57 protein-coding genes (2 of these 57 cut by a window edge) are annotated in these 56,756 nt (G+C 67.2%); 29 read left to right on the top strand and 28 right to left on the bottom strand.

Annotation, left to right across the window (positions count from 1 at the left end; all coding sequences use genetic code 11):
* Positions 1-408: the 5' portion of a DsbA family oxidoreductase gene (locus tag BJ972_RS02760; RefSeq protein WP_129175209.1), read on the bottom strand. 258 nt of this gene lie to the left of the window's left edge; only the first 408 of its 666 coding nucleotides appear in the window; the start codon lies at positions 406-408; its stop codon lies beyond the left edge, outside the window.
* Positions 409-476: 68 nt separating this feature from the next.
* Between BJ972_RS02760 and BJ972_RS02755 the strand changes: the two genes are divergently transcribed.
* Positions 477-1,538 (top strand): DUF418 domain-containing protein, encoded by a 1,062-nt coding sequence (locus BJ972_RS02755; protein ID WP_129175207.1) that lies wholly within the window; start codon positions 477-479, stop codon positions 1,536-1,538.
* A 3-nt stretch (positions 1,539-1,541) separates the two neighbouring features.
* Here the strand turns inward: BJ972_RS02755 and BJ972_RS02750 are convergent, their stop codons facing one another.
* Both BJ972_RS02750 and recO read right to left on the bottom strand, forming a co-directional pair.
* Positions 1,542-2,345, bottom strand: a complete 804-nt coding sequence (locus BJ972_RS02750) for an isoprenyl transferase (RefSeq protein WP_129175205.1) — start codon at positions 2,343-2,345, stop codon at positions 1,542-1,544.
* Entirely contained in the window at positions 2,342-3,073 is a 732-nt protein-coding gene (recO, locus tag BJ972_RS02745) for a DNA repair protein RecO (protein ID WP_129175203.1), read from the bottom strand. Before recO ends, BJ972_RS02750 begins: the two co-directional genes overlap by 4 nt.
* Positions 3,074-3,132: 59 nt before the next feature.
* On the opposite strand from recO, the gene BJ972_RS02740 reads away from it, so the two are divergent.
* Positions 3,133-3,810: a trimeric intracellular cation channel family protein gene (locus tag BJ972_RS02740; RefSeq protein WP_129175201.1), complete on the top strand. Its 678-nt coding sequence runs from the start codon at positions 3,133-3,135 to the stop codon at positions 3,808-3,810.
* A gap of 10 nt (positions 3,811-3,820) precedes the next feature.
* Here the strand turns inward: BJ972_RS02740 and leuA are convergent, their stop codons facing one another.
* From leuA to hrcA, 13 genes are all read right to left on the bottom strand, one after another.
* Complete coding sequence (gene leuA / locus BJ972_RS02735; RefSeq protein WP_129175199.1) at positions 3,821-5,575, bottom strand: 2-isopropylmalate synthase; 1,755 nt, start codon at positions 5,573-5,575, stop codon at positions 3,821-3,823.
* Between the two features lie 131 nt (positions 5,576-5,706).
* Positions 5,707-7,104, bottom strand: a complete 1,398-nt coding sequence (locus BJ972_RS02730; RefSeq protein ID WP_129175197.1) for an ABC transporter permease — start codon at positions 7,102-7,104, stop codon at positions 5,707-5,709.
* Positions 7,101-7,862, bottom strand: coding sequence for an ABC transporter ATP-binding protein (locus BJ972_RS02725; RefSeq protein ID WP_129175195.1), 762 nt, complete (start codon positions 7,860-7,862; stop codon positions 7,101-7,103). Before BJ972_RS02725 ends, BJ972_RS02730 begins: the two co-directional genes overlap by 4 nt.
* A gap of 75 nt (positions 7,863-7,937) precedes the next feature.
* Positions 7,938-8,597, bottom strand: coding sequence for a response regulator (locus tag BJ972_RS02720; RefSeq protein WP_129175193.1), 660 nt, complete (start codon positions 8,595-8,597; stop codon positions 7,938-7,940).
* Complete coding sequence (locus BJ972_RS02715; protein WP_129175191.1) at positions 8,594-9,790, bottom strand: sensor histidine kinase; 1,197 nt, start codon at positions 9,788-9,790, stop codon at positions 8,594-8,596. Before BJ972_RS02715 ends, BJ972_RS02720 begins: the two co-directional genes overlap by 4 nt.
* Positions 9,791-9,882: 92 nt before the next feature.
* The gene (era, locus tag BJ972_RS02710; protein ID WP_129175190.1) at positions 9,883-10,782 is read right to left on the bottom strand and encodes a GTPase Era; all 900 of its coding nucleotides are present in this window, start codon (positions 10,780-10,782) and stop codon (positions 9,883-9,885) included.
* The gene (locus BJ972_RS02705) at positions 10,775-12,082 is read right to left on the bottom strand and encodes a hemolysin family protein (RefSeq protein ID WP_129175189.1); all 1,308 of its coding nucleotides are present in this window, start codon (positions 12,080-12,082) and stop codon (positions 10,775-10,777) included. The genes era and BJ972_RS02705 overlap by 8 nt, the downstream gene beginning before the upstream one ends.
* A 2-nt stretch (positions 12,083-12,084) precedes the next feature.
* Positions 12,085-12,546 (bottom strand): rRNA maturation RNase YbeY, encoded by a 462-nt coding sequence (gene ybeY, locus BJ972_RS02700; RefSeq protein WP_129175187.1) that lies wholly within the window; start codon positions 12,544-12,546, stop codon positions 12,085-12,087.
* Positions 12,547-12,554: 8 nt separating this feature from the next.
* Positions 12,555-13,565, bottom strand: coding sequence for a PhoH family protein (locus BJ972_RS02695; RefSeq protein ID WP_241830822.1), 1,011 nt, complete (start codon positions 13,563-13,565; stop codon positions 12,555-12,557).
* Between the two features lie 79 nt (positions 13,566-13,644).
* Positions 13,645-13,992, bottom strand: a complete 348-nt coding sequence (locus BJ972_RS02690) for an HIT domain-containing protein (protein ID WP_129175183.1) — start codon at positions 13,990-13,992, stop codon at positions 13,645-13,647.
* Between the two features lie 40 nt (positions 13,993-14,032).
* Positions 14,033-14,767, bottom strand: a complete 735-nt coding sequence (locus tag BJ972_RS02685; RefSeq protein WP_129175181.1) for a 16S rRNA (uracil(1498)-N(3))-methyltransferase — start codon at positions 14,765-14,767, stop codon at positions 14,033-14,035.
* Between the two features lies 1 nt (position 14,768).
* Positions 14,769-15,866, bottom strand: a complete 1,098-nt coding sequence (gene dnaJ, locus BJ972_RS02680; RefSeq protein ID WP_129175179.1) for a molecular chaperone DnaJ — start codon at positions 15,864-15,866, stop codon at positions 14,769-14,771.
* A 19-nt stretch (positions 15,867-15,885) separates the two neighbouring features.
* Positions 15,886-16,905 carry a heat-inducible transcriptional repressor HrcA gene (gene hrcA, locus BJ972_RS02675; RefSeq protein WP_129175177.1) on the bottom strand — a complete coding sequence of 340 codons (1,020 nt, stop codon included), beginning with the start codon at positions 16,903-16,905 and terminating at the stop codon, positions 15,886-15,888.
* A gap of 145 nt (positions 16,906-17,050) precedes the next feature.
* Between hrcA and BJ972_RS02670 the strand changes: the two genes are divergently transcribed.
* Positions 17,051-17,446, top strand: coding sequence for a DUF4870 domain-containing protein (locus BJ972_RS02670; protein WP_129175175.1), 396 nt, complete (start codon positions 17,051-17,053; stop codon positions 17,444-17,446).
* Positions 17,447-17,525: 79 nt separating this feature from the next.
* Positions 17,526-17,948, top strand: coding sequence for a DUF4870 domain-containing protein (locus BJ972_RS02665; protein ID WP_129175173.1), 423 nt, complete (start codon positions 17,526-17,528; stop codon positions 17,946-17,948).
* A gap of 5 nt (positions 17,949-17,953) precedes the next feature.
* Here BJ972_RS02665 and hemW read toward each other — a convergent pair whose 3' ends face one another.
* From hemW to lepA, 3 genes are read right to left on the bottom strand one after another with little or no spacing between them, the layout of a single operon-like run.
* Positions 17,954-19,180 (bottom strand): radical SAM family heme chaperone HemW, encoded by a 1,227-nt coding sequence (gene hemW, locus BJ972_RS02660; RefSeq protein ID WP_129175171.1) that lies wholly within the window; start codon positions 19,178-19,180, stop codon positions 17,954-17,956.
* A gap of 2 nt (positions 19,181-19,182) precedes the next feature.
* A complete protein-coding gene (locus BJ972_RS02655) occupies positions 19,183-19,833 on the bottom strand; it encodes a DUF1990 domain-containing protein (protein WP_129175169.1) in 651 nt (216 codons plus the stop codon).
* A 4-nt stretch (positions 19,834-19,837) separates the two neighbouring features.
* Entirely contained in the window at positions 19,838-21,691 is a 1,854-nt protein-coding gene (gene lepA, locus BJ972_RS02650) for a translation elongation factor 4 (protein WP_129175167.1), read from the bottom strand.
* Between the two features lie 51 nt (positions 21,692-21,742).
* On the opposite strand from lepA, the gene BJ972_RS02645 reads away from it, so the two are divergent.
* The gene (locus BJ972_RS02645; protein ID WP_129175165.1) at positions 21,743-22,477 is read left to right on the top strand and encodes an alpha/beta fold hydrolase; all 735 of its coding nucleotides are present in this window, start codon (positions 21,743-21,745) and stop codon (positions 22,475-22,477) included.
* 143 nt (positions 22,478-22,620) lie between these two features.
* Positions 22,621-22,881, top strand: a complete 261-nt coding sequence (gene rpsT / locus BJ972_RS02640; protein WP_129175164.1) for a 30S ribosomal protein S20 — start codon at positions 22,621-22,623, stop codon at positions 22,879-22,881.
* Positions 22,882-23,113: 232 nt separating this feature from the next.
* Here rpsT and holA read toward each other — a convergent pair whose 3' ends face one another.
* Complete coding sequence (gene holA / locus BJ972_RS02635) at positions 23,114-24,145, bottom strand: DNA polymerase III subunit delta (protein ID WP_129175162.1); 1,032 nt, start codon at positions 24,143-24,145, stop codon at positions 23,114-23,116.
* Positions 24,146-24,295: 150 nt separating this feature from the next.
* On the opposite strand from holA, the gene BJ972_RS02630 reads away from it, so the two are divergent.
* The 5 genes from BJ972_RS02630 to BJ972_RS02610 are packed head-to-tail and all read left to right on the top strand — an operon-like array spanning position 24,296 to position 27,214.
* The gene (locus BJ972_RS02630) at positions 24,296-24,622 is read left to right on the top strand and encodes a hypothetical protein (protein WP_129175160.1); all 327 of its coding nucleotides are present in this window, start codon (positions 24,296-24,298) and stop codon (positions 24,620-24,622) included.
* Entirely contained in the window at positions 24,619-25,728 is a 1,110-nt protein-coding gene (locus tag BJ972_RS02625) for a hypothetical protein (RefSeq protein ID WP_129175158.1), read from the top strand. Before BJ972_RS02630 ends, BJ972_RS02625 begins: the two co-directional genes overlap by 4 nt.
* On the top strand, positions 25,725-26,168 hold the full coding sequence (locus tag BJ972_RS02620; protein WP_129175156.1) for a hypothetical protein: 444 nt from the start codon (positions 25,725-25,727) through the stop codon (positions 26,166-26,168). The genes BJ972_RS02625 and BJ972_RS02620 overlap by 4 nt, the downstream gene beginning before the upstream one ends.
* Before the next feature lie 41 nt (positions 26,169-26,209).
* Positions 26,210-26,680, top strand: a complete 471-nt coding sequence (locus tag BJ972_RS02615) for a hypothetical protein (RefSeq protein ID WP_179419912.1) — start codon at positions 26,210-26,212, stop codon at positions 26,678-26,680.
* A gap of 27 nt (positions 26,681-26,707) precedes the next feature.
* A complete protein-coding gene (locus tag BJ972_RS02610) occupies positions 26,708-27,214 on the top strand; it encodes a hypothetical protein (protein ID WP_129175152.1) in 507 nt (168 codons plus the stop codon).
* Here BJ972_RS02610 and BJ972_RS02605 read toward each other — a convergent pair.
* The gene (locus BJ972_RS02605) at positions 27,185-28,813 is read right to left on the bottom strand and encodes a ComEC/Rec2 family competence protein (RefSeq protein ID WP_164989936.1); all 1,629 of its coding nucleotides are present in this window, start codon (positions 28,811-28,813) and stop codon (positions 27,185-27,187) included. The genes BJ972_RS02610 and BJ972_RS02605 overlap by 30 nt on opposite strands.
* Positions 28,814-28,830: 17 nt before the next feature.
* Between BJ972_RS02605 and BJ972_RS02600 the strand changes: the two genes are divergently transcribed.
* From BJ972_RS02600 to BJ972_RS02530, 16 genes are all read left to right on the top strand, one after another.
* The gene (locus tag BJ972_RS02600) at positions 28,831-30,282 is read left to right on the top strand and encodes a recombinase family protein (RefSeq protein WP_129175148.1); all 1,452 of its coding nucleotides are present in this window, start codon (positions 28,831-28,833) and stop codon (positions 30,280-30,282) included.
* Positions 30,283-30,644: 362 nt separating this feature from the next.
* Positions 30,645-31,466: a hypothetical protein gene (locus tag BJ972_RS02595; protein ID WP_129175146.1), complete on the top strand. Its 822-nt coding sequence runs from the start codon at positions 30,645-30,647 to the stop codon at positions 31,464-31,466.
* 211 nt (positions 31,467-31,677) lie between these two features.
* Positions 31,678-31,809, top strand: a complete 132-nt coding sequence (locus tag BJ972_RS17085) for a hypothetical protein (RefSeq protein WP_257022683.1) — start codon at positions 31,678-31,680, stop codon at positions 31,807-31,809.
* Positions 31,810-32,574: 765 nt separating this feature from the next.
* Positions 32,575-34,167, top strand: a complete 1,593-nt coding sequence (locus BJ972_RS02590) for a terminase large subunit domain-containing protein (RefSeq protein ID WP_129175144.1) — start codon at positions 32,575-32,577, stop codon at positions 34,165-34,167.
* A gap of 130 nt (positions 34,168-34,297) precedes the next feature.
* A complete protein-coding gene (locus tag BJ972_RS02585; RefSeq protein WP_129175142.1) occupies positions 34,298-35,296 on the top strand; it encodes a phage portal family protein in 999 nt (332 codons plus the stop codon).
* Positions 35,297-35,298: 2 nt separating this feature from the next.
* Positions 35,299-36,786, top strand: a complete 1,488-nt coding sequence (locus BJ972_RS02580) for a phage major capsid protein (protein WP_129175140.1) — start codon at positions 35,299-35,301, stop codon at positions 36,784-36,786.
* A 226-nt stretch (positions 36,787-37,012) separates the two neighbouring features.
* Positions 37,013-37,669, top strand: a complete 657-nt coding sequence (locus BJ972_RS02575) for a hypothetical protein (protein WP_129175138.1) — start codon at positions 37,013-37,015, stop codon at positions 37,667-37,669.
* Complete coding sequence (locus tag BJ972_RS02570) at positions 37,666-38,037, top strand: hypothetical protein (protein WP_129175136.1); 372 nt, start codon at positions 37,666-37,668, stop codon at positions 38,035-38,037. The genes BJ972_RS02575 and BJ972_RS02570 overlap by 4 nt, the downstream gene beginning before the upstream one ends.
* 5 nt (positions 38,038-38,042) lie before the next feature.
* Positions 38,043-38,711: an IPT/TIG domain-containing protein gene (locus tag BJ972_RS02565; RefSeq protein WP_129175134.1), complete on the top strand. Its 669-nt coding sequence runs from the start codon at positions 38,043-38,045 to the stop codon at positions 38,709-38,711.
* 16 nt (positions 38,712-38,727) lie between these two features.
* On the top strand, positions 38,728-39,228 hold the full coding sequence (locus tag BJ972_RS02560) for a hypothetical protein (protein ID WP_129175132.1): 501 nt from the start codon (positions 38,728-38,730) through the stop codon (positions 39,226-39,228).
* Complete coding sequence (locus tag BJ972_RS02555; protein ID WP_129175130.1) at positions 39,228-40,814, top strand: hypothetical protein; 1,587 nt, start codon at positions 39,228-39,230, stop codon at positions 40,812-40,814. The genes BJ972_RS02560 and BJ972_RS02555 overlap by 1 nt, the downstream gene beginning before the upstream one ends.
* Positions 40,814-42,193 (top strand): hypothetical protein, encoded by a 1,380-nt coding sequence (locus BJ972_RS02550; protein WP_129175128.1) that lies wholly within the window; start codon positions 40,814-40,816, stop codon positions 42,191-42,193. The genes BJ972_RS02555 and BJ972_RS02550 overlap by 1 nt, the downstream gene beginning before the upstream one ends.
* A gap of 53 nt (positions 42,194-42,246) precedes the next feature.
* On the top strand, positions 42,247-43,896 hold the full coding sequence (locus tag BJ972_RS02545) for a carbohydrate binding domain-containing protein (RefSeq protein ID WP_129175126.1): 1,650 nt from the start codon (positions 42,247-42,249) through the stop codon (positions 43,894-43,896).
* A 10-nt stretch (positions 43,897-43,906) separates the two neighbouring features.
* Positions 43,907-44,665, top strand: coding sequence for a hypothetical protein (locus BJ972_RS02540; RefSeq protein WP_129175124.1), 759 nt, complete (start codon positions 43,907-43,909; stop codon positions 44,663-44,665).
* Positions 44,666-44,781: 116 nt separating this feature from the next.
* Positions 44,782-44,919, top strand: coding sequence for a hypothetical protein (locus tag BJ972_RS02535; protein ID WP_164989935.1), 138 nt, complete (start codon positions 44,782-44,784; stop codon positions 44,917-44,919).
* Complete coding sequence (locus tag BJ972_RS02530) at positions 44,919-45,098, top strand: hypothetical protein (protein WP_129175122.1); 180 nt, start codon at positions 44,919-44,921, stop codon at positions 45,096-45,098. Before BJ972_RS02535 ends, BJ972_RS02530 begins: the two co-directional genes overlap by 1 nt.
* 308 nt (positions 45,099-45,406) lie before the next feature.
* Here the strand turns inward: BJ972_RS02530 and BJ972_RS02525 are convergent, their stop codons facing one another.
* The 3 genes from BJ972_RS02525 to BJ972_RS02515 all read right to left on the bottom strand — a co-directional run bounded on the left by BJ972_RS02525 (position 45,407) and on the right by BJ972_RS02515 (position 47,820).
* Positions 45,407-46,165 carry a hypothetical protein gene (locus BJ972_RS02525; protein ID WP_129175120.1) on the bottom strand — a complete coding sequence of 253 codons (759 nt, stop codon included), beginning with the start codon at positions 46,163-46,165 and terminating at the stop codon, positions 45,407-45,409.
* A complete protein-coding gene (locus BJ972_RS02520) occupies positions 46,162-46,782 on the bottom strand; it encodes a ComEA family DNA-binding protein (RefSeq protein WP_129175118.1) in 621 nt (206 codons plus the stop codon). The genes BJ972_RS02525 and BJ972_RS02520 overlap by 4 nt, the downstream gene beginning before the upstream one ends.
* A 93-nt stretch (positions 46,783-46,875) precedes the next feature.
* Positions 46,876-47,820 (bottom strand): alpha/beta fold hydrolase, encoded by a 945-nt coding sequence (locus tag BJ972_RS02515; protein ID WP_129175116.1) that lies wholly within the window; start codon positions 47,818-47,820, stop codon positions 46,876-46,878.
* A gap of 92 nt (positions 47,821-47,912) precedes the next feature.
* On the opposite strand from BJ972_RS02515, the gene BJ972_RS02510 reads away from it, so the two are divergent.
* On the top strand, positions 47,913-48,902 hold the full coding sequence (locus BJ972_RS02510) for a helix-turn-helix transcriptional regulator (RefSeq protein WP_129175114.1): 990 nt from the start codon (positions 47,913-47,915) through the stop codon (positions 48,900-48,902).
* Positions 48,899-49,513: a YdeI/OmpD-associated family protein gene (locus tag BJ972_RS17505; protein WP_129175112.1), complete on the top strand. Its 615-nt coding sequence runs from the start codon at positions 48,899-48,901 to the stop codon at positions 49,511-49,513. Before BJ972_RS02510 ends, BJ972_RS17505 begins: the two co-directional genes overlap by 4 nt.
* Before the next feature lie 63 nt (positions 49,514-49,576).
* Here BJ972_RS17505 and leuS read toward each other — a convergent pair whose 3' ends face one another.
* From leuS to cydD, 4 genes are all read right to left on the bottom strand, one after another.
* The gene (gene leuS / locus BJ972_RS02500; RefSeq protein WP_129175110.1) at positions 49,577-52,168 is read right to left on the bottom strand and encodes a leucine--tRNA ligase; all 2,592 of its coding nucleotides are present in this window, start codon (positions 52,166-52,168) and stop codon (positions 49,577-49,579) included.
* 61 nt (positions 52,169-52,229) lie between these two features.
* A complete protein-coding gene (pabB, locus tag BJ972_RS02495; protein WP_129175108.1) occupies positions 52,230-53,642 on the bottom strand; it encodes an aminodeoxychorismate synthase component I in 1,413 nt (470 codons plus the stop codon).
* 27 nt (positions 53,643-53,669) lie between these two features.
* Positions 53,670-55,355: a thiol reductant ABC exporter subunit CydC gene (gene cydC, locus BJ972_RS02490; RefSeq protein WP_241830813.1), complete on the bottom strand. Its 1,686-nt coding sequence runs from the start codon at positions 55,353-55,355 to the stop codon at positions 53,670-53,672.
* Positions 55,348-56,756, bottom strand: the 3' portion of a protein-coding gene (gene cydD, locus BJ972_RS02485) for a thiol reductant ABC exporter subunit CydD (protein ID WP_129175104.1). 211 nt of this gene lie beyond the right edge of the window; the window shows 1,409 of its 1,620 coding nt (coding positions 212-1,620); the start codon falls outside the window, past its right edge; the stop codon is at positions 55,348-55,350. The genes cydC and cydD overlap by 8 nt, the downstream gene beginning before the upstream one ends.

Genomic DNA, 56,756 nt, shown 5'->3' with positions numbered 1-56,756 from the left:
GTGGCGGCCCTCGACGAAGTAGGCGGAGAGGAGGCGCTCCTTGAGCTCGAGCTGCTTGCCCTGCGTCTTCGCGAAGTGCAGGAGCTCGTGCGCCTTGACCGTGTTGGTGTGCTGGAGCGACCCGAAGTCGTAGTCGAGTCCGGCTCCGGCTGCGACACCCGTGACGCGCTCGAGCATCTGCTGGACCTGATCGCGGGGCATGCCCTTGTGGTTCGCGAGGAAGTCGACCTCGTCGCCCTCGAAGTCGACGGGGGTGTCGGGCGACAGCTCGAACGAGTGGTACTCGATCTCGACGGCGGGCGCGTCGTCACCGAGTGCGGCGATGCCGTTCTCGAGGTTGCGCTTGCCGATGTAGCACCACGGGCACGCGATGTCGGACCAGATGTCGATCTTGATGGGTTCACTCACGCTGTCAACAACGGTCGGCCGGCGCGGCATATTCCCCGTGGGCGCCGGCCGCTCCTTAGTATCGGAGGATGCCCCGAGCCGAGGAAACCGTGACGCCTCGGCGTCGGGACTCCGCCGTCGACGCAGCTCGCGGTCTCGCACTCCTCGGAATGTTCTTCGCGCACGCCGCCCCCGGGCTGCCGCTCGGCTCGCCGTTCGAGATCGTCGCCTGGGCGTCGGAGGAGAAGCCGCGCCTCCTCTTCGCGCTCACGGCGGGAATCGGGCTCGGCTACCTCACGATGAGCGCGTGGCGCGCCGGTGCCGGACGCGGCCGCGTGCGAGGTCAACTCGCGATCCGCGCCGTCCTCGTCATCCTCATCGGTCTCGGTCTCACCGCGCTCGGGCCCCTGCTCTACGTCGTGCTCGAAGAGTACGGCGTCGCCTTCATCGTGCTCATCCCGTTCCTCTTCCTGCCGGCATCCGTCCTGCTCACCCTGGGGATCGGGCTTCTCGTCGTCGCGTCGATCGGCTCGGCGGTCTTCAGCGGGCGACCGGGCTTCGACCCCGACGCGTCGATCGCGGGATGGATCGGCGACCTCCTGCTCACGGGCGTCTATCCCGTGCTCATCTGGGTGCCGATCATGATGATCGGGCTCGCCCTCGCCCGCCTCGGGCTGCACCGGCGCCGTGTCGCGTACACGGCAGGAGCGGCCGGCATCGCCGGGATCGCGGTCTTCGAGCCCCTCGCGCAGCACTCGACGGCGCTCTACGTGCCGCTCGTCGCACAGACGCTCTCCGCGTTCTCGGTCGGCCTCGTCGTCGTCGCGGCGCTGACCGCGATCATCACGTTCACGCCCGAACGGGTCGGAGGAGTCGCGAACGCCGTCCTCTCGCCGCTCGCGGCCGCCGGCTCGATGCCGCTCACGATCTACTCGGCTCACGTCGTCGTGCTCGCCGCGACGATCCACGAGGAGAACGGCTATCTGACCGACGACTCGTGGCCGGTGCTCATCGGCATCTCGGTCGGTTCCCTCGTCTTTGCGTGGACGTGGCGCCGTTTCATCGGCCGGGGCCCGCTCGAATGGCTCATCGGCGTCGCGAGCGGTCGCGTGCGGATGCCGTGGCGCCGCGCGACGCCCGCCGTCGACTAGATCTCAGGCGGTGGGTGCGTCGACCGCGCCACCGAAACGGCGGTTGCGGCTCGCATACGTCTGGATGCCGCGCCAGAGCTGTTCGCGGTCGAAATCAGGCCACAGCGTATCGAGGAAGACCATCTCGGCGTAGGCCGACTGCCAGAGCAGGAAGTTCGACGTGCGCTGCTCGCCCGAGCTGCGGAGGAAGAGGTCGACGTCGGGCATATCGGGAACGTAGAGACGGTTGCGGATGAGCTTCTCCGACACGGCGGATGCCTTCAGGCGGCCCGCGGCGACATCGTCGGCGATCGAACGCACGGCGTCGGTGATCTCGTTGCGACCGCCGTAGTTCACGCACATCGTGAGGGTGAGCACCGAGTTGCCTGCCGTCAGTCGTTCGGCGAACTGGAGCTCGTCGATCACCGACTTCCAGAGTCGAGGCTTCCGACCCGCCCAGCGGATGCGCACTCCCCACTCGTTGAGCTGATCGCGGCGGCGGTGCAGCACGTCGCGGTTGTAACCCATGAGGAAGCGCACCTCATCGGGCGAACGCTTCCAGTTCTCGGTCGAGAACGCGTACACCGAGAGGTGCTTGACGCCCGCCTGGATGGCGCCGGCAACGACGTCGAGCAGCGCCACCTCGCCGGCCTTGTGGCCCTCGATGCGCGTGAGACCGCGCGCGTTCGCCCAGCGCCCGTTGCCGTCCATGACGATCGCGACGTGCTCGGGCACGGCGCCCTTCGGGAACGCGGGCGGGTGGATGCCGGTCCAGTCGATCGGCCGGTACGGCACGGCGTCCTTGTGCGTGTAGGGCTTCGGACTCACCGGGGCTCCCTCGAGACGTGCGGCAGCGAACGGAGGCCCCGCTCGAGATGCCACTGGGTGTAGGCGGCGACGATCCCGCTCGCCTGGTCGCGGCTGCGGGCCACGGCCGCGTCGGCGTACTCCCAGTCGCCCGAGAGCAAAGCGCCGAGCAGGGCGATCGTGTCCTCCGAGAGCTTCGGGGTGCCGGGAGGTGCGCAGTCGTCGCAGACGATGCCGCCGATCTGCACGACGACCGAGGAATGCGGGCCGGGGCGAGCGCACCGCGCGCAGTCCTCGAAAGTCGGCGCCCAGCCGGCGAGCGACAGAGCACGCAGGAGGTACGAATCGAGAGTGGCCGCCGCGCCGTGTTCGCGCCGTGAGAGGGAGCGCAGCGCGCCGACGAGCAGGAGGTACTGCTGCAGCGATCCCTCCGACTCGGTGAGCTTGTCGGCCGTCTCGACCATGGCGCTCGCAGCCGTGTAGCTCGCATAATCGGAGCTGATCTCGGCGCCGTACGTGCCGAGCGATTCGGCCTGCGTCACGACATCGAGGGTGCGACCCTCGTAGAGCTGCACGTCGACGACCATGAAGGGCTCGAGCCTCGACCCGAACTTCGACGCCGTGCGACGCACGCCCTTCGCCACTGCACGCACCTTGCCGTGCGTGCGCGTGAGCAGCGTGACGATGCGGTCGGCTTCACCCAGCTTGTGGGTACGCAGCACGACGGCTTCATCTCGATACACGGGCACTCAGCAATTATCGTCGCTCGACGCGATGTCACGGCCGAGGCTCGGCCACAATGGACCACATGCTCGAGTCGCCGTTCCAGATCCCGCTCTGGGTCGACCTCGTCGCCGTCGGCGTCGGAGCCCTCCAGGGGGCGATGTTCGCCGGTCGTCTCAAGGAGCGCCGCATCGATCTTCTCGGTGTCGCGCTCATCGGCATCATCGTCGGTCTCGGCGGCGGTCTCCTCCGCGACATCCTGCTCGGTCAGATCCCCGCGGCGCTGCAGAGCAACTGGTACATCCTCGTCGCGACGGGTGCCGCGCTCTTCGGCATGCTCCTGCAGCAGCTCTTCCAGCGCCTCAACCCGCTCATCATCGCGCTCGACGCCGTGACGATCGGCCTCTTCGGAGCAATCGGAACCACGAAGGCGCTCGCGTACGGCGTACCCGAGGTGCCGGCGGTCTTCGTCGGCGTCGTCTCGGCCGTCGGCGGCTCGATCCTCCGCGACGTCACGCTCAACCTGCCGATCGCGCTCATGCACGTCGGCTCGCTCTACGCGGTCGCGGCGGGCGCGGGCACGACGTTCCTCGTCGTCTCGCACGCCCTGGGAATGCCGATGACGGTCGCGAGCATCATCTGCGTGATACTCACGACCGTCATCCGGTTGTTGTCGGTGCGATTCGGCTGGAGCCTGCCCGAGCAGCGCGCCATCGCGAGCTGGCCGCGCTGGCGGCGCCCCGAGAACCCTCCCTCGGCCTAGCCGCGACGGCTCAGACCGCTGCGACGAGTGCGCCGCGGAGCGCGCGGTTGACCGCCGAGACGACGGCCTTGAGCGATGCCGTCGAGATGTCGGCATCGATGCCCACGCCCCACAGCGTGCGGCCCTCGACCTCGAGTTCGACGTACGCCGCGGCGTGCGCGTCGCCGCCCTGGGAGAGGGTGTGCTCCGTGTAGTCGAGCAGTCGGACGGCGACTCCCTCGGCGCTCAGCACCGAGAGGAAGGCCGAGATCGGGCCGTTGCCGTTGGCGTCGGCTTCGAGACGGGCCTCGCCGTCACGCAGGCCGACACGAACGTTCACGACACCATCGAGAGCACTCTCGGTGCGGAGCGACAGCAGTTCGAAGCGGCCCCACTTGTCGTCGGGGCGATCAGCCGGTGCCGGCAGGTACTCGTCGGTGAAGATCGACCAGATCTGCCCGCTCGTCACCTCGCCGCCCTCGGCATCGGTCTTGGCCTGCACGACGCCCGAGAACTCGATCTGCAGTCGACGCGGCAGGTCGAGCGCGTGGTCGTTCTTCAGCAGGTACGCGACGCCGCCCTTGCCGGACTGCGAGTTGACACGGATGACGGCTTCGTACGAACGACCCAGATCGCGCGGGTCGACGGGCAGGTACGGCACGGCCCACTCGAGCTCGGCGACCGGGACGCCCGTCTCGGCGGCCTTCGCGGCCATCGCCTCGAAGCCCTTCTTGATGGCGTCCTGGTGCGAACCGCTGAAGGCCGTGTAGACGAGGTCTCCGGCCCACGGGCTGCGCTCGTGCACGGGCAGCTGGTTGCAGTACTCGGCCGTGCGCTTGATCTCGTCGAGGTTCGAGAAATCGATCTGCGGATCGATGCCCTGCGTGAAGAGGTTGATGCCGAGTGCGACGAGGTCGACATTGCCCGTGCGCTCACCGTTGCCGAACAGGCATCCCTCGATGCGGTCGGCGCCGGCCAGGTAGCCGAGCTCGGCGGCAGCGACAGCCGTGCCGCGGTCGTTGTGCGGGTGCAGCGACAGCAGCACGTTCTCGCGGTGGGCGAGGTGACGGCTCATCCACTCGATCGAGTCGGCGTAGACGTTCGGCGTCGCCATCTCGACCGTCGCGGGCAGGTTGATGATGACCTTCCGCTCGGGAGTGGGCTCGAAGATCTCGAGAACCTGGTTACAGACATCCACCGCGAACTCGAGCTCGGTACCCGTGTAGCTCTCGGGCGAGTACTCGTAATAGACGGTCGTGCCCGGCACGCTCGCCTCCATCTCGCGGCACTTGCGTGCACCGTGCAGGGCGATGTCGATGATGCCCTGCTTGTCGGTGCGGAAGACGACCTCGCGCTGCAGCACGCTCGTCGAGTTGTACAGATGCACGATCGCCTGCTTCGCGCCGCGGATCGACTCGTACGTGCGCTCGATGAGGTGATCGCGGGCCTGCGTCAGCACCTGGATCGTCACGTCGTCGGGGATCGCGCCTTCCTCGATGAGGCTGCGCACGAAGTCGAAATCGGTCTGCGACGCCGACGGGAAGCCGACCTCGATCTCCTTGTAGCCCATCTTCACGAGCAGATCGAACATGATCCGCTTGCGCTCGGGGCTCATCGGGTCGATGAGAGCCTGATTGCCGTCGCGCAGGTCGACCGCGCACCAGCGCGGAGCGACCTCGATGCGCTTGGTCGGCCAGGTGCGGTCGGGCAGCTCGACGCGAATCTGCTCGTGGAAGGGCCGGTAGCGGTGCACCGGCATCGGGGAGGTCTTCTGCTCGTTCTTCATGGGGGTCTTCTCTTCTCGCTGGAGGGGTTCAGCCGACGACGAACTCCGCGACGAGGGAGGCCTGAGAACTAGGACTCGTCGCGGCAGCTAAGAAGGAGGAAGCCAGATCGCACAGAGTCAGGGTAGCACTCTCACTCGATGGCGAGTGCGACGACCGGTGAGACGCGCGTCGCGCGCCGCGACGGCGGTATCGACGCGATGACGGTGAGCGCCGCCGTCGAGACCACGACGCCCATGAGTACGGGCCACGGAACGGTCGGCACGACGATCTGCCGCGTCAGAGCGCCGAGGAGGGACTGCGCCGCCGCCCAGCCGTAGATGATGCCGAGCACGAGTCCGAAACCGACCGCGGCGATCGTCATCTGAGCGCTCTCGACGGTGATCGTCTGCCGCACCTGACGAGCGCTGAAGCCGATGGCGCGCAGCAGACCGAGCTCACGGGTGCGCTGGAGCACCGAGAGCGACAGGTTGTTGACGACGCCGACGGCGGCGATGACGGCCGAGAAGCCGACGAGCGACATGAAGATCGCGGTGCTCACCGTGATCGAGCTCTGCACGACGGCCATGACCTCGGGGTCGTCCTCGAAGCTCGACGTGACCATGTCGTTGTAGCTCGTCATCGCGACGGCGAAGAGCGTCACGAGCGTGACACCGATGACGAGACCGATCGTCGCCCGCGCGCTCCGCTCGGGGTGGCGCACGACGTTGGCCGCAGCGAGCCGTCCGGCGGCGCCCGGCGCGACGAGGCGGCCGACGAGCCGGAGGACGGAGGGCATGATGACGTGGGCGCCGAGGATGACGCCGGTGAACGACAGCACTCCCCCGACGAACGCGATGAAGAGGCCGAGCGGCGAGACGAAGCCGGCGACGACGCCGAGCACCAGGAAGGCTCCGCCGAGGACACCCAGGATGACGGAGGTCACCGTGCGGCCTCGGTGTGAGGCGAGCTCGGTCGCCGACTCCTCGACGGCCGCGGCGGTGGCGGCGACCGGCGACACCGTCGCGACCCGTCGCGAACCCACCCCTGCCGAGGCACCGGTAGTGAGCGCCACGATGACGACCGGCACGATGAGCACGACGTCGACGAGCGAGTACGCGAGATCGGGCAACCAGCCCTGCGCCATCCCGAGCGCGACACCGCCCACGGTGACGCCGAACCCGACGACGAGCCCGATGACGGCTCCGATGAACCCGATCATGAAGCCCTCGCGCACGACGCGTCGACGGAGCGTCCGTGACTGCGCGCCGAGAAGGCGGAGCAGGGCGATCTGGCGAGTCCGACCGGCGATGACCGTTGCGAACGTGTTGGCCGTGACGATCGCGCCGACATAGACCGCGATCAACGCGAACACGCCCGTCACAGCGGTGAGGCCGAGGCGCACGTTGCCCGAGGATCCGACGGCATCGTTCTCGATCACGGTGGTGAGCACCGACGTCGCCTCGAGGAGGACGACGCCGAACGCCGATGCCAGGGCGGTGACGACGAGCGTCGCCCCGTGGTCATGGGGTCGACTGATCGAGACGCTCATGCGGCCGACTCCATCCCGAGCATGATGCGCGAGATCTCCTCGGCGCTCGATCGCGGATGCTCGTCGACGATGCGTCCGTCGGCGAGGAAGACGATGCGGTCGGCGTAGCTCGCCGCGATGGGGTCGTGGGTGACCATCGCGATGCTCTGCCCCTCGACCTGGGCGGCCGACTGCAGCGTCGCGAGCACCTCTCGTCCCGTGCGCGAGTCGAGGCTTCCCGTCGGTTCGTCCGCGAACACGATGTCGGGCCCCGTGGCGAGTGCACGGGCGATCGCGACGCGCTGCTGCTGACCGCCCGAGAGCTCGTGCGGTCGGTGGGTGAGTCGCGGCGCGAGGCCCAGTCGGTCGACGAGGGCGTCGACACGGGCCTGCTCGGCGAGAGTCGGTCGACGGCCGTCGAGTTCGAACGGCAGCAGCACGTTGCCGCGCACGTCGAGCGTCGGTACGAGGTTGAACGCCTGGAACACGAAGCCGATGCGTCGCCGACGCACGAGCGTCAGTTGGGCGTCGTCCATGTCGGTGATGTCGGTGTCGCCGAGCCACACACGTCCGGCGCTCGGACTGTCGAGGCCGGCCATGACGTGCATGAGTGTCGACTTGCCCGATCCGCTCGGGCCCATGATGGCGGTGAACTCGCCGCGGCGGAGCCCGAACGAGATGCCGTCGAGGGCGCTGACGCGCGACGCGCCCGTGCCGTAGTGCTTCGTGAGGTCGGTGACCCGGGCGATGAGCCCGAGATCTGAGGGAGTGATCTGCATGACATCGACGCTACGGATGACGTCGTGGCGCCGAATCGGTCGCGAGTCGCGCCGACATACATCGACCGGATGATCTCAGTCGGCGAGGCCGTGCTCGTAGGCGAAGACGACGAGCTGCACACGATCGCGCAGCTCGAGCTTGGCGAGGATCCGACTGATGTGCGTCTTGACGGTCGCCTCGCTCAGGAACTCGGCGGCGGCGATCTCGGCGTTGCTGAGGCCCGCAGCGGCCAAGCCGAAGATCTCGCGCTCGCGCACGGTGAGGGCTGCGAACGATTCGGGCACGACGCGGGCGGACTGGGTGACGTGCGCGAACAGTTCGCGCGTCGCCGACGCGGCGATGACGGCATTGCCCTGGTGGACCGTGCGGATCGCGGCGAGCAGGAACTCGGGGTCGGCGTCCTTCAGCACGAAGCCGCTCGCTCCTGCGCGAATCGCCCGCGCGGCGTTCTCGTCGAGGTCGAAGGTCGTCAGCACGACGATGCGCGGCGCCGGCCTCGACGCCGTCGCGGCGTCGGCGAGGATCTCGGCCGTCGCGGCGATGCCGTCGAGAACCGGCATCCTGACATCCATCAGCAGCACGTCGATGGGGGTCGAGCGCGCGAGCGACACGGCCTCTCGTCCGTCGCCGGCCTCGCCGGCGAAAGCGAGATCGTCCTGCGATTCGATGAGCATGCGGATGCCGGCGCGGAAGAGCGCCTGGTCGTCGACGAGCCCCACTCGGATGACGGTCACAGCTCGTTCCTCTCTCCGGTGCGCGGAATCCAGGCGTCGACGACGAATGCACCACGTCCATCGGGACCGACGCTCAGTCGCCCGCCGGCGAGTTCGGCACGCTCACGCATGCCGGGGACGCCATGCCGCAACTGATCGGTGCGCGCGGGCGCGTCGTCGCGAGTCAGTGCACTCCGCACGACGAGTCTCACTCCCCCTGCCTCGGACACGACCGAGACCTCGACAGGGCGGGCACTGTCTCCGTGCCGCAGGGCGTTCGTGAGCGCCTCCTGAAGGATCCGGTACGCGGCGAGCTCGTGGCCCGCGCCGAGCGGCGGCACCGTCTCATCGATCGTGACGGCGAGGTCGAGCCCCGTGCTCCGCATCTGTTCGAGGAGGGCCGGCACGTCGGCGAGCGTGGGCTGGGGCATCTCGCCCTCACTGTGCCGCATCGCCGCGAGCAGCAAGCGCACCTCTCCCAGTGCGTCACGCGCGGTCGTCGCAATCGTCTGCAGTGCGGGCTCGACCGTCTCGGGCCGCGTCCGTGCCGCGTAGCGCGCCCCGTCCGACTGGGCGATCACGACGGCGAGCGAGTGCGCGACGACGTCGTGCATGTCGCGGGCGATGCGTCCGCGCTCCTGCTCGACGACATATCGGTACTGCGCGAACTGGCGATCGCGCGTCGCCTGCTCCTCGAGCCGGCGGCTCTCGCGCGAGGCCCCGAGCGCCCGCTGCAGGAAGCCGGTCGTCCACGCGAGAGCGAGCACGGCGAAGCACCCGGCGAGGATGACGACGATGAGCACGATGTCGCCGACACCGCCGTTTCGCCCCACCATGTCGAAACCGCGGGCGAGCGGAAGCAGGAAGCCGAGGTAGAGCGTCGCGAGAAGGGCACCGAGAGCAGCCGAGCCGAGCCCGACCCAGCGCACGACTCGCCCGCCGTAGGCCGCCGTGCCGTGCAGCACGGCGAGCACGGCGAGGTTTCCGAACTGCACGTCACGGATGCACGCCATCTGCACGATGGCCGCAGCCCACGCGACCGAGAGCGCGACGGTCGGCGAGAGGCGCCGGAACGCCGACGCGACCGCGAACACCGTGAGAAGGGCGACATCGAGTGCGCCCGTGCCGATGGTGAAGATGATCCCCGTGAGGAAGAACACTCCCGCGAGGGCGGCGTCGACGACGACCTGGGTACGGGGAATGTCGCGGAGCACTCCCCCACGCTACGCCGACCGATCGCCTCGAGGACGATCAGCGGCGCGAAATCATCCCTGCGATGTAGGCGATAGCGGCCGTCGCGGGCGACTCAGAAGCCGAGTCGACCAAGGAGCTTCGGGTCGCGCTGCCAGTCCTTCGCGACCTTGACGCGGAGCGAGAGGAACACCTTCGTGCCGATGAGAGGCTCGATCTGCGCGCGAGCGGTCGCCCCCACCTCGCGCAAGCGGCTGCCGCCCTTGCCGATGATGATGCCCTTCTGGCTGTCGCGCTCGACGAAGAGGTTGGCGTAGATGTCGGTCATCGAGCCGTCCTCGCGCTCGATCATGTCGTCGATAGTCACGGCGATGGAGTGCGGGAGCTCGTCGGAGACGCCCTCGAGTGCCGCCTCGCGGATGAACTCGGCGATGCGGTCTTCGAGGGTCTCGTCAGTGTGCGCCTCGTCGGGGTAGAGCGCCTGCGGCGATGCCGGCACGAGCTTCAGCAGCTCGGTCACGAAGACGTCGAGCTGGTCATCGGTGACCGCTGACAGCGGGATGATCGCCTCCCACTCACGCAGTTCGGAGACGGCCAGCAGCTGTTCGGCGACGCGCTTGCGGCCCACGGTATCGGTCTTCGTGACGATCGCGACCTTCTTGGCACGCGGGTAGAGATCGAGCTGCTCGTTGATGAAGCGGTCGCCCGGCCCGATCGTCTCGTCGGCGGGCACGCACAGGGCGATGACGTCGACGTCGCCGAGTGTCGACTGAACGAGAGAGTTGAGGCGCTCACCGAGGAGAGTGCGCGGCCGGTGGATGCCCGGCGTGTCGACGAGGATGAGCTGACCGTCGGGTCGGTGCACGATGCCGCGGATCGCGCGACGCGTCGTCTGCGGCTTGTTGCTCGTGATGGCGACCTTCTCGCCGACGAGGGCGTTCGTGAGGGTCGACTTGCCGACGTTCGGGCGCCCGACGATCGATACGAATCCTGCTCGGTACGTCGAGTCAGCCATGGGTGTTCCTTCCGGGGTCGGCGCCGAACGCCGTCTGCGCGTCGATGAGCGCTTGGTCACGCTCGACGATCACGGTTGCAATGCGTTTGCGGCGTCCTTCGGTGCGGTCGGCTTCGAGGAGCAGACCGCTCGTCGACGCCCGGTCTCCGCGTTCGGGGAGACGGCCGAGACTCTTGGCGAGCAGCCCTCCGACGGAGTCGACGTCGTCGTCCTCGAGCTCGAGTCCGAACAGTTCGCCGAGCTCGTCGATGGGCAGTCGCGCGTTCACGCGGTAGCGCCCGTCGCCGAGCTCCTCGACCTCGACGACCGCACGGTCGTACTCGTCGGAGATGTCTCCGACGAGCTCTTCGATGAGGTCTTCGAGCGTCACGAGGCCGGCGATCCCGCCGTACTCGTCGACGACCATCGCGATGTGGTTCGACTCGAGCTGCATCTTGCGCATGAGCGCGTCGACCTTCATCGACTCGGGCACGAAGCTCGCCGGGCGGGCGAGCTCGGCGACCGTCATGGTCTCGGCGTCGAGAGGACGCTCGAAACTCAGCTTCGCCAGGTCGCGGAGGTAGAGGATGCCGTCGACGTCGTCGGCCCCGCCCGCGATGACGGGCGCGCGCGAGATGCCCGTGCTGAGGAAGAGCGACATCGCCGCGCCGAGGTGCGTCGTCGAGTCGACCGTCACCATGTCGGTGCGCGGGATCATGACGGCGCGGACGACGGTCTCGTTGAACTCGAAGATCGAGTGGATGAGCTCGCGGTCGTCTTCCTCGAGCACGTCCTGCTCGGTGGCCTCGTCGACGAGGCTGAGGAACTGCTCCTCCGTGTCGAAACCGCCGACCGCGACGCGACCGGGCGTCACCTTGTTGCCGAGGGCGACGAGGGCGTTGGCGAGCGGGCCGAGAACCACGCGGATGAAGTGCACGAGAGGCGCGGTGAGACGGAGGATCGACGCCGCGTTCGCGCGGCCCACACTGCGTGGGCTCGCCCCCACGAGCACGAACGACACCGCCGTCATGATGAGCGCCGCGAGCAGCAGAGCGAGCCAGTCGTTGTCGATCGACGCGACGAACCCGAGGGTCACGAGCACGGCGGCCGAGGTCTCGGCCGTCACTCGCGCGAAGCTCACCGCCGTCACGTGCGCGCCACCGTCTTCGGCGATCGCGAGAAGCGAGCGCCGCCCGCGCGCGTTCTCGGCGAGGGCCGCGATGTCGGCGCGCGAGCTCGTCGAGATCGCCGCGTCGACGGCGGCCATGAGGCCACCGAAGGCGACGAGGACGAAAGCAGCGAGGAAGAGCCAGATGGCCATGGCTACCGGTGTCGCTCCTGCATCGAGAAGCCGACGAGGATGTCGCGCTGGATGCCGAACATCTCCTTCTCTTCGTCGGGCTCGGCGTGATCGAAGCCGAGGAGGTGCAGGATGCCGTGGGTCGTCAGGAGCAGGAGTTCATCGGTCATCGAGTGGCCGGCCGTCTGCGCCTGGGCCGCGGCGACCTGCGGGCACAGCACGATGTCGCCGAGGAGGCCGGCGGGCGTCGGGGTGTCTTCGGTTCCAGGCCGGAGCTCGTCCATGGGGAAGCTCAGCACGTCGGTGGGGCCGGGCTCGTCCATCCACTGCACGTGGAGCTGCTCCATCGCGCCCTCGTCGACGAGCACGATGGCGAGCTCGGCGTCGGCGTGCACGTGCATCGCGTCGAGGGCGTAGACGGCGAGGCGCTGGATGGCGGCCTCGTCGACCTCGATCGTCGACTCGTTGTTGATCTCGATGCTCATCGGGCTCCTCAGCCTCGTCTCGGAAGGCGGTCGCGCGGGCCCTGGCCGCGTCGTTCGGCGCGATTCGCGAACTCCTGCGCCTGCTCGCGCTCGAACTTCTTGGCCTGGGCACGGGCGTCGTGCTCGGTGTACGCATCGACGATGCGCCCCACGAGAGTGTGGCGCACGACGTCGTCGCTCGTGAGCCGCGCGAAGTGGATGTCGTCGATACCGTCGAGGATGCGCGACACGATGCGCAAGCCGCTCGCCCCGCCGGGGAGGTCGACCTGGGTGATGTCGCCCGTCACCACCATCTTCGAGCCGAAGCCCAGGCGGGTGAGGAACATCTTCATCTGTTCGGGCGTCGTGTTCTGCGCCTCGTCGAGCACGACGAACGAGTCGTTGAGCGTGCGGCCGCGCATGTAGGCGAGAGGTGCGACCTCGACCGTGCCCGCCGCGAGCAGCTTCGGCACGAGCTCGGGGTCCATCATCTCGTTGAGAGCGTCGTAGAGCGGCCGGAGGTACGGGTCGATCTTGTCGGTGAGCGTGCCCGGGAGGAAGCCCAGTCGCTCACCCGCCTCGACGGCGGGACGCGTGAGGATGATGCGGTTGACCTCCTTGCGCTGGAGCGCCTGAACGGCCTTCGCCATCGCGAGGTAGGTCTTTCCGGTACCGGCGGGACCGATACCGAAGGTGATCGTGTTGAGGTCGATCGCGTTGACGTAGTCGCTCTGACCCGCGGTCTTCGGCTTGATCGTCTTGCCGCGGCTCGACACGATGACCTGCCCGAGCATCTCGGACGGCTTCGCGCTCGGATCGGCGTCGAGGATGCGCGCCGAGGAGGTGACCTCGGTCGGCGTCACGTCCTGACCGGCACGGACGAGCTCGAGCAGCTCCTCGAAGAGGTGTCGTACCGACTCGACGTCGGCGGCGGGACCGCGGAGCGTGATGTCGTTGCCGCGAGCGTGCACCGCGACGCCCGGGAACTCCTGCTCGATGCGGGTCAGCAGGCGATCCTGCGGCCCGAGTAGACGCACCATCGCGATTCCGTCGATGTGCAGGCGCGTCTCGACCTCATCGGCCGGCGCACCTCCGGCGAGCTCGCGAGAGCTCACATCGTCATCCGACAAGTCCACGCTCCTCCAGTCCTCCGGCGAGCACATGGGCGTGCACGTGGAAGACGGTCTGTCCGGCGCCTGCGCCGGTGTTGAAGATCAATCTGAATTGGCCGTCGCCGTGATCGGCGGCGACGCCGCGTGCGACGTCGATCACCTCGGCGAGCAGGCCGGGGTCGCCCGCCGCGAGAGCGACGACATCGGCGTACTCGCCGGTCTTCGGGGTCACGACGACGTGCAGCGGAGCCTTCGGGGCGATATCGCGGAAGGCGATGACCCGGTCGGTCTCCGCCACGATCTCGGCGGGGATCTCGCGGGCGGCGATGCGCGTGAAGACGCTCGGTTCGGTCATGGCTCTATCTTAAGGCGCTGCCCCGACACGGGGGGCGGGGTCACCAGCGGCCGAGACGCGCGTTGACGAGCGCGAGCGCGGCGGGCCCCGCCGTCGACGTGCGGAGCACCTCGGGCCCGAGTCGCACGGCCTCGGCCCCGGCTGCGGCGAGAGACGCGAGCTCGGCATCGGAGACGCCGCCCTCGGGACCGACGACGAGCACGAGGTCGCGCTCATCGAGAGCGAGGGCCGAGAGCGCGACATCCGCCTCGGGATCGAGGACGAGCACGCGGCGCTCGCCGGCCAACCGTTCGAGCTCGCGCGTCGACGTGATCGGCTGCACGGTCGGCACGACGGGTCGGAGGGACTGCTTGCTCGCCTCGCGCACGATCGTCGACCAGCGCTCACGCCCGCGCTCGGCCTTCGGTCCGTCCCACCGCGACACCGATCGGCTCGCCGACCACGGGATGATCTCGTCGACGCCGAGCTCGGTCGCGGCCTGCACGGCTCGCTCGTCGCGGTCGCCCTTGGCGAGGGCCTGCGCGAGAGCGATCTGCGGGCGACGAGGCTCGCTGACCGTCATCCGTTCGACGACGATCGAGAGCTGCCGAGGCCCGGTCGAGGTGATCTCTCCCGTCACGACGAGTCCTCGCCCGTTGCCGATGGCGACCGACTCGCCGACCCGGAGACGCGACACCGTCACCGCATGACGACCTTCGTCGCCGCTCAGTTCGACGGTCGACCCGACACCGGCATCCGCCGGTTCGAGGTCGTCACGCAGGTAGAAGTGCGCCATGTCAGCCGAGGAAACGGTCGCGCAGACGCGCGAAGAGACCCTGCTGGAAGTGGCTGAGCTGCGGGTCGGCGTGCTTGTGCGACTTCGCGAACTGCTCGATGAGGTCGCGCTCGCGGCCGCTCAGCTTCGTCGGAGTGAGCACCTGGACGCCCACGCGAAGGTCGCCACGACCCGAACCGCGGAGCTTGGTGATGCCGCGGTCCTTCACCGTGATGACCTCGCCGGCCTGGAGGCCCGGCTTCAGTTCGACCTCGACGTCGCCGTCGAGCGCCTTGACGTGCGCCGTCGTGCCGAGGATCGCATCGGTCATCGAGACCTCGAGGGTGCAGAGCAGATCGTCGCCGTTGCGACTGAAGACGTCGTGGTTGCGCACCTTGATCTCGAGGTAGAGGTCGCCGTTCGCGCCCCCGGCGGGGCCGGCCTCGCCGCTGCCCGGCATCTGCAGACGGAGGCCCGTGTCGACGCCCGAGGGGATGTCGACGGGAACCGTACGACGAGCGCGCACGCGCCCCTGACCCTGGCAGGTGACGCACGGCGTGGCGATGATCGTGCCGTAGCCGCGGCAGGTGCCGCAGGGGCTCGACGTCATGACGTTGCCGAGGAGCGAGCGCACCGCGCGCTGGATGCTGCCCGAGCCGTGGCAGATGTCGCACGTGACGGGCGACGTGCCCGGCTGGCAGCACGAACCGTTGCACGTCTCGCAGCGGATCGCGGTGTCGACCTCGAGGTCGCGGTGCGTGCCGAACACGACCTCTTGCAGGTCGACCTCGACGCGGATGAGCGCGTCCTGACCCCGCTCGCTGCGCGAACGCGGGCCGCGCGATTGGCCGCCGCCCCCGAAGAAGGTCTCGAAGATGTCGCCGAAGCCGCCGAAGTTCTGGCCGCCCATGCCGCCCTGGCCGCCGCGGTCGTACTGCTCGCGCTGCCGCGGGTCGCTCAGCACGTCATACGCGTGCGTGACCTCCTTGAAGCGCTCCGACGCCTCGGCACCCGGGTTCACATCGGGGTGCAGCTGACGGGCGAGGCGTCGGTACGCCTTCTTGATCTCTTCGGTCGACGCGTCGCGCGCGACCCCGAGGACCTCGTAGTGGTCTGCCACAGGGGCGAGTCCTTTCGAATCAGTTGTCGCCGAGAAGGCGGGAGAGGTAACGGGCCACCGCGCGAACCGCGACGATGTTGCCCGAATAGTCCATGCGGGTCGGCCCCAGCACGCCGAGCCGCGAGAAGCCCGTCGCCGTGTTGAGGAAGCCCGTCGAGACGACGGAGGCGTCGCCGAGACCGAACGCCGCGTTCTCGCGGCCGATGCGCACGGCTACGCCGCTCACATCGTTCGTCATCTCTCCGAACAACCGGAGGAGCACGACTTGTTCCTCGATCGCCTCGATCACTCCGAGGATGTTGCCGGAGAAGTCCTGTTCGGTGCGCACGAGGTTCGCGGCGCCCGCGACGACGAGCCGCTCGTGACGCTGGGCGCCGGCTTGCTCGCCGAGCGCCTGCACGATCGTGCGCACCACGGCATCGTTGGCCGGTCCGAGATCGTCGCCCGTTGCGAGCCGCTCGACGGCATCGGCAAGCGCGAGGCCGCCGATCGCCGTGTTGATGCGGGCGCGGGCATCGCCGAGCACCGATTCGTCGATGACCGTCGGCAGTTCGACGATGCGCTGCTCGACGTGGCCGTTGTCGGCGATGAGGACCGTGAGCACGCGGGCCTCGCCGAGGGGCACGAGCTCGACGTGACGCACGCGGGCCGAACCGAAGGTCGGGTACTGCACGACCGCGAGCTGCTGGGTGAGCTGGGCGAGCAGGCGGACGGTGCGCGAGAGCAGTTCGTCGAGGTCGCTCGATTCGCCGAGGAACACCTCGATGGCCTGTCGCTGGGCGGGGCTCAGAGGGCGACCGTCGGTCAGCTGGTCGACGAAAACGCGGTATCCCTTGTCGGTGGGGATGCGGCCGGAGGACGTGTGCGGAGCCGCGATGAGCTCCTCTTCTTCGAGGAGCGCCATGTCGTTGCGGATCGTCGCAGCGGAGACGCCGAACGAATGCCGGTCGACGATCGTCTTGGAGCCGACGGGCTCGCGCGACGCGACGTAATCCTGCACGATGGCACGCAGCACGGCGAGGGCACGGTCCGAGACCACGGACGACTCCTCTCGCTTAGCACTCACAATCCGGGAGTGCTAATCATATCGCGTCATCCTGGCCGCAATCGTTGCCGCCCCGGCGAGGCAGCAGTAGTTTGTCGCTGTACCTCGACACCACCCCCCGAACACCGGAGACCCCACCATGACCGATCCGAATCAGCCGACTCCCCCGAGCGACGGACAGCAGAACCCCTACGGACAGGCCGCCGCCCAGCCGCTGAAGCCCGCCGACGACGTGCTGTGGGGCTCCCTCGCCCACCTCGGCGGCATCGTCGGCTTCCTGCCGTCGCTCATCATCTGGCTCGTCCTGAAGGACCGCGGGCCCTTCACGAACACCGAGGCGAAGGAAGCGCTGAACTTCCAGATCACGATCGCCATCGTCTACGTGATCGGTCTCGTGCTGACCGTGATCCTCATCGGCGGCCTCATCAGCCTCGCCGCGTGGGTCGTCAGCATCATCTTCTCGATCCTCGGCTTCCTCAAGGCGAAGCAGGGCGAGCACTACCGCTACCCCTTCGCCCTCCGACTCATCAAGTAAGGGCGAGCCGGACTCAAGCCACCGCGGCTCTGTGCCACAGTGGTCTGACCCGGTTCATTACAGCCTCGACAGGAGAGACATGTCCGAGTTCCCGCCTTCCGCACCTCCGCCCGCCGCACCGCCGCCTCCCGGCAACCCGTACGGGCAGCCGACCCAGCTGAGCCCTGCCGACGAGAAGCTGTGGGCGACGCTCATCCACATCGGCGGAATCTTCTTCTCGTTCCTGCCTGCCCTCATCGGCTACCTGATCCTGAAGGACAAGGGCCCGTTCATCCGGCTGCACACCGCCGCCGCGCTGAACTTCCAGATCTCCATCACGATCTACATCGTCGGCCTGTACATCCTCGGCTCGATCCTGCTGTTCGTCTTCGTGGGCATCGTGTTCTACATCGCCGCCTTCGCAGTCGGAGTCGCGGCGATCGTGTTCATGATCCTCGCGGCCGTCGCTGCGAACAAGGGTCAGCCGTACAGCTACCCGCTCACGATCACCTTCGTGCGCTGATCTGATCAGTCGCCGAGCAGCCGTCTGACGACGGCGTCCGCGAGAAGCCGCCCTCTCCGCGTCAACACGATGCGACCCGAGAGGGCGGCTTTCGCGTCGATGAGCTCATCCGCGATGAGGCCCGCGACAGCATGCCGCCCTTCGGCCTCGAGCGTCGATACGGCGAGGCCCTCGCGGATGCGCGAGAGCAGCAGAACCCGTTCGACGTGACGCGTCGCATCGTCGAGGGTCTCGCGACCGGCCGCGGGCGAGACGCCCGAATGCATGCGCTCGGCGTACGCCGCGGGATGCTTGACGTTCCACCAGCGCACGCCGCCGACGTGGCTGTGGGCTCCCGGGCCGACGCCCCACCAGTCATCCCCCCGCCAATAGGCGAGGTTGTGACGACTGCGATGACGGATGTCGGTCGCCCAGTTGCTCACTTCGTACCACTCGAGCCCGGCCGAGCCGAGCTTCTCGTCGACGTACTCGTACATGTCGGCCTGGAGGTCGTCGTCGGGGGCCGCGACCTCCCCGCGCTTGATCTGTCGGGCGAGCTTCGTGCCGTCTTCGACGATGAGGGCGTACGCGCTCACGTGGTCGGGCCGTTCGGCGAGCACGGCGTCGACGCTCGTCGCCCAGTCGTCGAGCGACTCCCCCGGCGTGCCGTAGATGAGGTCGAGACTCACGTCGAGTCCGGCTTCGCGCGCCCACGCGACGACGAGCGGGATGCGCTCGGGATCGTGCGTGCGCTCGAGGGTCGCGAGCACGTGCGGCACCGCCGACTGCATGCCGAAGGAGACGCGCGTGAACCCGCCGTCGGCGAGGCGCGCGAGGTAGTCGCGATCGACCGAGTCGGGGTTCGCCTCGGTCGTGACCTCGGCGTCGGCGGCGATTCCGTGCGTCGTGCGCACCTCGGCGAGCATGCGCACGAGATCGTCGACGGGGAGGAGCGTGGGCGTGCCGCCGCCGAAGAAGACCGTCGACGCCGCACGGGAGGGAACGGATGACTCGCGCAGCACCCGCACCGAGTCGCGCAGCTCGGCGATGGCCTCGTCGGCGTAATCCGACTGCTTCGCGCCGCGCAGCTCGGGGGTCGTGTAGGTGTTGAAGTCGCAGTAGCCGCAGCGCACCCGGCAGAACGGCACGTGGATGTACACGCCGAACGCGCGCTCGTCGGCATCCACGGCGGCCGAGGCCGGCAGGAGTCCGTCGAGAGGTGCGGGATCGCCGAGGGGTAGGGCTCCGGGCATCGTCAGCCGGCGACCGTCGTGGGATGCAGCGCCCGCAGGTACCGCGCCACGAACTTCTTCTGGATGCGCCGGATGATCGGCCAGACGAGACGGTACCGCGTGGTCGCGGGCCGCGAGAGCTGGCGGATCGTGAGCCACACCGAGCCGTCGTCGTGCCGATCGACGATGAAGCACTCCTCGCCGCTCAGCGGGTGGCCGGGCAGCGTGCCGATGCCGTAGCCGACGCGGTCGGGCTCTTCGATGACGAAGACGATTCGCATGGGGGCATCGAACTCGAAGGGACCGACCGAGAGCTTCTGCACGGCCGTCATGCCGGGTGCGATCCACGGCGTTCCGTCTTCGGTGAATCGCGCTTCGGGGCGGGCATCCGGCTGCTTCTCGAGCGGCGTGCCGTCGGGGCCGTAGACGATGCCCTGATACTGCTCGCCCGTTCCCGGGCTGATGTCGTCGAGGCGGATGCCGCTGTTGAGCGGGATGCCCCAGGTGAGGAGCGCGTGCGTGGCCGCCTCGAACCGGTCGTCGCCTGATCCGAGCCGGATGGCGTTCTCGCTCACGCGGTAACCGGTCGGCGGGAAGGTCAAGAGGTCAGGCGCGAGGGTGCCGCCGATCGCCCCGTAGGTGACCGCGTGATCGGTGAACGTACTCCGTCGCATGGCGCTACTTCTTGTCTTTCTTCTCCACGTCACCCGAGAGCGCGGCGATGAACGCCTCCTGAGGGACCTCGACGCGTCCGACCATCTTCATGCGCTTCTTTCCCTCCTTCTGCTTCTCGAGAAGCTTGCGCTTGCGCGAGATGTCGCCGCCGTAGCACTTCGCCAGGACGTCCTTACGCATGGCACGGATCGACTCGCGCGCGATGATGCGTGCACCGATCGCGGCCTGGATGGGAACCTCGAACTGCTGGCGCGGGATGAGCTCGCGAAGGCGCCCCGTCATGAGCACGCCGTACGCGTAGGCCTTGTCGCGGTGCACGATCGCCGAGAAGGCGTCGACCTGTTCGCCCTGCAGCAGGATGTCGACCTTGACGAGGTCGGCGGCCTGATCGCCCGTGGGCTCGTAGTCGAGTGACGCGTAGCCCGCGGTCTTCGACTTCAGCTGGTCGAAGAAGTCGAAGACGATCTCTCCGAGGGGCATGTTGTAGCGGATCTCGACGCGGTCCTCACCGAGGTACTCCATGCCGAGCAGCACGCCGCGGCGCGACTGACAGAGCTCCATGATCGTTCCGACATAGTCCTTCGGGGCGAGGATCGCGGCGCGCACCATGGGCTCGCGCACCTCGGAGATCTTCGCGCCGGTCGGGAACTCGCTCGGGTTCGTGACGGTGACGGTCTTCCGGTCTTCGGTCGTGACCTCGTAGACGACCGACGGGGCCGTCGCGATGAGGTCGAGTCCGAACTCGCGCTGCAGTCGCTCGGTGATGATCTCGAGGTGCAGCAGGCCGAGGAAGCCGCAGCGGAAGCCGAAGCCGAGGGCCACCGATGTCTCGGGCTCGTAGACGAGCGCCGCGTCGGAGAGCTTCAGCTTGTCGAGCGCCTCACGCAGTTCGGGGTAGTCGCTGCCGTCGATCGGGTAGAGACCCGAGAACACCATGGGCAGCGGCTCGGTGTAGCCGGGCAGCGCGTCCTCGGCAGGCTTCGCCGCGGTCGTGACGGTGTCGCCGACCTTCGAGAGACGGACATCCTTCACGCCGGTGATGAGGTAGCCGACCTCGCCGACGCCGAGGCCCTGAGTGGGCGTGGGCTCGGGCGCGCTGACACCGATCTCGAGGATCTCGTGCGTCGCGCGCGTCGACATCATCTGGATCTTCTCGCGCGGCGAGAGCTGGCCGTCGACCATGCGCACGTAGGTGACGACGCCGCGGTACGAGTCGTAGACCGAGTCGAAGATCATGGCGCGTGCGGGCGCGTCGGCGTCGCCCTTCGGCGCGGGGATGCGCTCGACGACGCGGTCGAGCAGCGACTCGACGCCGAGGCCCGTCTTGCCCGAGACCCGCAGCACGTCGTCGGGCGAGCCGCCGATGAGATCGGCGAGTTCACGCGCGTACTTTTCGGGGTCGGCCGCCGGCAGGTCGATCTTGTTGAGCACCGGGATTACTTCGAGATCGTTCTCGAGGGCGAGGTAGAGATTCGCGAGCGTCTGGGCCTCGATGCCCTGGGCCGCGTCGACGAGGAGGATCGCGCCTTCGCACGCCGCAAGCGAGCGCGAGACCTCGTAGCTGAAGTCGACGTGCCCGGGGGTGTCGATCATGTTGAGCGCGAAGGGCGAGTCGCCGACCTGCCACGGCATACGAACAGCCTGGCTCTTGATCGTGATGCCGCGTTCGCGCTCGATGTCCATGCGGTCGAGGTACTGCGCACGCATGTCGCGATCGGAGACGATGCCGGTGATCTGCAGCATGCGGTCGGCCAGGGTCGACTTGCCGTGGTCGATGTGGGCGATGATGCAGAAGTTACGGATCAGCGCAGGATCGGTGGCGGCAGGCACCGGCGGGTGAGCGGCTCGAGGAGACATATGTGACGATTCTCCCATGAGGCGGGCGTTCGGCGTGACTAGGCTGACGGCATGGATCGGCCCCGCGTCGTCTTCGTGCACGGCATCCGCACGTCCCGCACGATGTGGCGGGCCCAACTCGATGCGCTGAACGCTGCCGGGCGCGACGCCGTGGCGATCAATCTGCCCGGTCACGGCGACCGCATCGGCGAGTCGTTCACGGTCGACTCGGCACTCGCGGCGATCGACGACGAGGTCTCGCGTACGGACTCTCCCGTGCTCCTCGTCGGGCTGTCCCTCGGCGGATACTTCTCCATCCGCTACGCGGCGGAGCACCCCGACCGAGTCTCAGGTCTCGTCGCGGCGTCGTGCTCGAGCCTTCCGCGACGGGTGAGCGTCGGCGCGTATCGAGCACTCGCCCGCGGCATCCATCGCCTGCCCGACCGCGGGCTCGCGCTCCACAACGGGATGGCGCGGAGATTCGTCCCTCCCGCCGGCTTCGTCGATCTCGGGGCGGGCGGCGTCGCCCTCGACGTCATGGATGACGGCCTCGCAGCCGCGGGGCAGCTCGATCCGCTCCGCGACCTAGCCGCCTACCCGGGCCCGGTCTGGCTCGTCAACGGCGCGCTCGACCACTTCCGACTCGACGAGAGCCGGATGCTGCGCGCGTGCCGCGACGGCCGACGCGTACGCATTCCCGGCGCGACGCACCTCGCGAGCCTCGTGCGGCCCGAGGCATTCACGCGCGTCGTCGTCGACGCTCTCGAGACGGTCGATCGGCGTCTCGCGCGACACCCCGAACAGTGACTTTGGTTTCCCAGCCCGCTTCCTGGTAAAGTTGCCTGTTGGTTTGCGTGTGGGTCCCACCTCACACGGCTCGCCGGAAAGCGCCCCTCTACCGCGGCCCGGCATCTTCCGATCCACACACACAACGAAAGACGTACACACACGTGGCAAACATCAAGTCGCAGATCAAGCGCATCCGTACCAACGAGAAGGCTCACGAGCGCAACAAGGCCGTGAAGACCGGCGTCCGTTCGGCCGTCCGCGCCGCTCGCGAGGCAATCGCTTCGGGTGACAAGGACCAGGCCATCACCGCCGTTCGCGCCGCGAACCGCAAGCTCGACAAGGCCGTGAGCAAGGGCGTCATCCACAAGAACCAGGCTGCGAACCGCAAGTCGGCCATCGCGCGCCAGGTCGCAGCTCTCTGAGTTTCTGCACCACAGCCATGAAAGCCCCGCTTCGGCGGGGCTTTCGTGTTTCCCGGGGTTGGTGCGGCTCTCGCCGGACTTCGGCGTGCACGGATGCTGCAGGACACGCCCCGCAACGGCGTGTCGGCCGCGACACGCCGACGGCCGTGCCGATCGGCAGCATCCGTGACCGGTGACGCGGTTCAACGTCGGGCGTGAGCCGGGCGTTGCTGGCCAGCCTGTGTGCCGGAGGCTACGCGCGACCGCGTGAGGCGATGACGCTCACGAGTCGTTCGAGGGCGTAGATCGGGTCACGGCTGGCGCCCTTCACCGCGGCATCCGTCTCGGCGAGCGCCGTGATCGCACGGCCGAGGCCCTCGTCATCCCACCCGGCGAGGTCGCGCCGGGCACGATCGATCTGCCACGGTGCCATGCCGAGCTTGCCGGCGAGCTGCCCGGACGAGCCTCGCTCGCCCGCGACCTTCGCCATTCCGCGTACCTTCATGGCGAAAGCGGCGACGAGGGGCACGGGGTCGGCGCCGGATGACAGTGCCTGGCGAAGACCGACGAGGGCATCGCCGTGCCGACCGGCGATCGCGGCGTCGGCGACGGTGAACGCACTCGTCTCGACGCGCCCGCCGTAGTAGCGCGCGACGGTCGCTTCGGTGATCTCGCCCGAGACGTCGCTCATGAGCTGGCGGCATGCGGCCGACAGCTCGCCGATGTCGTCGGAGAAGGCGGAGACGAGCGCGCGCAGCGCGCCGGGCGCGACCTTCCGGCCTTCGGAACGGAACTCGGCCGTCGCGAAGTCGTACTTCTCCTGGTCCTTCTTGAGTTCGGCGCACACGATCTCGATGGCGACACCCGACGCGGCGCGAATGGCGTCGAGCAGCTTCTTGCCGCGAACTCCCCCGCCATGCCGCAGCACGACGACGGTGTCTTCGGCCGGAGACGACAGGTAGTCGATCGCGTCGACGATGAAGTCGTCGGAGCACTTCTCGACGGATGACACGCGAATCAGTCGCGGTTCGCCGAAGAGCGACGGGCTCGCGAGCGTCATGAGCTCGCCGCGCGCGTAGCCGTCGGCGGCGATGTCGGTGACCTCGAGCGAGGGGTCTTCGCCGCGCAGGAAATCGCGGAGGCGCGTGATCGCCCGTTCGGCGAGGAAGGTCTCGGTACCCGAGACGAGGATGACGGAGGCGGGTCGGATCTCGTTCCACGACAGCTGCGGAATGGCCGCTTTCGCGGTCTTCGCCGCCTTCGCCGGAGCGCTTCGAGTAGCCACGCGTTCCCCTGCTTCCTGCGCCGTGTGCGTCGCTCAAGTCTAGGGCGGGGCACCGACACCGCCGCGCCCCGCGAGCGCCCGCGAAGTTATCCACACCCATTGCAAGCGTTTCCAGTATTCGCCATTCTCGGATGAGGGAAGGAGCGACTGATGACCGAGAACACGATCTATCTCGACGCCGATACGGTGAACGACAGCATCGCTCGACTGAGCCGCGCGGGTGACGACATCGTCGATCACCAGTTCGCGTTTCGCGAAGTAGTCCCCGCAGCCTTTCGCGAGACGGAACCGTTCGATCGAGCGCTTCATGCTTACGGGTGGATGGCTTCGCTCGTCGCTCGCTCGACGGCTACCCACGCGCATCACTGCGCCGAGAGTTTGTCCGACGCCGCCGACGATCTCATTGCGATCGATTCCCGCGCGCAGCGCCTCCTCGTCGAACTCGCCCATCAACTGCAGGCAGGTAGCGATCAGTGAGCGCCTATGACGAACTGGGTCGGATTGCGGGCGCACCTCCGTTCGGACTCGCAAGCGAATCTGCCTCGCTCGCCTCAGAGCTCGACACGACGCGCGAGGCCTTCAGGGTTACCGCACGAGATGTAGGAATCGGAGGCCGCACGGGAATCGCTGCGGCGACGTCAATTGCGGGCGCTGCCGCGATCGCCGGCCGCAACGCCGAGGCTGCGCGGCACGCACGCGTCGCGATCGATAGCGCCAACGCGGCTCTCGATGAAGCCCGCCGCGAGTTCGCTCACCTGGTCGACCTCGAGGTCGCAGACGACGTAGCCGACGCCATGCTCTCGGGCGGATTCGTCTCGATGGGGCCCGCGGGCGCACTCACGGGCGCTGCCGGGCTCACGTTCCTTCGCGCAGTGCTCGACAATGAACGCGAACGCCGAGCTACGGCCGCGCTCAACCGGCTCCGCTCATCACTGGAGTCGGCCGCCGACGGGTTGACGAAAGCGACGGATGCGATGACGGCTCTGCTCGATCGTGGTGCCACACCGCCTCCGTTCCCGCTCGACCGACCAGAGCACGACATGTCCCCGTGGGAACTCGGGTCGGAATGGCTGTCGGGCAAAGGCAATCACCGAGACTTCTCGGAAGGCGATGCGTTCACGGAGTTGCTGCGCTCGCACCCGTTCTATGATCAACTCCGCCGTGACCTCACACAGTTGGCACGAGACGGAAAGCTCGACGTTTCGTTCTCGAGCGACGATGAGGATGCAGTCGCTTTGAAGACGTCTTATAGCTTGCGCGGAACTGAGGGAATCGGAAAGTTCATCGGTGACTACTCCACACTTCTCACGGGAGGCGCGACGGGGAATCTGGCCGTCACGTATCTCGGCTCGCATGACGTAGAGGCGAAAGTCATTGGTCAGAATCCACGCGGGAGTTACGAGGTCGAGCTGACCGTGGTGAATGCGTCCAGCCTCGAGTCCGCCACGCGCGTGCCGGTGATCGGCTACGACCCGTGGTATCGAAAATCGATCGGCGCGATATGGAATGGCATTGCAGAGAGTTCGGTCGCTGGACGTCGCACCACTCAAACGATCACATGGACAGAAACGATCAGTCCGTGAAGCGACTCCATGTAGCAGGTGCGCTCGCTCTTGCCCTGACGCTTTCCAGCTGTGCCCTTGTGGACCTGCCGAGTTATGAGGACATGCTCGATGAGTCAAAAGTGCGCGAGGCGATCGTCGCCGTCGGAACGCCGAATGTGCTCGATGCGGCCGTCTCAGTTTCCGTCGACGCTGACGTGACCGTGAAGGTGATCCTGACTGTTGATGAGGCACTCTTCGAAGCGCCGTCGCTATGCACGGTGGCTGCAGTCGCCGTTGAAACTGTCCCCTTCTCGGTCGACCGACTGTCCATCGGTATCCATCCAACCGACGACGGTGCGGCCCCCTTGGACGCTCGACAGTTCTTCGATGAACTCGGCGTGACCGCCTCGGAGGATCCTCTGGACAGGGCCGGAGTGGACTGGGCGGACGCCGAGGCGCTTGCGGACCGGTGCTCGTGAGGACGACTTACTCGGCAGCCGCCGCGTGCGGCGAGAGGGGCATGGATCTGATTCAGCGACCGCCGCGCCGTCGCATGCCGCTGACGGCAGTCCTCGTGATCGGCCTGGCGCTCTCTCTGGGACTCTCGGGCTGCGGTCTTCTCCGCTCGAGTCACGCCGACAAGTTGCGCGAGTCCACGATGGAAGACGCCGTCATTGCAGCGGGATCACCCGGAGTGGAATTCGCCGGCGTATCGGTGTCGACGATCGAGGACGTGAACCTGAGACTCTCGCTCCGGATCGACACCGAGTTGTTCGACGCCCTCACGCTCTGTCACACCATCGTCACGGCGGAACGTACCGCTCCCTTCGGGGCGGATCGACTGACGATCGATCTGGTCGATACGGAGAGTGCCGAGCAGCTCAACGCCCACGACTACCTCGCCGAACTCCGACTGAACATCGATGACAGCGCTGGATGGTCGGCTCTCTGGTGGGATGACGTCGAGAAGATCTCGGCTATCTGCGGCTAGGCACCGCTCGCGACAGGAGGACGACAGATGAAGACAGCGCCGATCGCCGCGCTCGCCGTGACGACTCTCGCACTCACCGGTTGCGCGAGCTTCTTCTCCGATCACACCGAAGCTCTTGAGAACTCCGTCACCCGTGAGGCGATCCTCGTTGCGGGCGCGCCCACCGTGACCGACGCCAGACTCTCGGCTTTCGTCGATCACGACGTCATCGTGACGATGTTCCTGAGAGTCGACGAGTCGTTCTCCGCACTCACTCTGTGCCACACGATCGCGGCCGCCGTCGACCACATCCCGTTCTCCGTCGACACGCTCAAGCTCGGCATCGCAGCACCCGACGACAGTCACGATGTCGACTCCGAAGCCCTCCTCGCCGAACTCGGAGTCTCGAGCGATGACGAGAGCCTCGGCGAGCTGCCGTGGGATGTCGCCGAGGCGGTCGCTCTGACCTGCGATCGCCGAGAGACGCAGTCCGAACGCGGGCGCGACCGTCACGATGCGCGAGTGTCATCCGAAGGCATCGCCACCGGGTGGTGACCGCTCGAACCACGCGCTGAGGCCGTCATCTGACCGAGCGAGGACGATGAGGCCGAGCTGATCGGTGCGGAGCGCGTGCGCCCCGGTGTCGCTCAGCGTCTGGAGGATCGACTCGGCGGGATGCCCGTACCCGTTGTCTGCACCCACCGAGATGATCCCGACCTCCGCGCGAGCGTCCTGGTAGACCTCAGCGAGCTGATCGGCCGAACCGTGGTGCGCGACCTTCACGACGTCGACATCCGGAACGGCCGACGTCGCGAGCAATGCACGTTGCGAGTCTTCGCCGAGATCACCGAGGAAGAGCGAACGCACACCCTCGGCATCCATCACCATCGAGACGCTCGCATCGTTCCCCGCCTCCGCCGCAGGGTCCTTCGCGTCCGGCCACAACACGCTCCACCAGACTCCACCGATCCGGCCATGGTCGCCGGCGACGACCTCATGGATCTCGGCGCCGCCGTCGGCGAGTTGCGCGAGGAGGTCGGAGCCGCGGGGGTCGGGCACTCCCCCGGTCACTACGGCATCGACGCGACCGACGATCGCGTCGGTTCCGCCGATGTGATCGAGGTCGAAGTGCGAGATGACGAAGACATCGAGGCGATCGATGCCGAGCTGGTCGAGACACCGCGAGAGCGCTTCCGGGTCGGGGCCCGAGTCGACGAGCACGTGAACATCGCCGCTCCGCACGACGACGGCATCGCCCTGCCCGATGTCGCACGCGGCCATCGACCAGTCGGCCGGCAAAGACGCCGTCCGAAGCCGCGGCGTGACGAGAGCGGCACCGACATAGCTCCCGACCGCGACCACGACGATAGCGATCGCGACGCCCCGCACGAGCACACGACGACGCCCGGCGAGTGCGACGCCGAGGGCAGCGAGCGTGACGATGACGATCACGAGAAATCCGACGAGGCCGTCCATCCACGGCACCCGGGCACCGGGAAGGGCCGCCGCGGTGTGAGCGATCGCCGCGATCCACGACGCCGGCGCCCACGCGATCTGTGCCGCCGCGTAGGCGACGCCGGGCAGAACGGGCAGCACGAGGCATGCCACGAGACCGAGCACCGTACCGACGGGCGCCGCCGGCGCCGCCAGGAGGTTCGCGGCGACCCCGTAGAGCGGCAGGCTCGGTTCGAGCAGGATGAGCACGGGCTGGCAGGCGAGTTGAGCGGCCAACGGGATCGCGAGCACACGAGCGAGGGATGACGGCATCCAGCGTTCCAGTGCTCGAGAGAGTGGCGACGTGAGAACGAGAAGCCCTGCCGTCGCGAGAACCGACAGCGCGAAGCCGTAATCGCGCGACATCCACGGATCGAGCACGAGCAGCACGACGACGGCGAGAGCCAGGGCGGGGAGCCCGCCGCCCTGACGACCGCGCGCGAGCGACACGAGCACGATGAGCGCCATGACTCCGGCCCGGACGACGCTCGCTTCCGGTGTCACGAGGACCACGAAGCCGAGCAGCGCGACGGCCGCCAGAGCGATCCGCACTCCCCGCGGGACGCGCGCGGCCGCGCCGAGGAGCATCACGGCGGCGACCACGATGGCACAGTTCGCGCCCGACACGGCCGTCAGGTGGCTGAGCGAACTGAGTTGCACTCTGTTACCGTCTATCCATGACAACCATCGTCTATACCCGCCAGAGCCTCGACAAGACCGGCCTCGCGGCTGGAGTCGAACGGCAGCTCGCGGAGTCTCTGGAGCTGGCGGAACGGCGCGGTATCGAGATCGAGCGCGTCCTGAGCGACAACGACCTCTCCGCAACGACCGGCAAGACTCGCCCCGCCTTCGAAGAACTGCTCAAGTTCGTGGAGTCGGGCACCGTCGACCGGGTCGTGGTCTGGCACGTCGACCGGCTGTACCGCACACTGAAGGACCTCACGCGGATCACCGAGATCGCGAAGGTTCATGGGCTGGACATCCTCACCGTGCAGGCCGGGGACATCGACCTCTCGACACCCTCAGGGCGCATGGTGGCATCCATGCTTGGTTCGGTCGCAACGTACGAGGGCGAGCACCGTACCGCCCGTCAGCGAGCCGCGTTCAAGCAAAGGGCAGAAGCGGGCGAATGGCACTTCGCCCACCGCCCCTTCGGCTACAAGCGAGTCGACGGCGCGGTCGTCATCGTGGAGCACGAAGCGGCAATCCTCCGCGAACTCTTCCAGCGGTACTACGAGGGCGAGAGCCGTCATTCCCTCGTCCGCGACCTCAACAAGCGCGGCATTCTGACGGCCATGGGCAAGTCCTGGAGCATCACTCAGCTCCGCGCCGTTTTAGGAAACGAGCGGTACGCGGGCTACGCCTCTTACAAGGGCGAGCGCACTGGCATGGGTAACTGGGTGCCCATCATCGACCCCGAGACCTACGACCGCTACGTCAGCGCCGCCGCAAGCCGGAAGGCCGTAACGACGACATTCAGCCGGGAGGCGACGTCGCTTCTCTCGGGACTCATCACGTGCGCCGAGTGCGAGAGCACTTGCTACAGGCGGCAACGGAAGGGCACGGATCAGCATGGAGACAAGGTGTATGAATACGCGTGCGCGGTGAACCGGTGCGTCTCGATGAACGCGAACGCCGCCGACAAGGCGGTCACCGATGAGGTCGTCAGCGCGCTCCTCTTCATGCCCTCCAGCGCCATCCCCGGAGAGTCCACGGCTAGCCCACTGGAGGCCCTCACCGCCTCCCTCGCATCCGTGCTGGAGCGTCGTGGGGAACTCGTCAGTCTCGTGACGTCGGGCGTTCTCAAGGCGTCTGACGTCGCCGCTGAGCTGGCCGAGCTGAACGCCGAAGAGGAACGTCTCACAACGGTGAAGAACGCCCACATGCGCGAGAACGTGGCCTCGGACGTCCTCCAAGGCATCCGGGGGGATTTGCTCTCTGGAGGCCGTGTGGACCTCTCAGACGCCGTCGAAGCGAAGAAGAGAATTCGTGCTCGGTTCCTCGACATGACGCTCCCCAGACGGCGAGAGCTTGTGCGACTGACGGTCGAACTCCGCCTCGGGAAGGTGACCGCCGAGAAGCGGCTCGATATCCGGCACATCGCCGCCGTGGGCCTGGTGGAGGAATGACTTATCCAGTAAGCTAAAGGAGTTCTTCTGGCGAAGACATAGCCCCCGGGTTCGTAGGGTCCCCGGGGGCTTCTTCATGCCCAAAACAGAAATTACTCCCCCAAACAGGGGTGGATCAGATAACAGGTCAGGGCCGATATCGACCCCTCATATGGCGTGAAAGTGGATCAAATAACGCAGCGAGGGGGTGGCTCATTTAAGTATCTGGAGAATCCAGATAAGAGAAGTAGAGAGAACATCAATCTCCGCCACTAGTTCAATTGCACCACTTGAAAGTGGTCATTGGAAATGCGATGATGATCTCACCACGAGCACAAGTCTCCGGGTCGAAAGTGCAAGAACTTCGACGCCAGGAGAATCACATGCTCTTCCCAACACCCACCGCTGGACACGACTTCTACGCCGACGTCCGCAGTTGGCTCACCGTCACCGGGGGCGAACTCCTCCGCTCCCTGGATAAGCCCGGAGAGGCCCTCCCGGACGTCGACTGGCTGGCCGCAGAACTCTACCAATCCGCGCTCGATGCTGGCTCTCGATTCATCCTCGACGGCCCGGGCCGTAACGGTATCCAGTCACACGCGCTCATCGCCCTCGTGGACGATCAAGCGGAGTTCGTGCACTCGACCCACCGTCGCACCCGTGGACGCCGCTGGACGTCCGCACAGGCCCGCCTCGGGGGTCAGAAGTCGAAGCGCCCGCCGAAGTACACCGACGCCCAACTACTCGCCGTCGCGGACTTGAGTATCCGGAAGCAAGCCCACGCACTTGGGTGCTCGACCGCCACCATCAAACGCATCCGTCGCCGTCTCCGTACGCGCTTCGACGTCCCGCTCGCAGAGGTCGCCTTCGAAGCCCTCCTCGACTCCATCCCGGTCCCTGATGTCGTGGAGCCTGAAGCCCCCACAGAGCCGGTAGACGCCCTGACAGCCGAGCTGGACGCACTGGACCTCACGCGTAAGCCGAAGCGCGCCCACACTCCAGAACAGGCCGAAGAGGACGCCGAGCAGCAAGCGCGCATCGAGACCTACTCGCGAATCTCGGGGCGAGACATGGGCGCTGAGTTTCTCGAAATCATCCACACCGAACCCGACCTCCCGAGCGATGACTACGCACTGACGTTCGCTCAGCTCGCGCCCCGAGTTCGCGAAGAGGCGTTCGACCTACTGGAGGGGGTCACGCTGTGAGCGGCCTCCCACCGGCGCTAGGACGCGATCAAATCCGGCTTCTGGACTTCGCATATCGACGTGCAGTGAAGGACGGACAGGACGACCTGGCGGAGCAGATCTTCCTCATTCTGTCGTGGTGGCGATCGGTCGAAACGATCGATCAGGACGCCAAATGAACTCCGACAGCTCGCGGCCGATACTAACCATCGAAGACCCCGAAGGAGCCATCATGCCAACCGCAGACCCCACCCTTACGAACCTCGCACGAGCACTTCTCCTCACATGGATGAACGCGAATCGAGCTGGCGACGAGAAGCTCGCTCAGGCGGCTCTGGACGCGTGGGGAGCGCTGAGCAAGTGACCGTCGACCTCCGGTGCCCCGGCGAGCACAAGCGCCTCCTCGCCCGCCTGAGCGGACCGAGCGACTCCGTTTCTCGAATCGAGTTCGCATGCGCCGACTGCACCCGACAAGCGAAGGCCCGCGACGTACACGCTCTCCGTGTCACACACACGTTCTCGGCGGGCACAGGCGCACTCACGGCGTCCGAACTCGTCATGGCGCGCCCCCTCGAAACCCGAGTCGCTAGCGGAAACCATGGCCTGGGCGCTTACCGCTATCGCGGCTGTCGATGCGACGTGTGCAAGTCAGCGAAGTCCAAGCTCAATGCAATCGAGCACCGACGTCGCACCCCGAACCCACGACAGCCCGAAGAGCACGGCCTCTCCGCCTATAAGAACAGGGCGTGTCGATGCGATGTGTGCAAGAAGGCGAACACGGAAGCTACTGCTCGCTATCGAGCGAACCGTGTTTCTCGAAATGAGGCCAGCTCGTGAGTAGACACCACGGCAACGGCTGGACCACCTTCACGCGTAAGGCACGGCCCATCATCGCCGCCACCCTGCCCGCACCATGCGTCAACCGATGCAAGCGAGGGGGCATCGTGACCCGTGAGGACGCGTGGGATGTCGCACACCTACCAGGCAGAGACGCCTACCTAGCTCAAGGGCATAGACCGACGATGCAGGACGTAGGTCCAGCTCATCGAGCATGCAATCGAAGTGACGGTGGAGCCGTGGGAGCAGCACTCACCAACCAGATCAAGCGCAACGCAAGAAAGTTGATCCCATGGTGACCACGGACGCAACAATCTTGCGCGAACAGGCTTCTTTTGACAACGAAGCCACAACCCCCGATACCGGCAGCTCAAGTTTTCTCACAGACGAGTGGGATTCTCTCCGTTCGTCTGTGATTCCTCCGCGTCACGTGTCGGTTCTGTCGGATTCTCCGGAGGGTCGTGAGGAGTTCCTAGCCGGGGCTGAGCTGCTTCGCTTCTACGGTGACCGGGCCTACACGAACCCGACGACACGCCAGCCCATGCAGCCACTCCCCCAGCAATGCCTTGCAGCGGACGCCGTGAACGGAGCCGCCGAAGCTGGGATGTCGAGCTTCGCACTTCTGATGCCCCGCCGAGCGTCTAAGACCTCCGGACTGTTCGCTCTCGCCCTGGGTCGATGCCAGACCCGCGAGAACTATCTGGTGGCGTACACGATGACCACCACGGCGCTGAAGGCTCGAACCCGCTTCAAGACCGACATCGTCAGACCGCTGGAGGAGCTGTACCCCGACGCGAAGACGCGACCCTTCCAAATCGTCAAGGCGGGCGGGTCAGAGTGTGTCGTCTTCCAGAACGGCTCCCGCTTCGCCATCCTCCCGCCCAAGGGCGAGAGCTTCCGCTCGGACTCGTGGGATCTCATCATCATTGACGAGGCAGGCGAGGCCGACCCCGAGACCACCGAGGACATCCTCGCCGGTGCGCTCTCCACGATGGATACCCGCCCCGATGCGATGCTCATTGTCACCGGCACCGCCGCCAAGTTCAGGGACGGCAACCTCCTCTGGCAGACGTTGGAAGACGGACGACACGCTCGACTCAACACCGGAATCCTGGAGTTCTCCGCGCCCGACTCCACGACCGAAGATGAGCTGGATGACTGGGAGACCGCGAAGGCTCTCGTGCTCGCGGCACACCCTGGCGTAGGCGTTCTCACAAACATATCCAAGGTGGAGGAGCGCTGGCACAAGCTCAGCCGCGCGCAGTTCGCGGAGGAGTATCTGTCCATCTTCGGCACCGATGGCGCGGTCGGTGGCTTCCTGGACATGGACGCGTGGCGGAAGCTCGCCGTCGAGAAGATGCCGACCCTCCCGGCGAAGTTTGGACTCGCCATCGCGACGCACCCGGACATGACCTTCTCCTCCATCGTCGCCGCCTGGCGAGACCGCAAGGGCCGTGCGTGCGTTGGCGTCCTGGAGCACGGACACGGCATCGACTGGCTCGGAGAGAAGAGCCTTGCCATTTCGAGAAAACACGCTCAGCCCGTCGTGCACGACACGCAAGGGTCGGTGTCCGTCGAGGTCGAGTGGCTCTCACGCCGACGCCCGAAGCCGCGCCTCGCTCCGCAGTCGTTCGGTGAAGTGAAGACCGCTCATGCCCTCCTCGTCAAGGAGATTGAGCGAGGGAACTTCGTGCACTTCGGACAGCCGATGCTCGACGCCGCCGCAGCCGTCGCCGTCAAGCGTCCGGTCGGTGACAAAGCCTGGCTCCTCGGTCGCAACCGGAAGACCCCCGCCGACGACATCACCCCGATGGAAGCCGCCGCGCTCGCGCTCCGCTACTACGACGCAACGTCGACCCGGCAGCGAGTGAAGGGTTCAGCGTGACTACTTGCTCAGTAAGTGATTATCGATTAAGCTGAGACCCGGAAGCGCCTGACGCTCGAACTCATTTCGAGGAACGGGCGCTTTCGTGGGAATTCTGAACTGGCTAGTCGGACGGCAACGTCGGCCCGACATGCTCTTCAGCCCCACTGGCATCGCGTCTCCGTGGGCTGAGTCGGACGGCATCCTCCACCACGTCGGCCCGGAGATCTTCGGCTCTGACATCGCGTCCAATCTGCCCATCTCCCGCGATGAGGCGATGACGATCCCCGCCGTCATCAAGGCCCGCAATCTCCTTGTTGCGACCATCGCGAAATTCCCGCTCGTCGCGCTCGACAAGTCCGGCCCCCTCGCATCGCAGCCTGCCTGGCTCTACCGGCAGGACGACGACCTCTCGACCTACGACCGCACCGCCGCGACCGTGGACGACCTCTTCTTCAACGGGCGCTCACTGTGGACGACGACGCGCGGCAGCTCCGGCATCCTCAACGCCTCGTGGATCCCCTCGGACCGGTGGCACATTGACGGTGCCGACGTCGTTATCGACGGCGTCGTCGCCGATGACCGAGACTTCATCCTCTTCCACATTCCCCTCTTTGACGGCGTCCTGAAGCACGGTCGCCGCACCATCCGGGGAGCACGGGACACGGAACTCGCATGGGTCGCCAAGATGCGGAACCCCACGCCCGTCAACGAGCTGCGCATCGTGGACGACACGAATCTCGAACAAGACGAGGTTGACGAACTCCGCAAGAAGCTCGACCAAAAGACGGCGGCTGGCGAGAGCGTCAACATGGTCACCCCCGCTGGCGTCGAGTTCAACGCTCACGGCGAGGTCGACCCGGCGCTGTACGTCGAGGGCCGTAACGCCATCCGTACCGACATCGGCAGCTTCGCGAACGTCAGCGTCGCGATGCTCGACGGCACCATCGGCGTCGACTCCCTCACCTACTCCACGAAGGAGGGCGAGAAGAACAAGTTCTACGAGTTCGACTTGCCCTTCTGGACTGACCCAATCCAAGCCGCGCTCTCCGTCGACAAAGTCGTGCCGCGTGGACAGCGCGTGCGCTTCGACATGTACGCGGCCCACAACATGCCCGTGCCTACGGGCGTGCCTACGGAGGACGACTGACTATGACGACCGTTCAGATGGACGCTGGAACTCTCGAGTTCTCCAGCGACGACATGACCGCGACGGGCCTTCTGGTGCCGTTCGGTGAAGAGGCACGAACCAACCTCGGGCGATTCACCGCCGACGAGAACTCGTTCACGTTCCCAACCGACGTGACCGGCCTCGCGCTCAACACCGACCACAAGCGCGAGCAGCCCGTGGGCGCGTTCACCAAGATCTGGAAGCAGCCCGAAGGACTCTTCGCCTCGTACAAGTTCAGCGAGTCCGACGAGGGCAAGGCAGCGTACGCAGACGCCAAGGCTGGCAAGAAGAGCAACCTCTCCGTCGAGGCCGCAGGAGTCATCATCCGCGCCGGTAAGGCAGTCGCCGGCCGAATCTTCGCATCCGCCCTCGTGGCCTCTCCCGCCTTCCCCTCGGCAACGCTTCTCGCCGCCGCAGTGGACACGGAGGAAGAGCCGCCCGCCGACGCTCCGACCGAGACCGAAGAAGTCATCGAGTCCGAGTTCACCGACGAAGACGGCGTGACCCACGTCCGCAAGACGACCCGCACCACTCGCGTGGATGGCGACAAGACGACCATCACCGAAGTCATCGAGATCACAGAACCCGAACCCCAGGAAGAAGAGGAAGACGCCATGTCGCTCCCCGGCACTCTCACAGCAAACAAGACCGACAAGGCGGCGATCACCGTTCGCGAAATCGGCGCGATGCTTTACGCGTCGAAGAACGGACAGCTCGCCCTCTCCGAAATCGAGGCCCGACTCAAGGACGCGAACGTCTCGCAGGATACGCTTTTCGCCGCCCTCTCGGACGTGAAGTTCGACGGCACCGGTGGCCTGGCGTCCAAGCTCGGGGTCGTCCCGCAGTGGCTCGGTGAGGTCTGGCAGGCGACAAAGTTTCGCCAGCAGGTTCTCCCGCTGTTCAGCCACGGCGACCTCACGGCGCTGACCTTCGCGGGCTTCAAATGGGGGACGAAGCCCACCGGGGGCGATTGGGCCGGTAACAAGGCCGACGTCCCATCGAACACGCTTGTCGTCACTCCGACGTCCGGTTCGGCAGCTCGATACGCCCTCGGCCACGACATCGCCCGCGAGTTCGTGGACTTCCCGGTCCCCGGATTCTTCGAGTCCTACGCCGCAGCCGTCTCCGAGGACTACGCCCGCTGGGCTGACAACAAGGTAGCCGCAGCCATCATCGCCGGGGCAACGACCCTCGCGGGTGACGCGCTCACGACCCTCCCCGGTGGAGCGTCGGGCAACATCGGCTCGGCAGCATCGGCCATCGTGGACGGCGCTACCGCCATCGTCACGACCGGCTCGCTCCCGTCGTTCGCCCTCGTCGCTCCCGCGCTGTGGAAGCAGCTTGCGAAGACGCCGCACAGCAACGTGCTCGGCTACCTCTCGGCGTCGCTCGGCCTCGCTGAGGGTGACCTCGACTCGTTCATCATCCGCCCCTCTTCGGCGGTCGCAGCGGGCAAGGTGCTCGTCTGAGCGAAGGAGGCCGCGACGGTCCTCGAACTCCCCGGCGCTCCCATCCGAATCGATGCCCTCGACCTCGCTCGCGGCGGCGTCGACAAGGCCGCGTTCGGCTACCTCGGCGTGAACATCAACGACGCCCTCGGCCTCCAGCTCGTCACAGCGGCTACGGCCTAAGCACTCCGGGCGGGCGTGCAACCCGCGTCCGCCCGGAACCCACACCACAGCGGAAGGAGGAGCCATGTCCTACATCGAAGGCGACACGCCCGACAGCATCGTCATCGAGCTTGCTGACCTCACCGACGAGACCGTCACGGCAGCCTCACTCCGCGTTGGCAGCTCGACGCACAACGGCACCATCGCGGGCGGCGACGTAACGTTCAGCCTCCCCGCGCTCACCAAGCTCGGCGTCATCCGCTCGACCATCCGGCTCACCCGTCCGGGCGGCTCCAGCTTCTCCGTGGCCGGTCCCTCGTTCGTCGTGGAGCCGTCTGTCCCGAGCGGCTGGCACACCCTCGCCAGCGCCCGCGATGAGTGGCGAGACGCCCCCTCCGAGCACGAGACGGGCGGAGACGTGCTCCTCTACACAGTTCTCGAAACGGCGCGGGTGCAGTGCGCCGAGTTCGGCCCCTCGCTCGCCGTCGATGAAGCCCCGACACTCCCCGGCCTCGGCACCCTTTCCGGCGCGGACACGCTCCCATCGGCGGGCACTCTCGCCGTCCCCGAGCACTTCCGACAGGCGCAGCTCATGCAAGCTCGGAACATTTGGAACGCCTCGCGAACCGACCCCGCCTCGGGCGGCATTGGTAACGACGGCTTCGTCATCCGACCCTTCCCCATGGACTGGGTCGTCAAGGGCATCCTTCGACCCAAGAGGGGCATCCCGGTGTTCGCATGACCCCTCGACAGATTCTCGAAACCGAACTCCGTAAGCGCATCCCCAAGGCGTGGAAGCTCCTCCCTTACGAGGACTCTTTCGACGTCCCGACGACGACCGTTGTCATGCTCCGGCAGCTCGGTTTCTCGAAGTGGGCGAACGCCCCTCTCGGAGCCGTCGCCACCAACTTCATTGCCACGCTCGTCACCCCGCACACCGACGCGAAGAAGGCGGAGGCGCAGCTCGACACCGACGCGCTGAAGCTCTTCCGCTGGATCGATGAGATCCCGTCCGCCCTGGCCACCGGGGCCGAGAAGGTCCAAGCAACGACCGAATCGATGGCTTATGACATCGACCTTTCCGTACTCACCCGAACAGAAAGCGAGTAACCGCAATGGCTATCGTGCCCGTCAACCCTCTGATTCTGAAGGACGTCATCCTGTCCTTCGGAGCGGACGAATACCAGGCTTCGGTCTCGTCTGTCGTCTTCACCCCGAACTCCTCGCTCCAGACCTGGCAGGGCCTCACGGCGACGTCGACCCACACGGCCTCCACGTCGGCCACCTGGAGCGCGGACATCACCCACATCCAGGACTGGGATACCCCGAACTCCCTCTCCCGTCTCCTGTACGAGAACGAGGGCGCAGAGATCCCCGTCGTCCTCAAGCCCCGTAGCGGCTCGGGTCCGTCGTTCTCCGTGACCATCATCGTCACGCCCGGTGCCATCGGTGGAGCCGTCAACTCGTGGGGTGAGTCGACTGTCTCGCTCGGCGCGAAGGGCCGTCCGGTCCTCCTCGCGGGCGCGGCCACCATTCCGGTCATCACGGGTGCCGACAAGAGCACCGGCCCCATCGCGGGCGGAACGCTCGTGGAGGTCTCCGGCTCGAAGTTCACCGGCGCAACCGCCGTTCACTTCGGCACGCTCGCGGCAACTCAGTTCACCGTCGAGAGCGATGGAACCATCTTCGCCGTGGCTCCGGCTCAGGCCGCTGGCTCCAAGCCGATCAAGGTGACCAACGCCGTGGGCCAGTCCACGACGACAGCTCCGTACTCGTACGCCTAAGAGAAGGGGTCGCCTGATGCTCTCAATTGACGCTCGCGCCAGTCGGGAAATTCAGGCGACCCTCTTCGCCATCAAGCTTGCAGCGAAGGATGTGCGGAAGCAGATCCGAGTTCACACGAAGGCGATGATCGGCCCCGAGTGGGCCAAGGCCGTGAACGAAGCGGCGAAGTCCCCCCTCGACAAGCGCATCGCCCGTACCTCTACCGTCGCCGTCGCTGACCGTGGAGTGACGCTCCGCATGGGCACCAAGGGGTTCCTGAAGAACTCCACGCGCATTGACGAGATCGTGAAAGAGAACGAGTTCGGCGCATCCCGTGAGGGCGAGTCGACGTACCGCTCTCGCCGTGGCTCCGCTCGGTTCGAGGTCACCCGACACACGCAACGCCAGCTCCCTCCGAAGTACCGGAAGGGACGCGTCGCGTATCCGTCCGCAGCTCGCTTGATTCCGCGTCTCGCCTCCCTCTGGGTCCAGACCACCGTACGCACGTTCCACGACGCCATTGAAGGGGCGAGCTGATGGCTTCCAAGGGAATCGAGATCCCCCTCGTCGTCAATGCGAACGGCGTCGTGAAGGGTGCGTCCGACGCTGAAGACGCGCTCGACAAGGTCGCGGACTCTCTCGATGATCTGGCACGCGATACCGCGAAGACTGCGAAGCGCGCCGGTAACGAGCTGGGCGACGAAATCGGCAAGGGTGCGAAGCAAGCCGACTCCTCTCTAGAGCGCGTTGAGAAGGGCTTCAAGGAGCTGTCCTCGACTGCTCGACGGGAGACGCAGGAAGCCTCCGACGCCCTCGACCGCAACACCAAGAAGGGCACGTCGGCAGCTAAGCGTGACCTCGCTGAGCTGGGCAACGAAGCGAAGCAGAACGCCTCCGAAACGTTCTCCTCCTTCGACGGCTCGGCGGCATCGTTCGCGGACGGAATCCAAGGCACGCTCGGTGGAATCGTCTCCTCGCTCGGTCCCATCGGTGCCGCAGCGGGTGCAGCCGGAGCACTCGGAATCGGCCTCATCATGAAGGCGATTGAGGACGCCGACGAACAGGCACAACTCTCCCGCGAGCAAGTCGCCATGCTCGCTGAGGCGTACATCGAGGCCGGTGGAAATGGAACCGTCGCCGTCGAGAAGATGGTCCAGCGACTCCGCGACCTCGCGACCGAGACCGACGAGAACGCCGACTCCTTCCTTCGTTTCAAGAAACTGACCGACGAATCCGGCCTCTCCCTCAAAAAGCTCTCCACCCTGACCGGGATGTCGGTCAAGGAGGTCAAGGAAGTTTGGCGAGAAGCCGACCGAGCCGCTCGCGAGTACGGCGAAACCATCAAGGAGGAGGGCTACTCCGAAGAGCTGGGTAACGCTCAGAACGCCGCACGTGCCTACCGCGATGAGGTCGGACGCACCATCGGTGAAATGGAGCGAGCAGCCCAGGTGGAGCGCGCATGGCGTGAAGCTGGCGGTCCCGAGCTGGAGGCCAAGGCAGCGCTCATCGACTCCATTGGCGACAGCTACGACGAGGCACGAGGCAGTGCGGAGGATTTCTTCGCAGAGGACGGACGCTTCGACCTCGGCCTGTGGATGACCTACGTGGCCGACCACAAAGCTCTAGTCGAGGAGTACAAGGCGAACCTGGAGCTGATGAAGCTCTCGCCCGAAGAGTGGACCAACTTCCTCGAACTTCCCGAAGCCGCTCGAATGTCGATCGCGGAGAACTGGAAGGCGGGCGACCAAGCGACAAAGGACGCCATCCGTACGACCCTCAGCGACGCCGCCGCCTCTGGTGGTCTCGATGCCGGGGTCGCCTTTGACAACGCGTTCAGCCCGAAGACCGACGTGGACGTGAAGGTTTCCGCGACGACCGAGAAGGCCGACACCGCCCTCGGCAAGGTCTCGGGTAAGAAGCGAACCGCCGTCATCGGAACCCGCGCCGACACGGCAGCAGCCGAGAACGCCCTCAACGCACTCACCCGACGCCGCTCGGTCGCTCTCGGGGTCGACGCCTACACCGACGCCGCCGAGCGAGCCATCGACCGACTTACCCGCGACCGCCGCGTCACCGTGTTTGCGGAGACCCGCGACGCCCGAACAGGACGGCAGATCTTCTGATGACCCTCCTCACCTTCTCCGGCACGCCGATGCTCGTTTCCGAAACTGAAGTCGCCCTCAACATCGCGACGAACCCGAGCTTCGAGCGCGACGATGACTTCCCGTACGAGCTGGAGCGGAACTTCATTACCTGCCCGCTCGTGGAGCTGGGATCGCCCTATTGGTCCACGGGTAACCCCACCGTCGTTGGAGTCGAAGCAATCGATGACGGCGCGGGCGAGCTGTACTTCAAGGGCACCCGCACGACGACAGCGGCCTACTCCCTCCGTGTGGGCTTCAACGCCACGCCGCTCACGCCCGGGCCATATGAGGCGCTCATCGAAGCTCGCGGTGACGACGGCTTCGTTCGTATGACCGTCCGCACCGGCACGAGCACGACGGCAGTTGAGCAGATTGACCACACTCTCACGTCGGAGTGGACGCTCCTCCGCGTCCCGTTCACCGTGTCCACGGCAGGCAATTACTCCATCGCTGGAGTGTCGACGTCGGGCCTGGTGGGCGCCAGCTTCGAACTCCGCCGTGCCGCCATCGTGCGCCCCGGAGGTCGATACATCAACGGCTCCATGACCGGCGAAGGTGACTTCTTCTACGACTGGTTCTCGGGAGTCCCGAACCGCAGCGTCTCCCGATACTCCGCGCGGTATCAGGTGCCCGACTGGGCCGGTGCTCACATCTCCACCGAGTGGTTCGTCAGCGGCACCCGCTCGGCCCGCGTCCCACCCGGCAGCTCGTGGGGCATGTACCTTCCCGAGAACCAACTGTGGACGGTCCTCGTCACGGCGCGCGACATCGGGCAGGAGTTCGGTCTCGGTGAAGTGGTCAAGACGGCGACGTCGAGCTTCGAAACCATGCGCATCACGACGACGGGAAACTACCTCGTCCTCGCGCCCGGTTGGTGGGACAACCTCCTCGTCGTCGCGGGCGAGTACGACGGCCCATACTTCGACGGCGACACACCCTCCACCTACACCGAGATCATCGGCTGGACGGGCACCCCACACCAAGCCGAGTCCCGGTGGATTCACCGCGAGTTCGAGTTCCCGAAGTACGTCGAGCCGATTCTCGTTGTCGGCTACGAGTCCACCCGTGCAGCTCGCGCCATCGTTCACGAGATCCTCGACAACACGGCCCCCTCGGTCGTGCTCCGTGCAGCCGCCTCCCGCTCCGGAAAGCTCCGCCTCATCTTTGACAACGAAGAGGACGCGTACGGTGCCGAGCGCGCACACGCCGAGTCCGGCTATTGGACGCTCACCGACCCCGACCGACCCTCGCTCAACATGACGTACGTCGTCGCAGACGGCGACATCGTGCGCACGCTCGACCCCGAAACCCGCACCATCTGGGTTCTGGAGATCCCGTTCGTGGAGGTCCAGCTATGAGCGTCGTTCAGCATGGCGCAGCCCTCGCGCTCGTCTTCCCCTCGGTCCGAAGCTTGACCCTCATCGCGGGCAGCCTGACGGTCGATGAGTCGTGGTCCCCGCACGTCCAGGTGTCCGCTGAAATCGCGATGCCGAACGCCGCGACGCTGGCTCTTCTGGACCCCAAGCAGGACCGCCGCCTCAACTTGTTCCCGGACTCGCACGACAAGGCGACCGACGAGTTCGTCTACAGCTCGTTTTTCAATCTCCGACTTCGCGAGGTCGAGCACAACCACGAAGACAACACCCTCACGCTGCGACTGGAGAGTGCCGAGTGTTTGTTGCAGGACAAGACCCACAACGCGGCGACTCCGGACTACTCGGCGTACGCCCGTCAGGCGAGCCTCCGAAGCATCGTCAACGCCGAGCTGTCGAAGGTCGGCGGGTCGCTGGAGCCGGGACCGGACACGTCCTTCTACGTCCTCTCCGAGATCACCAACCTCATCCCGAACCCGAGCGCGGAGACTAACGCCCTCTTCTGGATGGGTGGCGGCTCGTTCACTATCGCCCGCTCGACCGCTCAGGCATGGCGCGGGTCCGCATCCATCGCCGTCACCGCGACCGCAGCGGGCAGCATGGCTGTGTTCGGGTGCGACACGACCCAATACCTGCCGACCGTCCCGGGCACTCGCTACAGCTTCTCGGCGTACGTGCGCGGCTCCGTCACCCGGAACGCCTTCCTCCGCCTCAGATGGCTCGACAAGGACAACAACACCCTCTCGGACACTCCCGGCCCCAACGTCTCGGTTGGCGCTGGCGGCTGGACCCGCATCGTTCTACACGACCAACTCGCCCCGGCAGGTGCCGTGAAGGTGGCACCCATCATCACGATGTCGGGCGTCGCAACCGGCAACGTCATGTACATCGACGGGGCAATGCTCGTGGATCAGGCACCCGGAACCGACTCCTACTTTGTCGTTCAGGACTTCTTCGACGGCGCGGGCGGCACCGGCCCCGCAGCCGCCCTCTACAGCTACTCGTGGACCGGCACAATCCAGAACTCCGCCTCGCGACGTACGCCTCTTATTGATCGGGCGTGGGAACTACTCGCGCTCCAGCCCGGAGTCAGCTCGTGGGACTTCCTCGACCCGATGATTCAGGCAGCCGGATTCCGACTCTTCGTTGACGACACCGGGGCTTGGTACATGGTCGACGGTGCGACTCACACCGCCCCCGGGGCGACGCAGCTCAGCTCCAAGACGAACGTCACGAGCGCCGACAACTCCATGAGCCGAGACGGCGACGAGTGGTTCGACGCAGCCGTGATGCGCTACCGCTGGCGCGATGCACGCGGTAACGAGCGTCTCGCCGTGGACACCTACGCCCCGGCAGGCAGCACCAAGACGGCGACGTTCGAGCTGGAGAAGCCCTACCCCGGCCCGGGACTCGCACGCTACGCCGTCCGCCGTGCAGCCGGTAAGGGCCGCTCCATCCGCATCGACGCACTGAGCGACTACCGAGCACGTGCGAGCCAAGAAGTCCGCATCACCCTGCCGAACATCCCCGAGCAAACGGGCGTCATTCGCTCGGTCTCGTGGGACTTCGAAACGGGACTCATGCGCGTCGAGACGCGAGGCCTCACGGACACCCCTCCGGGGTCGTGGCTGGCGCAAGAAATCACTTGGGCCGACGTGCCCGAATCCACTACTTGGTCCACGTTCTAAGGAGATCATCATGGCAATCGGAGATGACGCAGTAAGCGACGGCATGCCGGTCGTTCCGGAAACGGGACAGGTCCGCAAGGGCTTCGAGGAAATCAACCGAACCCGCGACATGATCGCGCAGCGGAACAAGGCCACCCGCCCCGTGAACCGTGGCGGCACCGGCTCTACGACCGCAGCGGGCGCACGTACGAACCTCGGAGCTATGGCGTCCTCGTGGCGTCCGAAGTGGTCTGAGGTCACTGGCAAGCCGTCTGTATTCAAGCCGTCCGCGCACGGTCACGGCCTCGGGGAAATCGGCGGCGACCTCGTCAACCGTCTACCGAACCTCGAAGCTGGACGCCTGTCTCCGCTTCCGTGGGACCGTCCCATCACGTGGACCCGCCGCGCCGCCTACATGGGCAACAACGGCCAAATCCTCCTCGGTCACGTCGAGTCGACCCGAGCCTCGAAGACCGACCTCGCGAACGTCGAGTGGACCCGAGAGCAGCTCCAGGCCATTCCGGTGCTTCACTACCGCTACATCGCGGAGCTTCAGAAGCAGGCCGAAGACCCCGATTACCACGTGTCGCTCGAACTCGGAACCATCGCGGAAGACCTCCACGACCTCGGGTTGTGGGAATTCGTGCACTACGAGGGACACGGCGAATCCGCCATCCCCTCCGGCGTGCATTACGAGCTGCTCGGCCTTGCCGCGCTCCGACTGGCACAGCTCCAGGGTGAGCGACTTGACGCGCTGGAAGAGCGCCTAAACGCCTTGGAGGCGATGTGAACGAGACAACAAATCCCGTCGACATGACAGGCATGGCCGTGGCGCTCGGGCGGATCGAAGAAAAGGTGAGTCGGTTGGACGGGTTTGACGACCGCCTACGGAAGCTCGAAACATCCGTGGAACGCATGGACGCGAAGCAGTCGCCAAAGACGCCCTGGTACGTCGTGCTGGGCGGGGTCGCCTCCGCGCTCACCGTGACGACCCTCGTGGTCGCTCTCATCGTCTACATCGCCTCGAACGGAAAGGTCCTCTAGTGAAGCTCCTCAACTCCCCCAAGTTCCGCCGCTACCTCTACGGCGTGCTTCTCGCAGCGTTCCCCGTCGCGGTCTTCTACTACCCTCAGCTCGCGCCAGCAGCTCCACTCTGGCTCGCTCTCGCCGTCGCCATCTTCCACATCGATGACACGAAGAAGGGCAAGTACCAAGCCGAGTGAGGGTGGCTCAGAAGAAGTAGGGAGCTTCAGGGGCGCTTCTTCGTCCAGCCACCCGCGCTCAAGTTGCGCGGATCACTGTTCGGGCAATCACGCCTAGAACAGTGAGAGGGCACTTTCATATACGTGGGGTTGGCGCTACCGGGAGTGGTCGTCGCCACCCGCTGATACACAACTTCGGCATCGCATTTGCAGACAACATCATTCATGCGCTCACACTAGCCCGCGCACGCGACACGTGGCCGAGTTGCCGAAGGGCTAGCGGGTGGATCAGATAACGCACACTCTCCGTTATTTGAGCCATCTCTCCGTTATTTGAGCCTCCGTAACTTGGTGTATGTCAGCGAACTGACCTTCATGGCCTCGTCGAGCTCGGTCGACACCCGGCTGGTGTCGCCGATCGCGAGCCCGGGCAGGAGCTCTCCGCCACCGCCGGGAAGCGTCGCAGTGAGCTCGCGGAAGCCCGAGCGCAAAGGATCCGCCCACCCGAGAAAACCGGGAGGCGGCGCAACGAGTGCAATGGACTCGCTCGCGAACAGCCGATACGCCGAGGAATCGCCGGGCTCAGAGACGCGCACCGTCGCGGTCGCGGTCACGCGTGAACCGATGACGGGGAGCGCGCCGTCGACCGCACCGACGACCTGGACGGGAATCGCCCCGCGCACCGTCGAGCCCGCGACTTCCGCCTCGCGCAGCACGGCATCGAACCTCACGCGCGTCGACTCGGCGTCGTCAGCCCACGGCCCGAACGACGCCGTCACGATGCGTGGATTCTGCGTGAGTTCGACGGTGGCTTCGACGACGCCTCCGACTTCGGCGGCCTCATCGAGCGCATCCGACTCGCGGCCCGGAAGAGCCGCGCACACGGCGACGGCGACGAGTACGCCCGCGCTCGCGGCGACGGCCACCGCGGCAACGGCACGTCGCCGCGAGAGCACGATGGACGCGAACGCCACGACAGACAGTGCGATCGCCACCACGAGAGACCATTCGGTGACCAGCGTCAGCACCCACGCGACGGCCCACGCCACGCAGGCCGGTGCGACGAGCCGCAGATCACGTCCCGTCATACCGTCACGAGATCGCGGAGCCCCGCGAACACCTTCTCGCCGATCCCCGAGACGTTCCGCAGATCGTCGACCGACGAGAAGGCGCCATTCGTCTCGCGCCAGGCGACGATGCGCTCGGCGAGTGCCGGGCCGATGCGGGGCAGTTCTTCGAGGGCCGCGGCATCGGCGGTGTTGAGGCTCACGAGTCCGTTCGTCTCGCCCGCGGCATCCGTCGCCCGCACCTCGCCCACGCGCGGCACCACGAGCTGCTCGCCGTCGGTGACGGCACGCGCCAGGTTCACCCCGGCCGGGTCCGCGTCGGCGGCGAGGCCGCCCGCGGCTGCCACGGCGTCGATGACGCGAGCCTCGGGAGCGAGTTCGACGAGACCGGGGCTCACGACCGCGCCGAGCACGTGGACGAGCAGCACGTCGGGCTCGGCCGATTCGAACACGGGCTCGGAGTCGCTCGCGCCCCCGAACGTCTCGACGGCGTTGTTCGAGCCGGCCATCGAGATGACGACCGAAACGACAAGGGCGACGAGCAGCAGCACGATCGCGGCGCCGACACCGATCCGCACACGAGAACCCCGCCGCGCGGAATCGTGCAGACGATCGAAGGGATCGTGCTCGGTCGTCATCCCCCGACGCTACGGTGGGGCCGCGCGCGCCGAAGCGGCGGCCGACCCGGGTGGGGACGACCGTCGCTCGGACTCGCTTGTGGAGGGAGCGCGTCAGGCCATGTCATGCTTCGCGAGCCACCCCACGATCAGCTCGGTGACCTCGTGCGGCCGCTCCTCCGGAATCCAGTGACCCGCCTCGAGCGTGGCGACCTCGACGCGGGGTACGAACCGTGCGAGCCTCGGCGACTGCTGCACGACGTCGCGATCGCCGTAGATCATGAGCGCGGGCTGCGCGACGATCGGGTCGACCTCGGCCAGCAGGCTCCAGTTGCGATCGAGATTGCGGTACCAGTTGATGCTGCTCGTGAAGCCCGTCGCCTCGAACGCCGAGACGAACACCTCGAGCTCAGTCTCACTCATCGTCGGCTCGCCGGGAGCCTCCTCGGCGAGGGCGAGGTCGATCATGGCCATTCCGGGCTGCGGCGGAACGACGGGCTCGTTCTTCCGGAACAGGTTGCGGAGGAACCGCCGCGTGTTCGCGTCGAGGACGGCGTCGGCGACGCCCGGCTGCCGGTTGAAGTGCACGAAGTAGTAGTCCGGTCCGAGCACGGCCTCGAGCAGCTCGATCCACGGCAGCTCGCCGCGTTCCTGATACGGCAGGCTGAGGTTGACGACCGTCGACACGCGCTCGGGGTGCAGCAGGGCCAGGCCCCACACGACCATCGCGCCCCAGTCATGGCCGATGAAAGGCGCATTCTCGTAGCCGTAGTGATCGAGCAGCCCCACGAGATCGCCGGTGAGATGCTCGATGTCATAGGCCTCGACCTCGGCCGGTCGCGACGACCCGCCGTACCCCCGTTGGTTCGGAACGATGACGTGGTAGCCCGCGGCGACGAGGGCGGGAACCTGATGGCGCCACGTGTAAGCGAGTTCGGGCCAGCCGTGGGCCAGCACCACGGGTCTGCCGGCGTTCTCACGGCCCGCTTCGAACACCTCCAGCTCGATGCCGTTGACGGGGATGCGGGTGGGCTCGGGAAAGTCGGATGCAGCGTTCATGGGTTTCCTCCAGAAGTCGGGAAGTTCGGACGCTGCGACTGTAGGAACCTCTGCGGACAGATTCTGTCCTCGTTGTCTGACACGCTGAGGGTATGCGGAACGACCCCACGGCTCGAGCGCTGCAGCTGCTCTCGCTCCTCCAGACCCACCGGTTCTGGCGTTCGTCCGATCTCAGCGCACGGCTCGAGGTCACCGAGCGCACGGTGCGACGGGATGTCGATCGGCTGCGTGACCTCGGCTACTGGGTCGATTCCACCGCCGGTCGATACGGGGGCTACCGCCTGGCGACCGGCGCGCACCTGCCACCCCTCGTGCTCGACGACGATGAAGCCGTCGCCGTCGCGATCGGGCTACGCGCTGCGGTCGAAGCCGCGATCGAGGGCGTGGAGGAGACGTCGCTCCGCGCAGTCATGAAGATCGAACAGCTGCTGCCGCATCGACTGCGCCGCCGCGTCTCGGCTCTGCACTCGAACGTCTCCTCCGTGCGACGGGCCGACGAAGACGATGTCATCGACCCCGAAGCGCTCAGCGTGCTCGCCGCCGCGTGCCGCGATCACGAGCAGGTGCGCGGCGACTACCGCCGCGGCGATGGCGCGGCCACGAAGCGACTCGTCGAGCCGCACCATCTCGTCATCGCCGGGCGACGGTGGTACCTCGTCGCGTGGGACGAGCAGCGCGGCGCGTGGCGCACGTTCCGGGTCGACCGGCTTCGCGAGATCCGTGCCGTCGGCACACACTTCGAGCCCCGCGACATCCCGGGCGGCGATGCCGCCGCGTTCGTCGCGACCTCGATCGGCGCGACCTGGCGCGACCAGACGGCGACACTCACGATCGACGCGCCGCTCGCCGACGTCGAGGGCGTGCTCCGCTGGTTCGACCACACGGCCCTCGAGCACGGAGCGGACTACAGTGTGGTGCAGATTCGGAGCGAGGATCTCGGCAGGCTCACCATGGCGGTGGCACGCATCGCGCTCACCGCTCCCCTGACGGTCATCGAACCCGCCGAACTCGCCGAAGCCGTCGTGCAGCTCGCCGCACATCTCGGAGGCTCACGGCCATCACCGAACGAGGAGAACCCGTGACACCCGCACCGACATCCGCCTCTGAGCATCCGGCGACGGGCAAGTTCGACTATCCGATCTTCCACGCCGAGAGCCGCGCCGACTGGCGCGAATGGATGGCCGAGAATCACGCGACGACGCGCGGCGTGTGGCTCTGCTCGTGGCGCACCGGCACGTCGAAGCCCCGCTGCCCGTACCCCGAGGCCGTCGAAGAGGCCATCTGCTTCGGCTGGATCGACTCGACCAGCACGATCCTCGACGACGAGCGCAGCCTGCAGCTGTTCATCCCGCGTCGCACCAAGAGCCCGTGGACGAGGCTCAACCGCGACCGCGCCGCCGACATGGAGGAACGCGGTCTCATGGCCGAGGCCGGGCGCCGAGCGATCGCCGCTGCCCAGGCCAATGGCTGGTGGACGATCTCCGACCAGGTCGAAGACCTGCGCGAGCCGCCGGAACTCCGCGCCGCGCTCGATCAGAACCCGCGCGCCCGCGAGAGCTGGGACGGCTTCCCGCCGAGCGCCCGCAAGCAGATGCTGTGGTGGGTCGTGAGCGCCGCGCAAGACACCACGCGGGCGCGCCGGGTCGCCGAGATCGTGCGTGACGCCGCGCTCGGGCGCCGCAACCGCGGCTGACCAACGACAGCGAAACGGCGGCCGCCCCGCAGAGGGGCGACCGCCGTTGTCACTGAGGCCTGATCAGCCCCGCGTCGCGATGTTGACGAGTCGAGGCGCACGCACGATGACGTTGACGATCTCGCTGTCGCCGATCGAGCGCTTGACGGCGTCAGAGGCACGAGCGAGGGCTTCGAGCTCCTCGGCCGAGATCTTCGGCGAGATCTCGAGGCGGTCGCGCACCTTGCCGTTGACCTGCACGACGGCCGTCACCGACTCCTCGACGAGGAGCGACGGGTCGGCCTTCCGCCACGGCACGAGGGCCACCGACGGCTCGTAGCCGAGGCGCGCCCACATGTCTTCGGCGGTGTACGGAGCGAAGAGGTCGAGCATCATGGCCGTCACCTCGGCCGACTCGCGCACGGCGGCATCGGCCGGGCCGACGCCCGAGTCGATCGCCTTGCGCGTCGCGTTGACGAGCTCCATGAGGCGCGCGACGAGAACGTTGAACTTGTGCGCTTCGGCGAGGCCCGCGGCATCCGCGAGCAGGCGGTGGGTGATGCGGCGGAGGGCGCGGTCGCCCGTCTTCCACTCGACGTCGGGGCTCGACGAGACCTCACCCGAGATGCGCCAGGCGCGCGCGAGGAACTTCGCGGCGCCCGTCGGCGACACGTCGGCCCAGTCGATGTCGTCCTCCGGCGGGCCGGCGAACGCGAGGGTGACGCGCAGCGCGTCGGTCCCGTGGGCGGCGAGCTCGCTCGCGAACTCGACGAGGTTGCCCTTCGACTTCGACATCTTCGAGCCGTCCATGAGCACCATGCCCTGGTTCAGCAGCGAGGTGAACGGCTCGGTGAAGCTCACGTAGCCGCGGTCGAAGAGCACCTTCGTGATGAAGCGCGAATAGAGCAGGTGCAGGATCGCGTGCTCGACACCGCCGACGTACTGATCGACGGGCGCCCACTTCTCGGCCTCGCGCGGATCGAACGCCTGGGTGTCGTCGTTCGCCGAGAGATAGCGCAGGTAGTACCAGGAGCTGTCGACGAACGTGTCCATCGTGTCGGAGTCGCGACGTGCGGGCTCGCCGCAGTTCGGGCACGCGACGTTGACCCAGTCCTCGGCCGCGCCGAGCGGGCTCGACCCCTTCGGCCGCAGGTCGAGACCCTCGGCGTCGGGCAGGCGCACGGGCAACTGGTCCTCGGGCACGGGCACTTCGCCGCACGCCTCGCAGTGGATGATCGGGATGGGCGTGCCCCAGTAGCGCTGACGCGAGATGAGCCAGTCGCGCAGGCGGTAGTTCTTCGTCGCGCGGCCGCGGCCCTTCGCATCGAGCAGCTCGATGACGCGCGTGATCGCGTTGACCTTCGAGAGACCGTCGAGCGGACCCGAGTTCATGAGACGGCCCTCGCCCGCGAGCGCGAGACCGGTCTCGGCGGGGTCGCTCAGCGGAGCATCGTCGGGCAGGTACGGGTCGCCGTTCTCATCGAGAGGGATGACGGGGATGACGCCCGTGACGGGCGCATTGGTATCGACAACGACGCGCACGGGCAGATCGAACGCCCGCGCGAAGTCGAGGTCGCGCTGGTCGTGCGCGGGAACCGCCATGATCGCGCCGTGACCGTAGTCGGCGAGCACGTAGTCGGCGGCCCAGATCGGCAGACGTTCGCCGTTGACGGGGTTGACGGCGTAGCGCTCGAGGAAGACACCCGTCTTCGGACGCTCCGAGTTCATGCGCTCGATGTCGGTCTCGGCCTTGACGCGGCCGAGGTACTCCTGGAAGCGCGACTGCACCTCGTCGGAGGCGCCGGCAGCGAGCTCGGCAGCGAGCTCGGAATCGGGGGCCACGACCATGAACGTCGCACCCCAGAGGGTGTCGGGGCGCGTCGTGAAGACCGTCACGACGCCCTCGCGGCCCTCGATCTCGAAGTCGACGTCGGCACCGCGCGAACGGCCGATCCAGTTGCGCTGCATCGAGATGACCTTCGACGGCCAGCGTCCCTCGAGCTGGTTGAGGTCGTCGAGCAGACGGTCGGCGTAGTCGGTGACGCGGAAGTACCACTGCGTCAGGGCCTTCTTCGTGACCTCGGCGCCGCAGCGCTCGCAGTGACCGTCGACGACCTGCTCGTTGGCGAGCACCGTCAGGTCGACGGGGCACCAGTTGACGTTGCCGTTCTTGCGGTACGCGATGCCCTTCTTGTACAGCTCGAGGAACAGCCACTGGTTCCACTTGTAGTACTCGGGGTCGCTCGTGTGCAGCTCGCGCGACCAGTCGAACGAGGGCGCGTAGGTGCGGAACGAGCGCTTCTGCTGCGCGATGTTGTCGTACGTCCAGCCACGGGGGTCGACGCCGCGCTTGATCGCGGCGTTCTCGGCCGGCAGACCGAACGAGTCCCATCCGATGGGGTGCAGCACGTCGAAGCCCTGGTGACGCCAGTAGCGCGCGGCGATGTCGCCGAAGCCGAACGCCTCGGCGTGTCCCATGTGGAGGTCGCCCGAGGGGTAGGGGAACATGTCGAGGACGTACTTGCGGGGACGCGTGTCACCCTCGAGTCCGGCGCGGAACGGCTGGAGCTCTTCCCAGACCGGCAGCCACTTCTCCTGGATCGCAGCGAAGTCGAAGACCTCGGCGCCCGGGGCGTGCGTGTCGGGGTGTGTCGCGGAATCGTGCTCGTGTGCCACAGGACTCTCAATCGTGGTGGGTTCTCCGGGTCGACGTGCGTAACGGACCCGGCCATCCAGCCTACCGAATGAGCGGGTTCGGCCCGGCCGGATCGTCTCGATCGTCCACGCCGAGCACGGCGAGCAGCGCTCGCACCTTCACGCGCGTCTCCTCGATCTCGTCGGCGGCGACGGAGAGAGCCGTGATGCCGCCGCCCGTTCCGATGCTCACACCGTGCGGATCGATCACGATCGACCGGATGACCATCGCGAGATCGACGGCTCCCGTGCGGCTCAGATAGCCGAAGGCCCCCGCGTAGATGCCGCGCGGACCGCCCTCGAGCTCGTGCAGGATCGAGAGCGCTCTGATCTTCGGGGCCCCGGTCATCGAACCGGCCGGGAACGCCGCGGCGACCACGTCGAGAGGCTCGGCGGTCGGCGGGATCTCGGCGCGCACTGTCGACACGAGCTGATGAACGTTCGAGTAACTCTCGACGTCGAGGAGCACGGGCACCGTCACCGAGCCCCGCTCGGCGATGCGACCGAGGTCGTTCCGCATGAGGTCGACGATCATGACGTTCTCGGCGCGTTCCTTGTCGCTCGCGAGCAGTTCGTCGCGGAGGGCGGCATCCTCGGCCCCCGACGCTCCGCGCGGACGCGTTCCCTTGATGGGCTTCGTCGTGACGATCCCGCGCTCGATGTGCAGGAACTGCTCGGGCGAGGCGCTCAGGAGCGCGATGTCTCCGAAGCGCAGCAGTCCCCCGTGGTGCACCGGGTTCGACGCGCGGAGGTCGAGGTAGACGTCGACCGGATCGGGCGCGATGTCGATGCGGATCTCGTTCGTGAGGCACAGTTGGTACGCGTCGCCTCGGCGGATCGACTCGTGCGCGCGTTCGATGAGCTGCGCGTAGTGCGTGGCGTCGTGCCGCCACCGCGGCTCAGTCGTCGACCGCTGTCTCGCACGCGGCGCTCGCGGCTCGACCGCCTGCAGCGCTGCCCTCGTGCGCTCGATCCAGCTCTCCGCATCGTCGCTCTCGCGCGCGACGAGCGTCACGGTGCGAGCGCGGTGGTCGAAGGCGATCATCCGTTCGACGAGCAGCCAGGCCGCGTCGGGGGTGCGGGCGTCGGCCACGGGAGCACCCGTCGTCGCGGCGGCGAGTTCGTAACCGAACCAGCCGACCCAGCCCAGGTCGAATCCGCCGTCACCCCGCCCGTCGCCGATGTCGGCTGCGAGGACATCGAAGACGGATGCCGCTTCGACCGTCATCCCGCGATCGGGGCGTTCCGGCCACGAGGTCGTCACCGTGCCGGAAGAGACATCGGCCGTAATTAACTGTGACGATGCACTGGCGGAGCCGATGTAGCTCATTCCCTCGACGGCATATGGGCCGGAGTCGAGCCAGAACGCGAACGTCTCGCCGCCGAACAGCGACGCGAAGACGTCGGCGGGGTCGCGCCACGCGCCGGCATCCACTCGTCGTACTCGGCCACTCACTCCCCCAGCCTAGGACGAGGGCGCGGCTCAGGCGCCGACGAGCCGCCCGCCGTCGATCGTCACCGTGCGATCGATGAGTTCGGCGTCGACGTCGGTGTGCGAGACGAGCACCACCGAGCGGCCGCGCGCGGCATCCAGGAGTTCACGCAGGAGCGACGCACTGCGCTCAGCGTCGACGTTCGCGGTCGGTTCGTCGAGCACGAGGATCGGGAAGTCCGCGAGGAGTGCGCGGGCGAGCGAGAGCCGCTGCGCCTGACCGCCCGAGACGAGGGCGCCGTGGTCGCCGACCGAGACGTCGAGTCCTCCGCGGGCGCGTGCCCACTCGGCGAGCCCGACGCGATCGAGCACGGTCCAGAGGTCGTCGTCGGTCGAGGTGTCGCGTGCGAAGAGCAGGTTCTGCCTGATCGAGTCGTCGAAGAGCCACGGCTGCTGCTCGCAGAGTCCGATCGAGCGGCGCACCTCATCGGGGTCGAGCCGATTCGCCTCGACACCGCCGACGCGGTACGACCCGGTGTAGTCGAGGAAACGCACGAGCACGTGTGCGAGGGTCGACTTGCCCGCACCCGATGCTCCGCGCACGAGCACGCGTTCGTTCGCGTCGAGCGCGAAGTCGACGTCGGTCAGTGCAGGACCACTCGCGGATGGCCAGTGCGCACCGGCACCCGTCAGTTCGAGCACGGGGCCGTGCGACGGCAGGGCGACGACCGCCGACGAGGGGGCGTCGACCGGTCGAGGGATGCCGGCGGGAGCCTCGGCGGGAACCGCGGTCGCGACGCGTTCGGCACTGACGCGTGCCAGCCGCCACGCACCGGCGACCGCGGGGATCGTCGCCGCGACCTCGAAGATCGCGAGAGGCACGAGCACGAGGACGGCGAACCCGGGTCCGTCGAGCAGTCCGCTCGACGCCGACGGACCGGCGAGGAGCACCGCGAGGAGGACGGCGACTCCACCGGCGACCGAGAGCGCGGCGGCGGAGAGCCCGGCAGCGAGAGCGACGCGCGTGCTCGCCCGCTGCACCCTGCCGCCGGCCGCCTCGACGGCCTCACGGCTGGCAGCCGCCGCACCGAATGCGGTGAGCACGTCGAAACGCGACACGTGTTCGAGCAGTCGCTCGCCGAGCTCACCCCGGAGCGGTGCGAGCACCCGCTCGGCCCGGGCCGCGACCGCGAGCTGAAGGAGCACCGACACTCCGACACCGAGCACGAGGAGCACGAGAACGGTGATCGCCGCACCGATGTCGAGGAAGGCGAGCGACACCGCGGCACCGACGACCACGACGACCGCGCTCGCGAGCGGCTGGACGACGCGCACCGGAAGGTTCTGCAGCTCGTCGACGTCGCCGACGAGGCGCGAGAGGAGGTCGCCGCGACGGATGCCCCTCACACCGTCGGGCGCCACCGCGACGAGTCGCTCGTAGACGCCCACCCGGAGGTCGCCGAGCTGGCGGAACGCCGCGTCGTGCCCGCTCAGACGCTCGAGGTAGCGCAGCACTCCACGCCCGATGGCGAAGGCCCGCACACCGACGACGGCCATCGAGAGGTAGAGGATCGGCGGCTGCTCCGACGCGCGCACGATGAGCCATGCGGCGCACGCCGCGAGTCCGATCGTGAAGGCGCCCGAGAACACTCCGGCGATGATCGACGGGAGCAGCCGTCGTGCCGAGGGCAGAGCGAGGCGGAGGACTCCGCCGGCGGAGATCGAGGCGTCAGACACGGGCGTCCTCCCCCACTCGCACGATCGCATCGGCGTACTCGAGCAGAGACTCACGGTGGGTGACGACGAGGACGACGGCGCCGCTCGCGGCGACGTCGCGGAGCGTGCGGCCGAGCTGCGCCTCGGTGTCGGCGTCGAGCGCGGCGCTCGGCTCGTCGAGCACGAGGAGCCGAGCACCCGCCGACTCCCAGCGGTAGAGGGCTCGCGCGACGGCGACGCGCGCCGCCTGGCCGCCCGACAGTCCGCTGCCGTCGGAGCCGATCACGGTCTCGGGGTCGAGGCCGTCGAGTGCCACGCGTGCGGCGCAGCGGGCGACGAGGGCGCGGTCGATCGATCCGGCTCCGAGAGCGATGTTCGACGCGACCGTGCCGGCGCCGAGTCCCGCGCTCTGGCCCGACCACGCGATGTCGTCGAGTCGCAGCGTTCGACCGTCGAAGCGTCGCTCACCGGTCGACGCGGCGAAGCCGAGCAGTGCGGCCACGATCGTCGACTTGCCCGCGCCGCTCTCGCCCATGAGCATCGTGATCGACCCCGGGGCCGCATCGAGATCGAATCCGTCGACGACGGGAACACCGTCGCGTTCGACGCGCAGGTCGCGCACGACGAGACCGCGCTCGTCGCCCGATGCCTCGACGGGAGCCTCTGTCGTCGGCACGGACGCCCGGGAGGCCTCGATCACCGCGAAGAGATCGTCGGCGGCCGTCATCCCCTCGGCCGACGCGTGGAAGCGGGCGCCGACGTTCCGCACCGGAAGGAAGACCTCGGGCGTGAGGATGAGCACGAAGAGACCGACGAAGAGGGCCATCTGACCCTCGACGAGTCGAAGCCCGATCGACACGGCGACGAGGGCGACCGACAGGCTGCCCGCGAGTTCGAGCACGAATCCGCTGAGGAACGTCACGCGGAGGACGGCCATCGTGCGGCGCCGGTAGTCCTCGGTGAGGCTGCGGATGCGCGCCGACTGCCGGTGCTGGCGGCCGTAGACGATGAGGGTCGACAACCCGCCCACGAGATCGAGGAACGAGCGCGCGAGTCCGCGCAGCGCATCCCACTGCTTCTTCTGCACCGACTGGGTCGCGAGCCCGATGAGGATCATGAAGATCGGGATGAGCGGAAGCGCGACGGTCACGATGATGCCGCTGAGCGGGTCGGCGAGCCACACCGTGAGCACGAGCACGGGTGTCGCGATCGCCGTGAGGATGAGTTGCGGGAGGTAGCCTGCGAAGTACCCGTCGAGGGCGTCGAGTCCCGGGCCGAGTGTCGTCACGAGGTCGCTGCGCGACCGCGACGCGACCTCGCCCGGCCCGAGCCGATCGAGTGCCCCGAGAGCTTCGCTCCGCAGCTCGGCCTTGACGCGTGCGGCTCCGGCGAGACCCGTCAGGTCCCAGAGCCAGGCCGCGG

Source organism: Agromyces atrinae, from assembly GCF_013407835.1.
Lineage (GTDB): Bacteria > Actinomycetota > Actinomycetes > Actinomycetales > Microbacteriaceae > Agromyces > Agromyces atrinae.
Note: the sequence above shows the minus strand (reverse complement) of the source record. Positions and strands in the feature narration are given on the sequence as shown.

Excerpts from the sequence above, each read along its gene's own strand:
- BJ972_RS02755 (WP_129175207.1), top strand. The coding sequence starts at position 477 with ATGCCCCGAGCCGAGGAAACCGTGACGCCTCGGCGTCGGGACTCCGCC.
- BJ972_RS02740 (WP_129175201.1), top strand. The coding sequence starts at position 3,133 with ATGCTCGAGTCGCCGTTCCAGATCCCGCTCTGGGTCGACCTCGTCGCC.
- leuA (WP_129175199.1), bottom strand. The coding sequence starts at position 5,575 with ATGAAGAACGAGCAGAAGACCTCCCCGATGCCGGTGCACCGCTACCGG.
- BJ972_RS02730 (WP_129175197.1), bottom strand. The coding sequence starts at position 7,104 with ATGAGCGTCTCGATCAGTCGACCCCATGACCACGGGGCGACGCTCGTC.
- BJ972_RS02725 (WP_129175195.1), bottom strand. The coding sequence starts at position 7,862 with ATGCAGATCACTCCCTCAGATCTCGGGCTCATCGCCCGGGTCACCGAC.
- era (WP_129175190.1), bottom strand. The coding sequence starts at position 10,782 with ATGGCTGACTCGACGTACCGAGCAGGATTCGTATCGATCGTCGGGCGC.
- BJ972_RS02705 (WP_129175189.1), bottom strand. The coding sequence starts at position 12,082 with ATGGCCATCTGGCTCTTCCTCGCTGCTTTCGTCCTCGTCGCCTTCGGT.
- ybeY (WP_129175187.1), bottom strand. The coding sequence starts at position 12,546 with ATGAGCATCGAGATCAACAACGAGTCGACGATCGAGGTCGACGAGGCC.
- BJ972_RS02695 (WP_241830822.1), bottom strand. The coding sequence starts at position 13,565 with ATGGTGCGTCTACTCGGGCCGCAGGATCGCCTGCTGACCCGCATCGAG.
- BJ972_RS02690 (WP_129175183.1), bottom strand. The coding sequence starts at position 13,992 with ATGACCGAACCGAGCGTCTTCACGCGCATCGCCGCCCGCGAGATCCCC.
- BJ972_RS02685 (WP_129175181.1), bottom strand. The coding sequence starts at position 14,767 with ATGGCGCACTTCTACCTGCGTGACGACCTCGAACCGGCGGATGCCGGT.
- BJ972_RS02670 (WP_129175175.1), top strand. The coding sequence starts at position 17,051 with ATGACCGATCCGAATCAGCCGACTCCCCCGAGCGACGGACAGCAGAAC.
- BJ972_RS02665 (WP_129175173.1), top strand. The coding sequence starts at position 17,526 with ATGTCCGAGTTCCCGCCTTCCGCACCTCCGCCCGCCGCACCGCCGCCT.
- hemW (WP_129175171.1), bottom strand. The coding sequence starts at position 19,180 with ATGCCCGGAGCCCTACCCCTCGGCGATCCCGCACCTCTCGACGGACTC.
- BJ972_RS02655 (WP_129175169.1), bottom strand. The coding sequence starts at position 19,833 with ATGCGACGGAGTACGTTCACCGATCACGCGGTCACCTACGGGGCGATC.
- lepA (WP_129175167.1), bottom strand. The coding sequence starts at position 21,691 with ATGTCTCCTCGAGCCGCTCACCCGCCGGTGCCTGCCGCCACCGATCCT.
- BJ972_RS02645 (WP_129175165.1), top strand. The coding sequence starts at position 21,743 with ATGGATCGGCCCCGCGTCGTCTTCGTGCACGGCATCCGCACGTCCCGC.
- BJ972_RS02630 (WP_129175160.1), top strand. The coding sequence starts at position 24,296 with ATGACCGAGAACACGATCTATCTCGACGCCGATACGGTGAACGACAGC.
- BJ972_RS02615 (WP_179419912.1), top strand. The coding sequence starts at position 26,210 with ATGGATCTGATTCAGCGACCGCCGCGCCGTCGCATGCCGCTGACGGCA.
- BJ972_RS02610 (WP_129175152.1), top strand. The coding sequence starts at position 26,708 with ATGAAGACAGCGCCGATCGCCGCGCTCGCCGTGACGACTCTCGCACTC.
- BJ972_RS02600 (WP_129175148.1), top strand. The coding sequence starts at position 28,831 with ATGACAACCATCGTCTATACCCGCCAGAGCCTCGACAAGACCGGCCTC.
- BJ972_RS02595 (WP_129175146.1), top strand. The coding sequence starts at position 30,645 with ATGCTCTTCCCAACACCCACCGCTGGACACGACTTCTACGCCGACGTC.
- BJ972_RS17085 (WP_257022683.1), top strand. The coding sequence starts at position 31,678 with ATGCCAACCGCAGACCCCACCCTTACGAACCTCGCACGAGCACTTCTC.
- BJ972_RS02590 (WP_129175144.1), top strand. The coding sequence starts at position 32,575 with ATGGTGACCACGGACGCAACAATCTTGCGCGAACAGGCTTCTTTTGAC.
- BJ972_RS02585 (WP_129175142.1), top strand. The coding sequence starts at position 34,298 with ATGCTCTTCAGCCCCACTGGCATCGCGTCTCCGTGGGCTGAGTCGGAC.
- BJ972_RS02580 (WP_129175140.1), top strand. The coding sequence starts at position 35,299 with ATGACGACCGTTCAGATGGACGCTGGAACTCTCGAGTTCTCCAGCGAC.
- BJ972_RS02575 (WP_129175138.1), top strand. The coding sequence starts at position 37,013 with ATGTCCTACATCGAAGGCGACACGCCCGACAGCATCGTCATCGAGCTT.
- BJ972_RS02570 (WP_129175136.1), top strand. The coding sequence starts at position 37,666 with ATGACCCCTCGACAGATTCTCGAAACCGAACTCCGTAAGCGCATCCCC.
- BJ972_RS02565 (WP_129175134.1), top strand. The coding sequence starts at position 38,043 with ATGGCTATCGTGCCCGTCAACCCTCTGATTCTGAAGGACGTCATCCTG.
- BJ972_RS02560 (WP_129175132.1), top strand. The coding sequence starts at position 38,728 with ATGCTCTCAATTGACGCTCGCGCCAGTCGGGAAATTCAGGCGACCCTC.
- BJ972_RS02555 (WP_129175130.1), top strand. The coding sequence starts at position 39,228 with ATGGCTTCCAAGGGAATCGAGATCCCCCTCGTCGTCAATGCGAACGGC.
- BJ972_RS02550 (WP_129175128.1), top strand. The coding sequence starts at position 40,814 with ATGACCCTCCTCACCTTCTCCGGCACGCCGATGCTCGTTTCCGAAACT.
- BJ972_RS02540 (WP_129175124.1), top strand. The coding sequence starts at position 43,907 with ATGGCAATCGGAGATGACGCAGTAAGCGACGGCATGCCGGTCGTTCCG.
- BJ972_RS02525 (WP_129175120.1), bottom strand. The coding sequence starts at position 46,165 with ATGACGGGACGTGATCTGCGGCTCGTCGCACCGGCCTGCGTGGCGTGG.
- BJ972_RS02520 (WP_129175118.1), bottom strand. The coding sequence starts at position 46,782 with ATGACGACCGAGCACGATCCCTTCGATCGTCTGCACGATTCCGCGCGG.
- BJ972_RS02515 (WP_129175116.1), bottom strand. The coding sequence starts at position 47,820 with ATGAACGCTGCATCCGACTTTCCCGAGCCCACCCGCATCCCCGTCAAC.
- BJ972_RS02510 (WP_129175114.1), top strand. The coding sequence starts at position 47,913 with ATGCGGAACGACCCCACGGCTCGAGCGCTGCAGCTGCTCTCGCTCCTC.